The sequence below is a fragment of the Rhodococcus phenolicus genome (assembly GCF_001646785.1).
Lineage (GTDB): Bacteria > Actinomycetota > Actinomycetes > Mycobacteriales > Mycobacteriaceae > Rhodococcus > Rhodococcus phenolicus.
The window spans coordinates 1-56,338 of record NZ_LRRH01000086.1 but is presented as its reverse complement, the minus strand read 5'-3'; the positions used below and the strand labels follow the sequence as shown (position 1 = coordinate 56,338).

Here is a 56,338-nt window from a genome sequence, read left to right as displayed (position 1 = left end):
TCATGGATCTGATCGAGTCGACCCTGACCGGCCCGGGCCGCGTGTTCAGCGAACGGTTCGGTGTGGCACCCGCCGCAGCGGACTCCACCTCCGAAGCGCCACCGGAGGCCGATGGGACGTCCGGTGCGAGCGAGGAAGAAGGCACCGTCACGATCTTCGTCGGCCGCAAGAAGGGCACGGTCCCCCGGCAGAAGGGGGAAACCCTGCTCGAGAGCGCCCGGCGCGCCGGCCTGACACCGCCGTTCTTCTGCGAGATGGGCAACTGCGGAACCTGCATGGCCCTGGTGACCGAGGGCTGCGCGACCATGCGCACCAACGACGCGCTCTCCGACGACGAGGTCGAGGAGGGCTACGTGCTCACGTGCCAGGCCGTACCCGACACCCCGTCGATCAAGGTCAAGTACGAGTGACGGAAAACCTACCCGTGCGTGGTTTCGGTAGCTGGTGCTACCGAAACCACGCACGGGTAGGGGCGGTCAGGAATGGGCCGGGATCGCACCGTGCTCGCCGAGCCGCGGCGGCGCACCGTACTCCGGTTCGTATCCGGCGATCTTGACGGGACTGCCGACGAGCCTGAAATCGCCTGCCGTGACGACCACCTCGGGGGTTTCCGCGAGCGCCTCCGGCAGGGACCGGACCGCTGCGGCCGGAACACCGAGCGGACGCAGCCGCGCTTCCCATCCGGCCGCGGTGTCGGTCGCGAGTGCCGCGGTCACGGCCGCCAGGACCTCGTCGCGGCTGCGGGCCCGCTCGGCCATCGTGGTGAATCCGCCGATGCCCGCTTCCGCCGCGAACGACCGCCAGAATCCGTCGTGGGTGACGAACAGGGCGAGATGCCCCTCGGAGGTCGGAAAGAGCTGCGCCGGAACGTAGTACGAGTGCGCCCCGTTCGGCATGCGACGCGGCTCGGTGCCCTCGTTGAGGTAGGCGGAGGCACGGTAGTTGAGCTGGGACAGCATGACGTCGCGCAGCGACACGTCGACCTGCCCGCCCCGGCCCGAGACGATCTGGGCGAGCAGACCCAGGGCCGCGGTCAGACCGGTGGAGTTGTCCGCCGCCGAGTAACCCGGCAGGGTCGGCGGCCCGTCCGGATCGCCGGTGAGCGCCGCGACCCCCGTCACCGCCTGGATGACGTAGTCGAATGCCGGGTCGTCACCGGAGTCGAGACCGTAGCCGGTGAGGGCGACGCACACGATCTTGTCGTTCCACTTGCGCAGCGCGTCGTACGTCAATCCGTACTTGCGGATCGCCGACGGCTTCAGATTGACCACCAGAGCGTGGGATTCGGCGGCGAACTCACCGAGCCGGCGTTGTCCTTCCTCGGTACCCAGGTCGAGGCAGATACTCCGCTTGCCCCGGTTCAGGCTCGCGAAATAGGCGTCGCTGACCTGACGCGAGAGGTCGCCGGTGGGTGGTTCGAGCTTGGTGACCTCGGCTCCGAGGTCGGCCAGCATCATCGTCGCGTACGGTCCGGCGAGGATGTGACCGACCTCGAGAATCTTGATCCCCGAGAGCGGACCGGCACTCACCGCAGTTCCTTGACGAGTTCGGAGACGACATCGCGGGTGCGGTACTTCGAGGCGACGAGTTCGTCGCGGGTGTTGCCGATCGGCAGCAATCGCATCGACAGGTCGGTCACGCCGGCCGCCTCGTAACGCCGGAAGCCGGCGAGGATCGCGTCCTCGTCGCCGACGATGGCCATGTCGCCGATGTCCTTCGACTCGCCGTGTTCGAGCAGGCGCTGGTAGTTCGGGGAGATCTCGGCCTCGGCGAGGATCCGATTGGCGCGTTCGCGCGCGACATCGACCTCCGACGGTGCGCACAGGCACACCGGGACACCCGCCACGATCCGCGGATCGGGTCGTCCGGCGTCCGCGGCGGCCTTGTTGATCCGCGGTGCGATGTGCTCACCGATGGCACGTTCGTCGGCCATCCACAGGACCGTGCCGTCGGCGCGCTCACCGGCGATCTTCAGCATGACGGGACCGAGCGCGGCAACGAGCACGGGCATCGGTGCCACGGGTGCGATGTCGAGCGGATTGTGCACCGTGAACGTGTCGTTCTCGACGTCGATCGAACCGGGGAGCTCCCTGATCGCGGCGAGCACCTCGAGGTAGTCCCGGGTGAACTTGGCGGGCTTCTCGTAGGGCAGACCGAGCATGTCCTGGACGATCCAGTGGTGCGACGGGCCGACACCGAGCGCGAGCCGGCCGCCGAGGGCGGCGTGCGTCGACAGTGCCTGGCGCACAAGGTGCACCGGATGCTGCGCCTGCAGGGGCACCACGGCGGTGCCGATCTCGATCCGCGAGGTGCGGGTTCCCATCAGTGCGACGGCGGTCAATGCGTCGAAGTCCGTGGGGATCTGGGGTACCCACACGGTGTCGAGGCCGGCGTTCTCCGCCCACTCGACGTCCTTCAGCATCCGATCGACCTTGCGAGCGGTGTCGCCCTGTTCGGGCCCGACCATCACTCCGATCCGCACGATTCCTCCACGTTTGTCGAGATCCGGTTCCCCGCACGCCCGGTGTGGCGGCGCGGCGATGAAAATGTCGGCGCTGCGCTCACGCCGGGTTGTCGGTGCCGGTCAGCTTTCGCACCTCGGTGACCAGGACATCGAGCGGCGTGCTCGTGGGGAACACTGCCGCGGCACCGGCGGAGAGCAGTTTCGGCACATCGCCCTGCGGGATGGTCCCGCCGACGATCACCGCGATGTCGCCGGCGTCGGCGGCCGCGAGCGCCTCGACGGTGCGGGTGGTCAGCGCGACGTGCGCACCGGAGAGGATGCTCAGGCCGACGACCGCCACGTCCTCCTGGATCGCGATGGACACGATGTCCTCGATCTTCTGGCGGATGCCGGTGTAGATGACCTCGAATCCGGCGTCGCGCAGTGCGCGCGCGACGATCTTGGCGCCGCGGTCGTGACCGTCGAGTCCGGGCTTGGCGACGAGGATGCGGGCGGTCATCAGAACACCACCGGCTGCTGGAACTCGCCCCACACAGCCTTGAGCGCGGAGACCATTTCGCCGACCGTGCAGTACGCGTTGGCGCAGTCGATCAGTTTGTGCATGATGTTGTCGGTTCCTTCCGCTGCGCGGGACAGGGCGGCGAGACTGGTCCGGACCAGCTCGGGGTCGCGTTCGGCCTTCACCTTCGCGAGCCGCTTGAGCTGCAGCGCACGCCCTTCGGCGTCGAGCTCGTACGTGCCGATCTCCGGTGCCGGTTCGTCGGAGGTGAACTTGTTGACGCCGACGACCGTGCGCTCGCCCGCTTCGATGTCGAGATGGAGCTTGTATGCCTCGTCCGCGATGAGGCCCTGGAGGTAGCCGTCCTCGATCGCGCGGACCATGCCGCCGTGCTGTTCGAGATCGGTCATGATCTCGACGATCTTCTCCTCCGTCGCGTCCGTGAGGGCCTCGACGAAGTACGAACCGCCGAGCGGATCGGCGACCCGCGCGACGCCCGTCTCGTACGCGAGGATCTGCTGCGTGCGCAGCGCGAGCGTCGCGGATTCCTCGCTGGGCAACGCGAAGGGCTCGTCCCACGCGGCGGTGAACATCGACTGGACCCCGCCGAGCACCGACGCCATCGCCTCGTAGGCGACGCGCACCAGATTGTTCTGGGCCTGCGGGGCGTACAGCGACGCACCGCCGGCGACGCAGCCGAAGCGGAACATCGACGCCTTCTCGGTCTTCGCTCCGTAGCGTTCCCGCACGATCGTCGCCCAACGGCGTCGTCCCGCACGGTATTTCGCGATCTCCTCGAAGAAGTCGCCGTGGGTGTAGAAGAAGAACGAGATCTGCGGAGCGAACTGGTCGATCGTCATGCGTCCGCGTTCGACGACGGTGTCGCAGTAGGTGACGCCGTCCGCGAGGGTGAACGCCATCTCCTGGACGGCGTTCGCGCCGGCATCACGGAAGTGCGCGCCGGCCACCGAGATCGCATTGAAGCGCGGAACCTCCGCGGCGCAGAACTCGATGGTGTCGGCGATCAGCCGCAGGGACGGCTCGGGCGGCCAGATCCACGTGCCGCGCGAGGCGTATTCCTTGAGGATGTCGTTCTGGATGGTGCCGGTGAGCTTCTCACGGGGCACGCCGGCCTTCTCGGCCGCGGCGACGTAGAACGCGAGCAGGATCGCGGCCGTGCCGTTGATGGTGAAGCTGGTGCTGATCTTGTCGAGCGGGATTCCGTCGAACAGGACCTCGGCGTCGGCGAGAGTGTCGACGGCGACACCGACGCGGCCGACCTCCTCACCGTATTCCGGGTCGTCGGAGTCGTACCCGCACTGCGTCGGCAGATCCAGCGCGACGGACAACCCGGTACCGCCCTGATCGAGGAGGTACCGATAGCGCCGGTTGGATTCCTCGGCGGTACCGAATCCGGAGTACTGGCGGAACGTCCACAGCCGACCCCGATAGCCGGTCGCGAAGTTGCCGCGGGTGAAGGGGAACTCTCCCGGCGCAGGTGGTTCGACGACCCTATCGGCCGGTCCGTACACCGCATCCAGGGGGATTCCCGACGAGGTCTCAGCGAAGTCGTTCACGCCGGATACGATACTTGCAGAAAATGAGAATGCCAATATCATCAGCGAGAACGCTGCGTGTGAACCACCGATTGCAGGGAGAACGATGTCCAGCCAGCCCAATGCCCTGTCCGACCGCACCATGGTGATCTCCGGTGCCAGCCGCGGAATCGGCCTGGCCGTCGCGATTGCCGCGGCGAGACAGGGCGCCAACGTCGTTCTGCTCGCCAAGACCGCCGAACCGCACCCGAAACTGCAGGGCACCGTCCACACCGCGGTCGCGGACATCGAGGCGGCCGGAGGCAAGGCGGTGGCCGTGGTCGGCGACGTCCGCAAGGAGGACGACGTCCAGCGACTGATCGACACCGCGGTCGAGCGGTTCGGCGGCATCGACATCTGCGTGAACAACGCCAGCGCGATCGCGACCGGCTCCACCGAGGACCTCTCGGCCAAGCGGTACGACCTCATGCAGGAGATCAACTGCCGCGGCACGTTCCTCATGACGAAGGCCGCGGTGCCGCATCTGCGGAAGTCCGCGAACCCGCACGTCCTGACCGTCTCGCCGCCGGTGAACATGAACCCGTACTGGCTCGGCGTCCACCCCGCCTACACCCTGTCGAAGTACGGAATGTCCTTGCTGACACTGGGTTTCGCAGCGGAGTACGCGGAGGACGGTATCGCCGCGAACTGCCTGTGGCCGCAGACCTTCATCGCGACCTCCGCGGTCGCGAACATGCAGGACGGCGACACGCTGCTGTCGTCCTCGCGCAGCCCCGAGATCATGGCCGACGCGGCGGTCGAGATCCTCTCCCGGCCCGCGCGGGAGACCACCGGCCGGTGCTTCATCGATGCCGATGTGCTCACCGATGCCGGCGTCACCGATCTGTCGTGCTACGGCGGCGGCGACAACCCGCAGATCGACCTGTTCCTCGACTGACGGAGCGTGCGATGTACATCTGCCTGTGTCACGGCGTCACCGGCGACACCGTGAACGAGATCGTGAACCGGGGCGCGCGCAGCTCGAAGGAGATCGCCGCGGCCTGCGGGGCGGGGTCCGACTGCGGACGCTGCCGGCGGACCGTACGGGCGATCATCGCGCAGCACAGCTCCGGTTAGGGCACAGACGAACGCGCCCCTGCCTCCTCGGAGACAGGGGCGCGTTCTGCGCGTGCGCGACGGGGAATCAGAGGTTCCAGTCGCCGAGGCCGTCCCAGCCGTTCAGGACACCGCCGCCGGTGTTCTGCACGATGACCGGATCGCCCTTCTGCGCGTTCTCGAAGAACCACTTCCCGTCCTCGGTGCTCACGTTCAGGCAGCCGTGGCTGGTGTTGGTGTTGCCCTGCGCCCACTCGGACCACGGGGCGGCGTGAACGAAAATGCCGCTGTTGGAGATTCTCGTCGCGTACTCGACGTACGTGCGGTACCCCTCCGGAGAGTCGACGGGAACACCGTAGGTGGACGAATCCATGTACATGTCGCGGAATCGCTCACCGACGATGTACGTGCCGTTGGGGGTTTCGTGCCCGGGCTTGCCGAACGACGTCGGCATCGTCCGCACGACCTCGCCGTTGCGGGTCACCGTGATGGTCTTGGTGTTGTCGTCGGCCACCGTGATCTGTGCGTCGCCGATCGTGAACGACGAGCGGGTATCCCCCGCTGCGACCGTGACCTGCGTGTGGGCGGGCCAGAAGTCGAACGGGCGCCACCGCACCTGCCGGTCCGACGCCCAGTAGAAATGGCCGCCGACGGCCGGGGTCGTCGTGATCGAGATCGCGCGCTCGGCGGCGGCGCGGTCGCCGATCGCTTCGTCGAACCGGATGATGATCGGCTGGGCGACACCGACGGTCTCACCGTTCGCCGGGTTCACCGAGGGCGCCGAGAACGGCGCCACCGGAGCGGCAGGCTCCACGGGAAGCCGGCTTCCCGAACCGAGGACGAGGCTCTCGATACCCGGCACTTCCGGGCCTCCCGGCCACAGGGGCGCCGCACCGGCGGGCCCGGCGAGCGCGAATGTGGCGGCAGCAGCGCCGACCAGCGCGGTCGCGACCCGGCCGGACCACCGTCCGGCCCGGTTCCCGGCAGTCGTCCGATCCTGCTTCAAGGACATGTTCCAACCCATTCGTTCGACAGCGCTGCACCTTCGTCTGCCCCGACCGCAGCGCTTGGTGCCCACCCATTAGACACAGCACCGGCACGGACCAGCAATTCGACAGCGCGTGCCGAACCCCGATTTCCGCCTGTCTGCGCAGGTCGCAGGGAGTCAGGACTCCAGTCGCGACGCCTCGAGCATCTCGGCGACGGACACGAACTTCTGCCGCGACCGGCCTGCCGCGGCACCACGTGCGCGCTCCTGCTTGTCGATCTTCTGCCAGCCGCTGTAGTCGACGAACCCGGGGCGTCGCTCGGCGACGAGTGTCGCGAGCTTCTCCCGGTCCTCGGCGGGTGTGGCGAGGCGGCCGGCGACGAAATCGTCGATGAGGCATTCGACGGTCTGAGCCGAGCACTGCTTGTTGGTGCCGATCACGCCGCTCGGGCCCCGCTTGATCCAGCCGGCGGTGTAGACGCCCGTCAGCGCGGCGCCGGTCTGCGGATCGACGACACGGCCCTCTTCGTTGGGGATCACGCCCCGTCGCTCGTCGAACGGCAGGTCCGCGACCGGCGTACCGCGGTAGCCGATCGAGCGCAGAACCAGACCGGTCTCGAGCGTCTCACGCTCACCGGTGGGCCGGGCCTCGAGCCGTCCGTCGACGTCGACGAGCTCGTTGCGTTCGAGGGTGATCGATTCGACCTTGCCGTCGCCCCCGATCTCCACCGGCGAGGCCAGATAGCGCAGCACGATGCGTTTGTTGCCCTCGGTGGGCGTGCGCCGGGCGAATCCCTGCGCCTGCTCGACCTTCAGGGCGATGCGCGGTTCGGCCTCGGGGTCGTCGAGAAGCGCGCGGCTGGCGGGATCGAGTTCGACCTCCGTGGGGTCGACGATCACGTCGATACCACGGAGCTGCCCCAGCGCGAGCAGTTCCGGGTTCGTGTACGCGGCCTGAGCGGGACCGCGGCGGCCCACGACGACGACCTCGCGGATGTTCGAGTTGCGCAGGGCCTCCACAGCGTGGTCGGCCATGTCGGTGCGGGCGAAGATCTCCGGATCCATCACCAGCGCACGGGCGACGTCGAGTGCGACGTTGCCGTTGCCGATGATCACCGCGCGCTCACCGGACAGGTCGAACGTCCGGTCCGCGTAGTCGGGATGCCCGTTGTACCAGGAAACGAATTCCGTTGCAGCGTGCGAGCCGGGCAGGTCCTCGCCCGGGACCTCGAGGTGCCGGTCACCGGCCGCGCCGACCGCGTAGATGACCGCGTGGTGGTGGGCGAGCAGTTCGTCGTGCGTGACGTGGGTGCCCACCTCGACGTCGAAGTAGCACTGGGTGTTCTTGTGTCCGACGGCGCTGCGGAACAGGTCGCCGACCGCCTTGGTGCTCTTGTGATCCGGTGCCACACCGGCCCGGACGAGACCGAACGGCGTCGGGAGGCGATCGAAGATGTCGACCTCGACACGGGGACGGGAAGTGAGCTCCATCGCGGCGTAGCAGGCGGCGGGACCGGATCCGACGATCGCGACCCGCAAGGTGCCCAGCTCGGCGGGGATTTTTCTCCGCTCACGGAGTTCCGGCCAGTCCGGCCCGATCGGGAAACGCTCGTAGTAGTCCGCGGCGATCTTCAGGTAGGGCTCGTGTTCGGCGGCGAGCTCGTTGTCCGCGGAGATCGCGTCGACCGGGCATTCGTCCACACAGGCCCCGCAGTCGATGCAGGTTTCCGGATCGATGTAGAGCAGTTCGGTGGTTGCGAACTGCGGTTCGTCGGGCGTCGGGTGAATGCAATTGACCGGACAGACCTCGACGCACGACGCATCGTTGCAACACGCCTGAGTGATCACATAAGCCACGGGTATACCTGCCTGAGAGTGCCAGCGTAATACGACGTTTCGCGTCCAGACTATAACCTGTTGCAGTCATGGTCGAGAGTTGCCGATCTCCGGCGATTTGCAGGTTCCCCGACGTCGCTCCGGCGCGTGGACCGGAAGTGTGCCCTTCGGATCTACTCCGTGAACTCGTCGCCCGATTCGATCCGGAAACCGATCTTGAGGGTGACCTGCGTATGCGCGACCGCACCGTCGTCTATGTGGCCGCGCACGTTCACCACTTCGAACCATTCGAGATGCCGCGTCGTCTCGGCAGCCCTCGCCACCGCTCTCGCGATGGCGTCGTCGATGCCATCGGTCGACGACCCGACCACTTCGATGACTCGGTAGACATGACTCACTGTGGTGCCTCCCTTCATACCAGACAAAGCACCTGTATCCAATAGTGCGAGCACACCCCGTCCGTTGTCCGCGGAATGCGTGAAACCACAAATGTCGCAAGGCGAGAGCCCGCAAATATCGCAACGCGGCAGTGCGCAAAATCGCATCGCGGCGGTCGGGACGAACGGTCGGTGCGTCAGGCCTTCCGGGCCAACTCGCGCGCCACCGGCCCGAGCCGCGCCAGCCGCAGATCCCCCAGCGGCATCGCCCCGGCACCGAGCCGATTGGTCGTGAACGCCAACGACAATCCGGTCTCGAGGTCCGCGAAAGCACCCGATCCGCCGACCCCGTAGTGACCGAGCGCCCCGCGCGGGCGCTCCCGGCTCGCGAACAACGGCTGGTGGTAACCCAGACGCCAGGCCATCGGCACCCCGAGGACGTAGTCGCGTCCGCGCACCCGGACCTCGTCCATCGCCGCGATCGTCTCCGGCTTCAGGAAACACCGGCCGTCGATGGTGCCGCCCGCCGCGATCGCGCCGTACATCCGGGCGAGCGCCCGCGCCGTGAACACCCCGTTCCAGCCCGGCATCACCGAGTCGTGCACCGCCGGGTTGCGTACGAGATCGTCGAAGCCGTCGGGCATCGCAGCCTCCGCGAGTCCACGCATCGGCCCGACCTTCGACAGCACCGACGCGCTGATCCCCCAGTCGAGGCCGGCAAGGTTGATGCGGGGAAACAGCTTCGCGATGCGCTGCCGCTCGGACACCGGTACGCGATACCAGAAATCGGGGTTACCGAGCGGTTCGGCGATTTCGCGGCGAACCACCTCTTCGAACGGTAGTCCCGTTGCGCGGCGGACGATCTCCGCGACCAGCCAGCCGTAGGTGACCGCGTGGTAGCCGGTGCCGTGCAGGCGCCGGCGGTCCGGACGAGCCGCGGCGAGCGCGGCGACCGTCACGTCGTAGTCGAGGATTCCGTCCCGCCCGGGAACGAGTCCGCGCACCCGGTGCAGACCGGCGCGGTGCGTCAGCACGTCCGCGACGGTGATCGACTCCTTGCCGGACGCGGCGAACTCCGGCCAGTACTGCGCGACGGGAGCGAAGTAGTCGATGATCCCGCGTTCGGCGAGCCGGTGCACGACCGTCGAGGCCACACCCTTGCCCGTCGAGAAGGACAACGACATGGTGTCGCGGTTCCAGCGTCGGTCCGGACCGGACCAACCTGCCCAGATGTCGAGGACCTTCTCGCCGTGGAGATACGCGGAGAGAGCGCCGCCGCCGTCCTGGGGCTGTCGGTACATCGCGAAGAAACGGTCGGCGAGTGGCAGGAATCGTGGGTCGACGTGCATCTCGGTCGGCGGCCGCGGTTCGGCCTCGTACTCGATCTGCACATCCGTCAGCATCGTCATCGCACTCCCCCATCCGGCAATTCCGACAGAGTAGGTGCCGGATTGCATCTGTGGAAGAGCTGATTCCCGCGGACCGGGCGCGTTATGCCTCCACCCGCTCAGGGGGTCGCGTACCGGAACGTCCCGACCACGACGCAGCCCCGGCCCGTCGCGAAGTTCACCGCGGCCGACGCCGAGCCCTCACACAGCATCGGATCGGCACCGTCGCCCACGTAGGCCTGCGACTGCGGGCCGGCCAGCGCGAGTGCGGCTCCGGGATCGTCGAGGACACCCAGCGCGAGGGCGTCGGCGCCGAATCCGACGGCCGCGAGCTGTCCGCCGCGGCTCTCGCCCGCACCCACGCCGCCGGACATCCCGGCGCCGAGCACGAACGCGCCCTCGCTGGCGTCGGCGAAACCGACACCGTTGTCGCTGTAACCCCACGCTCCGCCGGTCGCGTCGTTGTTCGCGCCGCAACCCGTGGTGCCGTCGATCTGGACGATCGACGCCGGAGCTCCCGGCGGTGCCGCGCAGGTCAGCGCTTGTGCAGGTGCCGCGGCGAGAAAGCTGCCGGCGATCGCCGCGGCGACGGCCGCGACCGCGCCGCCCAGTGCGCGCATCGGAATCCGGGGATTCGTCACCGTGGCAACCCTCCTCGGAGCCGGTCGGCGGTCTGTTCTCCCGAACAGTCTACGGAGGCCCCCGCAGGTGTCACTCACAGCACAGGTAACGACCCGAATGCAATTTCGGAAACGCCCGGACCCCTTCTCAGCCCCGCGCACGTTCCTTGCGGTCGGTGTCGCGCGAGGGCTGCACCCGCTTCGGTTCGCCGGGCATCTTCGGATGTGTCGGCGGGTACGGCAGGTCGCCGAGGCCGTCGGCCGCGTCACGCTCGGCCATCTCGAGCAACACGTCGAGCGCGTGGGCGGTGCCGTCGAGCCCGGCCATCGGATCGCCGCGGCGGGCGAGCAGGTCGGGCACCGTCGCGATCGTGAAATCGTCCGGCTCGGCGTCGGCCAGCTCGTCCCACGTCAACGGAGTCGACACCGTCGCGATCGGGGTGCGGCGCACCGAGTACGCGGACGCGATCGTCTTGTCCCGAGCGTTCTGGTTGTAGTCGAGGAAGATCCGCTCCCCGCGTTCCTCCTTCCACCACGCGGTCGTCGCACGACCGCCGCTGCGGCGTTCGATCTCCCGCATCAGTGCGATCCCCGCCCGGCGTACCCCGACGAAGTCCCAGTCGGGAACGATCCGCAGGTACACGTGCAGGCCGCGGCCACCGGACGTCTTGGGGAACCCGGCCAGCCCGAGTTCGTCGAGCAACGGCCGCACCACCTCGAGCGCGACCGCACGCGCATCCCCGAAATCGGTGCCGGGCTGCGGATCCAGGTCGATGCGCAGTTCGTCGGGCCGGTCGACATCGGGGCAGCGCACCGCCCACGGATGGAATGTCACCGTGCCCAGATTGGCCGCCCACACGATGTCCGCCGCCGACCGGACGCGCAGCACGTCGGCCTTCCGTCCCGACGGGAACGTGACCTCACACGTGCCGACGTGGTCGGGATGCCGCGCGGGAACCCGCTTCTGATAGATCTCCTCGCCCTCGATGCCGTCGGGAAAGCGCTGCAGATGGGTGGGGCGATCCTTCAGCGCGGTGAGCAGCGGCGCGGCTCCGGTCGCGACGGTCCGGTAGTACTCGACGAGGTGCCGTTTCGTGCCTCCGTCGGCGCCGAGCCGCGGGAAGTACACCTTGTCGGGATTCGACAGCCGCACGGGTGTGCCGTCGACGTCGAGTTCCTCCGCCGGGGACCGCTTGCTCGTGCCCGCCACGGTCAGCGCCCCGAGCGGTCGAGAACGTCGGCCAGGTCGTAACGCACAGGTACCTCCAGTTGGTCGTAGGTGCAGCTCTCCGGATCACGGTCGGGACGCCAGCGCAGGAACTTCGCGGCGTGCCGGAAGCGCAGGCCCCCCTCGACAGCGCCTTCCATCTGGTCGTAGGCGACCTCGAGGACCCGCTCGGGGCGCAGCGGCACCCAGCTGCGGTCGTTCGCGGACCGCCACCGGGTCGGCTCGCCCTCGGCGACCACGTCGGCGCCGACGCGCAGAGGCTCGAGTTCGGCGAGCAGTTCCCGACGGCGCTGCGCGGTGAACGCCGATGCGCCGCCGACCATCGCGAGCTCGCCGTCGTGGAACAGGCCCAGCAGCAGCGACCCCACACCGTCGATGCTCTTGTGCCGCCGATATCCGGCGAGCACACAGTCCGCGGTCCGCGCGTGCTTGACCTTCACCATCTCCCGCTTGTCCGGCAGGTACGGCCCGTCGAGGCGTTTGGCGACGACGCCGTCGAGCCCGGCACCCTCGAACTCCTCGAACCAGCGGTGTGCGGTCGATGCGTCCCCGGTCGCGACGGTCACGTGGCAGCTCGGCCCGCCTCCGGCGATCTCCCGCAGCCCGGCCCGGCGCTCCCGGAACGGAACGTCCATCAGGCTTTCGTCGCCGATCGCGAGGAGATCGAATCCGACGAACTGCGCGGGCGTCTGCTCGGCCAGCAGCGCGACCCGGCTCGCGGCCGGATGGATCCGCTCGGACAGCGACTGCCAGTCCAGCCGCGTACGGCCGTCGCGTTCGAGCGGCACCACGATCTCCCCGTCGACCACGCATCGACGCGGCAACTCCGCGCGCACGGCGTCGGCCAGTTCCGGGAAGTAACGGACGAGGTCCTTGCCCCCGCGTGAGGAGAACACCACCTCGTCACCGTCCCGGAACACGAGGGCCCGGAACCCGTCCCACTTGGGTTCGTAGGACCATTCGGCGGGCGCACCGTCCGGTTGCGGCGGCACCGCGGACGCGGCCTTCGCGAGCATGGGTGCGAGCGGCGGAACCACAGGAAGATCCACCGCACCATGGTGGCATTCCCCGGTCGGCGCCGCCCTCCATTGAGTTGAATCCGTGCGATTCCGTACTCTCCCTCCATGAGTATCTTTCGTCGGGTTTGTGCCGTTGCGGCAGTGTCGTGCGCAGCCGTGTTCACCCTGAGCGCCTGTGGATCCGACATCGATCCCGTCGCAGTACCGGAATCCGGTGCGGCCGCCGCGCCGACCACGACACCGTCCTCGTCGAGGACCACGACCACCACGCAGTCGTCGTCCGACGCGGACCTGGACATCGACGTCGAGATCGGCGAATGCGTGACCCTCGGCGGCACCGTCGACGACGCGACGATCGACAACGCGACGTGCGGAAGCATGGACTCGAACTACAAGGTGATCGGCAAGGTCGTCTCCAGCGACGAATGCGTGTCCGACGCCGACCAGACGTACTACGAAACCCTGGGCGGCACCGAGACCGGTGCGCTGTGCCTCGACATCGACTGGGTCGTGGGAACCTGCATGGCACTCGACGGCGAGGACCCCGTGCGCATCGACTGCAACGATCCGAGCTCCGGCGGGGAGAAGGTCACCGAGATCCTGCAGAACACCGACGACGTCAACGACTGCACCATCTCGGCCGGAGGATTCGTCTACTCCGAACGCCGCTTCGTGGTCTGCACCGACTCGCTGTAGCTCTACAGCCAGCCGCGCCGGCGGAATATCCCGAACAGACTGCAGCACGTGATCACCATCATGAGCAGCGCAAAGGGGTATCCGCCGGCCCAGTGCAGTTCCGGCATGTGGTCGAAGTTCATGCCGTACACGGTGCCGATCAGCGTGGGCGCGAAAAGGATTGCCGCCCACGCCGACACCTTCTTGATCTCCTCGTTCTGCGCGTAGCTCGCCCGTGTCAGGTTCCGCATCTCCTCGTTCTGCACCTGCGAGACGAGGGTCGCGTTGACGGTCAGGATGTTGCCGAGCAGCTGGCGGAAACCATCGACCTGCTCCACCACGGCGGTCGCGTGGTCCGTCACGTCCCGCAGGTATTTCTGCAGTTCCTCGTCGATGCGGTACTTCCCGAAGCCGGCGGACAAGCCACCGAGCACCGCCAGCAGCGGCTTGGCGGCCCGCTGGAACTCGATCACCTCACGGGACAGCTCGTAGATGCGACGCGACACTCTCGGGTCGCCGCTGAACACTTCGGTCTCGATCTCGTCGATGTCGTTCTGCAAACCCGCGACCACCGGCGCGTAGCCGTCCACGACCGCGTCGAGGATCGCGTACAGCACCGCTTCCGGCCCGCGGCGCAACAACTCCGGGTCGTCTTCCATCCGGTTCCGGACGGCCGACAGGTCCGGGGACTCGCTGTGCCGGACGGTGAGCACGAACGTCGGTCCCACGAACACGTGCAGTTCACCGAAATCGACGCGTTCGGACTCGTCGACGTATCGCGCGGCCCGCAGCACCACGAACAGCGTGTCGCCGTATCGCTCGAGCTTCGGCCGTTGATGCGCGACGATCGCGTCCTCGACGGCGAGTTCGTGGAGCCCGAACTGCTCGGCCGCCTCGTACAGCTGGGCGTCGCTGGGCCGGTACATACCGATCCAGGCCAGCGAACCGTTCTCGGGCACGTGGTTCAGCGTTTCGGTGAGGGTCGCCGGGGACGCGGTGCGGCGGCCGTCCCGGTACACCGCGCTGTCGACGATGCTGCTCTCGGCGCGCGAATCCGGTCGATCCACCGGGGTCGCGACACGGGCGTGCGGCGACGCACCGATGTTCTCGTTCTCGCCGAAACCACCGGAGGCAGGGACGGCGCGGCGCGGCAGGAGGGCACGGACAGGACGGTTCCGGAACATGACGGCACGACTTTCGCAGGACGGAATCGGTGCGGGATCGTTCCCGCTCGGGACGTACGCGGACAGCAGTGCCGCGCACGATCGCTGCGTGCCGGGGCTGCTGTCAGTCGGTACTGGGAGGCTGACTGCTCATCTGAGCACCACCTCCTCTTCCTCGTCCGGCATGCGAGCCGGGGCTGTCGACCACCGAGCAGCGTACGCCTGCACGCACCGCAAGGCCATTCGCCGAGGCTGTCGGTACCACCGGCCACAATGCCTCCAGCAGTACCCGCTGACGGCACGACACCACGGAGGTCCTTCGGATGATGCGCTGGCCCGATCGCCCGATCTGTGCATTCGACCTCGAGACGACCGATCGCGACCCGCGCACCGCGCGCGTCGTGTCGGCGTGCGTCGCGACGTTCGACGGCGATCGCATCGAGTCCCGAACCTGGCTGCTCGACCCCGGCATTCCTATACCGGACGAGACAGTCGCGATCCACGGGATCACCACCGAGCGTGCCCGCGCCGACGGGCAGGAGTACGTGAGCGGATACGCGCAGATCCGGGAGGCGCTGTGCGAGGCCTGGGTGCGCGACCACATCGTCGTCGCGTTCAACGCGAGTTACGACCTGACGGTGATCGACGCGGAAGGTCGACGACTCGGTCTGGGTCCGCTCGTGACGGGCACGGTCGTCGATCCCTACGTGATCGATCGGGAGATGGACCGGTCGCGGTCGGGAAAACGCACGTTGCAGGCGGTGTGCGAGGAGTACGGGGTGGTGCTCGCCGCGGCGCACGAGGCCGAAGCCGACGCACTGGCCGCCGGGTTCCTCACCCGCGCACTCGTCGCGCGGTTCCCGCAACTCGCCGAGCTGGACATCATGGCCGATCAGGCGGCGTGGCACGCCGAGCGCCAGCGCAACTTCGCCGAATATCTGCGTGAGCTGGGTCGCGAGGTCACCGATGTCGACGGCGCCTGGCCGATCCGGGGCACCGCCTGACCGGTCCCGCCTTCAGGGCAGCAGGCGTTGACGGCGCGCCTCGACCACGGCCTCGTGGCGGCTGTGCACCTCGAGCTTGCCCATGAGATTCCGCATGTAGCTCTTGACCGTCTCGGTGCTCAGCGACAGCCGCTCGGCGATCTCGGCGTTGCGGCATCCCAACGCGACGTATCCGAGCACGTCGCGTTCGCGGTCCGACAGTTGCACCCGTGCGACGGCCGACGTCTCACCGACCGTCAGCGTGCGCAGTTTCTCCCCGACGGCGCGCAGCTGCGCTTCCAGCGCCGGGTCCGCTGCCTGGGCCGCGATCTCCCGCAGGGCCAGATAGCTCTCGGTGATGCCCTCCGACACCGACGCCGAGACCCCTCCGGATCCCGCGACCGCGGCACGGGCGTTCTCGAGGAGTTCGACGCGACGATCCACCTCGTCCCGGATCTCGATCTCGCGGGCCAGCGCCCGTGCCCCGCCCATCACCTGTTCGGCGACCGTGTCGCCGATCGGCATGTTGACCCGCAGCCCGCCGTACATCGTGGCGCGGGTACGACCGCGCACCACGACGGGCGCGGCGAGCAGCGATTCGATGCCTTCCCCCGCGACCTGCCGGTCGTAGTCGTGGGTGATGCGGTCGGACGCGAAGTAGTCGGCGATCGAGACGGGTCGCTGTTCCGCGATGGCGCGCCCCCCGACACCGCATTCCGAGCTGATGACGAGGTTGCGCAGGATGTTGCTGCGGGTCCCGACGAACCCGGACAGGATCATGTCGTGGCCGTGAACGGCGCCGCCGAACAGGACGGGCAGGCCGGTGGAGATCTGCAGCAGTCGCAGTTGTGCGCGCAGTGCGTCGTCGTCGCTGGGCCGGAGCTTGCCGACGGATTCGGAATCGGTCCACGCGCGGTTCATCGACGAATCCTTCCGGCAGCAAAGTGCTCGACTACCCACTTCAGAGGGTAGCGGGGTGCCGATGGTGACCCATAACCTCCAGGCAAATCGATGTTGCTGCGATCACAGCGGCGCATCGTTGTTCGCAGAGTCCACGTCCACGGAGGTCATCGTGTCCACGCCGACGGCGCACCCCGCCAACCACTCCCCGCTCAGTCCGCTGCGGTTCCTGGAGCGGTCCGCGTCCGTGTTCCCGGATCGGGTCGCCATCGTGCACGGTGACCGTCGCTACTCGTACGCCGACTTCGCCGCGGAGACGCAGCGGTTCGCGCAGGCGCTGCGCGCGCGGATCCGGCCCGGCGACCGCGTCGCGTTCCTGGCCCCGAACGTGCCGGAACTGCTGATCGCCCATTTCGCGGTGCCGCTCGCCGGCGGTGTTCTCATCGCACTGAACTCGCGGCTGGCCGGGCCGGAGCTCGAATACATCCTGAACCATTCGGAGAGCTCGCTCCTGTTCGTCGATTCCGAGTTGGTCGGGTCGGTTACCGGGGTGAAGGAGAACGTGCCGTCCGTCGGCGACATCATCGAGGTGCCGGACTCGACCGTGCCGGATCCGGACGTTCCCGCCGGTGTCGTCACCGGGCGGTACGACGAGTTCCTCGCTTCCGCCGACGCCGACGCCGAACCGCTGCCGTGGACGGTCGACGACGAACTGCAGGTCATCGCGATCAACTACACGTCGGGGACCACCGGAAAACCCAAGGGTGTGATGTACAGCCACCGCGGGGCCTACCTCAACTCGTTCGGCGAGACCTTCCACAACGGATTCGACGGCAGCACGAAGTACCTGTGGACGTTGCCGATGTTCCACTGCAACGGCTGGTGCACCCCGTGGGCGGTGACCGCGGCGGGCGGCACCCACATCTGCCTGCGCGCGGTGCGGGCCGACGCGGTGTGGGACGCCATCGACAACCTCGGTGTCACCAATCTGTGCGGCGCACCGGCGGTGTGCTCGACGATCGCGAACGCCGAGCAGGCCCATGCCCTGGACCGGCCGCTGCGGATCACCACGGCCGGTGCCCCGCCGTCACCGACGGTGATCGCGCAGCTCGACGCCATCGGGATCACCGTCGTGCACGTGTACGGGCTGACCGAGGTGTACGGGCCGTACACGATCTGCGAGTACCAGGAGGCGTGGGACGACGAGCCCGCCGAGGAACGGGCGGCCCTGTTGTCACGGCAGGGCGTCGGCATGTTGCAGGCGGAGAACGCGCGCGTGGTCGATTCGGAGATGAACGACGTGCCCGCGGACGGGCGGACGATGGGCGAGATCGTGCTGCGCGGCAACAATGTGATGCTCGGGTACTACAAGGACCCGGAGGCCACAGCCGAGGCGTTCGCGGGCGGCTGGTTCCACACCGGCGACCTCGGCGTCATGTACCCCGACGGCTACATCCAGCTCAAGGACCGGGCGAAGGACATCATCATCTCCGGCGGCGAGAACATCTCGACGGTCGAGGTGGAGCAGGCGATCGTCAGTCACCCCGCGGTGCTCGACGTCGCCGTCGTCGGGGTGCCCGACGAGAAGTGGGGCGAGCGGCCGCGGGCGTTCGTGATCCGCAGGAAGGGCGAGTCCGTCACCGCCGAGGAGATCATCGCGCACGTGCGCACGCAGCTCGCCGGCTACAAGGTGCCGCGCGACATCGTGTTCCCGCACGACCTGCCGCGCACCCCGACCGGCAAGATCCTCAAGTTCGAATTGCGGGCTTCGCACAACGCCCAGGCGTGAACTTGGATAATCGACAACCATGACCTCCGGATCCGGCCCCGCACGACGTTCCGAGTCGGCGGGACCCGACCCGGCCCAGTTCCGGGTACACGTGGTCACGCAGGCCATCCGGTTGTTCTCCGAGCACGGCTACGAGTCGACGACGGTCGAGCAGATCGCGTCGGCTGCCGGGGTGTCCCGGCGTACCTTCTTCCGGCAGTTCCGGTCGAAGGAGGACGTGATCTTCGCCGACCACGAGTCACTGCTCGAGCAGGTCGCCGCCTATCTGTCGCGTGAGTTCGACGATCCGTGGGCGGCGACCTGCGACGCCGCGCAGCTGGTGTTCCGGCATTTCCGGGATCGGCGGGAGCTCGCGGTGTGGCGGTACCGGGTGGTGCAACGGGTGCCTGCGCTGCGCGACCGCGAACTCGTGACCACCTATCGCTACGAGCGGTTGTTCACCGATTATCTGCGGTCCGCCGTTCCGGGTTCGAAACCCGTCCGCATCGTCAGTTACGCCGCGGCGATCACGGCGGCACACAACTATCTGCTGCGGGCGATGATCCGCGGGGACGAGTCCGCGACGGTCGAGGCACTCTCACACGAGCTGTTCGAGCTCCGCCGCACGTTCGGCGTGGTGCCCGGCTGCGAAGCGCCGCCCACGGTCACGACACCGCGTGCCGTGACGGTGCTGACCTACCCCCCGGGCACCTCTCCCGACGAGATCGCCGAGCAGCTCCGCCGGCAACTCGGCGGCTGACCTGCGGACCCGTGCGCGGTTCGGGTAGCCCCCGCTACCAAAAACAAGCACCGCAACCATTGACCTGGCACTGAGTGCCGTGGTTAGAATTGAACGATTCCGTGACTTCGCGCGCCTGCGACTCGATACAGTGGGCGCGGATCCACCCTCACGAATGGCACCGCGTGCCGATAGGAGTTTTCCACCCTCATGGCTCTCAACGCCGATTTCGATCTGTTCAAGCTCAGCGAGGAGCACGACGCCCTGCGTGAGGCCATCCGCGCGCTGTCCGAGAAGGAGATCGCCCCCTACGCCAAGGACGTCGACGAGAACTCGCGCTTCCCCCAGGAGGCCCTCGACGCCCTCAACAAGTCCGGCTTCAACGCCATCCACGTGCCCGAGCAGTTCGAGGGCCAGGGCGCCGATTCGATCGCCGCGTGCATCGTCATCGAAGAGGTCGCGCGTGTGTGCGGCTCGTCGTCGCTGATCCCCGCCGTGAACAAGCTCGGCACCATGGGACTGATCCTGCGGGGCTCCGACGAGCTCAAGTCGAAGGTGCTGCCGGACATCGTGAACGGTGCGATGGCGTCCTACGCGCTGTCCGAGCGGGAAGCGGGCTCCGACGCCGCGTCGATGCGCACCCGCGCGAAGGCCGACGGCGACGACTGGATCCTCAACGGTTCGAAGTGCTGGATCACCAACGGCGGCAAGTCCACGTGGTACACGGTCATGGCCGTCACCGACCCCGACAAGGGCGCCAACGGCATCTCCTCGTTCATGGTCCACAAGGACGACGAGGGCTTCGTCGTCGGGCCGAAGGAGAAGAAGCTCGGCATCAAGGGCTCCCCCACCGCCGAGCTGTACTTCGAGAACTGCCGCATCCCCGGCGACCGTATCGTCGGCGAGCCCGGCACCGGCTTCAAGACCGCGCTCGCGACCCTCGACCACACCCGTCCCACCATCGGCGCGCAGGCCGTCGGCCTGGCCCAGGGTGCGCTGGACGCGGCCCTCGCCTACGTCAAGGACCGCAAGCAGTTCGGGAAGCCGATCGCGGACAACCAGGGCGTGCAGTTCATGCTCGCGGACATGGCCATGAAGGTCGAGGCCGCCCGCCTGATGGTCTACACCTCCGCGGCTCGCGCCGAGCGCGGCGAGGGCAACCTCGGCTTCATCTCCGCGGCCGCCAAGTGCTTCGCGTCCGATGTCGCGATGGAGGTCACCACCGACGCCGTACAGCTGTTCGGTGGCGCCGGCTACACCACCGACTTCCCCGTCGAGCGCATGATGCGCGACGCGAAGATCACCCAGATCTACGAGGGCACCAACCAGATCCAGCGTGTCGTCATGTCGCGCGCTCTTCTTCGCTGATTCCGGTCCGATAGGTTTCAGGCCGGAACATCTCACGATCAGGAGTTTTCGTAGTGGCAATCGAGAAGGTAGGCGTCATCGGCGGCGGCACCATGGGTGCCGGCATCGCCGAGGTGTGCGCCAAGGCCGGTAGCGACGTGCTCGTCAAGGAGACGACCGAGGAGTTCGCCGCGGCGGCCCGCGAGCGTCTGTCCAAGTCCGTCGGACGCGGCGTCAAGTCCGGCAAGATCACGCAGGAGGACGCCGACGCGGTCCTGGCGCGGATCCGCGTGACCACCGACATGAACGAGTTCGCGGACCGCGACCTCGTGGTCGAGGCCGCCCCCGAGATCGAGTCGCTGAAGGCGGAGATCTTCGGTGAGCTCGACAAGATCGTCAAGCCGGAGGGCATCCTCGCGACGAACACGTCGTCGATCCCCGTCATCAAGATGGCGCAGGCGACACAGCGACCCGGCCAGGTCGTCGGCGTGCACTTCTTCAACCCCGTGCCGGTGATGCCGCTGGTGGAGATCATCTCCGCGCTCACCACCGACCAGGCCACCGCCGACACGGTGTTCGACTACGCGAAGAACACCCTCGGCAAGACCGCGGTGCGCGCGGGCGACCGCGCCGGCTTCATCGTCAACGCGCTGCTCATCCCGTACCTGTGCTCCGCGGTGCGGATGCTCGAGTCGGGCTACGCGACGAAGGAAGACATCGACGACGCGATGAAGGGCGGCTGCGGCTACCCGATGGGCCCGCTGACGCTCATCGACACCGTGGGCCTCGACATCACCCTCAACGCCGCGCAGTCGCTCTACGACGAGTTCGCCGAGCCGCACTTCGCGCCGCCGGCGCTGCTGCGCCGCATGGTCGACGCGGGCCGCCTCGGCCGCAAGACCGGCGAGGGCTTCTACAGCTACAAGTAGACACCTACACGAAACGCCCCCGCGACCTCCGATGCCGGAGTGCGGGGGCGTTTTTCGCTTCCCTGTCGGGCGCCGCCGACGGAAGAGGCAGCCGCGCGCGGCGGGCAGCGCGCGGATGCCTTCTGCCCGTGTGGATTTCACCGTTATTGATTCTCCCACCCACCTACCATGACGTCGTTTGCTAAGGTTCGTGCGGACACATCGGGGGATTCTGTTCGGGGGGAACAGTGGCGTTGGAAGTCGATCCGGATGCGCTGCGCGCGTTCGCCGCATCCGTGACGAGTGCGGCCGAGGCGATAGCCGAATGGGACGTCGGCGAGCCGTTCGCGGCCTCGCAATCAGCTCTTCCCGGAACCGATTTCGCCGACCTGTGCGTTCAAGCGAATCTCGCGACCGCATTCGGCCTGAGCAACCTGTACTCGCGTTTGCTGGAAATCGCCGACCTCGCCGACGGTTCGCGAACGACTACGAGATCAACGAAGCCGATTTCGTTGCCGCGCTTTCGGCGATGGATGTGCCCCGGTCACACCGACGGTCTCGCAGGTCACCGCGTGGAATCCCGACGAACTGCGAGCGACAGCAGAATCCCTCGACGGGCTCGTCGAAAAACTGGATGGTCGGCTCCGAGGTCTCGTCGACGATCAGGATGCACTCGCCGAGAGTTGGAAGAGTGACGCTGCAAGCTCCGCAGCAGCAAGGATCGTGCGTGAACGGTCGCTGGGCAGCGCGATCGCCGGGGCCCTCCTGCAGGTTCCAGATGCCTATCGCACCGGTTCGGTGATCGTCGAAGGTGCGCGCATGCATCTGACGGCGGTCGTGCGCGACGCCGAGCAACAGCAGTTCACGGTCCACGACGACGGAATCGTCGATGCCTCGTCCCAGATCGCCCTGCTGCAACTGCTTCTTCCGGACCCGGGAAGCGTCGGCATCGCCCGAGTACGGCTCGAGCGGGATGCGGCCGCACTCACCGTCGCGGTCCTCGAAGCGCTCGTCCAGGCCGACGCTGCCGCCATCGAGGCATCCGCCCGGATCGGCGCGGCGGTAGCAGCGCTCGAAGATGCAGGACGGGCTGCCATTCCCGGAACAGTTGTTCGATCCGAGAACGGCGAGTTCTCTTGGCAGCCGGACTGGCCGGCCACTACCGCGGCCACCACTATCGGGGTAGCGGCCGAAGGGACCAAATTAGGGTTGATCAACGCGGCGACTGCATCGGGTGACGATATCGCCAGAGGGATCGGCACCGCAATCGGAGGCGTGGCTACCTGGTGGACATCGAAGAAGATTCAAGAGGAGTGGGAATGACGGACGATGACATGACCGGAACCGAGTCCGCCTTCCTCCGCGCACCCAGGATCGAGAGTACGCCGCGCTGGTCGCAGAACTTCCACCCCACTGGGATCCTCGCGGGCATCTTCCTTCTCGCATTGTCGGTGTGGAACATCGAAGGTGCCGTCGCCGGCGCAGGCCGAACGCACTTCGCATCCGCAATCGGGGCTGTCTCGATCGGGCTCGTCTTCGGGCTCGCCGGTATCGTATCGTTCCGAACCGCTGGACTACGATATCTAACTCTGTCGCAACGGATCTCATCCACCCATCACCCCGAGCACGGTGAGGGAATCGTCGTCCGTGGCGGACTCACAACACACATGTTGTTCGGAATCATGCTTTTCGTCGGCGGATGCGCGTGCGTGGTGACGGCAATCGTCGAGTTCTCCGGGAGCAACGACACCCTGCTGCCGTACGGACGCGACAATCGGGCGGGCGCAGTGATCACTCTGATCTGCGGTTGCGTTCTCCTCACGGTGGCGGGAGTATTCGCAATTCTCCGTAAACCCACAACGCTCGCCATCTACACAAGTGGTATCCACAGGCAAGTTCGATCGCGGAAGCATCGGCGTCTCGAGGCAACCGAGCATTTCATCCCCTGGGAAAAGATTTCCGGGATCTCGGCGACAGACCTCGTCGTCGAAACCGGAACACGTGAGGTTCGCAACCCCCTCATCGAGATACAGACGAACACTGTACTGCCGATGGAGATGCGCATACCCCAGGATTCTGATCGGACACTCGCAATTGTGTGCCAACTACTCGTGGCGGAACCCAATACTCTTCTGTTTCTACTGGAAAGGCTGTATCGGAATCCCACCCAGCGCGAGGAACTCAGAAAAGCTGGGGCCGTACGCCTTCTACGCCCTCCTTCGTTGGTCGAGCGACTACGGGCAACACGGACGCAGAAACCAGCACGATGATTCCCCGATTCTCCGATACGAATACACTTCGTGCGTATCTCGATGCACACGAAGTCGCACTGGTCTCGGTACACCCCGGTGATCCCGGCCATCCCGACGTCGCGATACCGCTTCCCGACGGCTGGGCCGAGGTTGCACACGATGTGTTCCCTCAGGCGCACACGGTGATCGTCGCACCTGAGTACATCATCGACGACTGGTCCCCCAACGCGGTGCTGCTGCACGGTCGGATGTCACGGTGGAGGCCCACCGATGAGCTGCTCGACGTCGCAGGAAGCGAGGCACTGGCGCTCCCGGAATGGAACGAACTGCGTTCCTCGGCAACCGACTTCCACGGACACCGGTCGGTGTTCGTTCACGGCACGTACCGGGTCGAGGGCGTGGAGTTCACCGCCGCGACGCGCTACCTCGTGATCGACGACGAGTACGACCGGTACCTGACGCAATTGACCGTGACCACCCGCGCAGACCCACCTCTGGTCCTCGCAACGGACGCCGCCGCGATCCATACCGGATTCTCTGTGCGCACGACACCTGGCACCGACGCCTCCGGCTAGGCTGCGCCGGTTCTTCTCCGGAATCCGCAGACGGAAAAGACAGCCGCGCGCCGTCCACAACGCGCGGATATCCACCGCCGCTGCGGATTCGATCAGAGCTTCCCGTGGACCCGTTCGTGCAGCAACTCCATCCGCAGGTCCAGATCGCGGGCAGTCTCGGCCGCGAGACGCAGCTCCTCGCGCAGCTCGTGCGGAACTTCGCGGTCGTGCTTGTAGTAGATCTTGTGCTCGAGACTCGCCCAGAAATCCATTGCGACCGTGCGGATCTGCAGTTCGACGTAGACGGATTCGACCCGGTCGGACATGAACACCGGAATCTCGACGATCACGTGCACGCTGCGGTACCCGTTGGGTTTGGGACGCTCGATGTAGTCCTCGATCTCGACCACACCCACGTCGCCCTGCCGGGTGATCATCTCCATGATCCGGTAGACGTCGGAGGTGAAACTGCACGTGATCCGGATGCCCGCGATGTCCCGGAAGTTCTCGCGGACGGCCTCGAGGTTCCGCGGCACGCCCTTGCGCTGAGCCTTCGTCAGGATCGAATCCGGCGACTTGAGCCGCGACTTCACGTGCTCGATGGGGTTGTAGTCGTGGACATAGGAGAACTCGTCGCGCAGGATGTTGATCTTCGTCATCATCTCGTCGATGCCGAATTTGTACACCATGAGGAAGCGCTGAAGATCGCGGCGGAGTTCACCGGACGGCAGTTCGTGATCGAACGGCGGATGCTCCATCGGGTCGATCGCAGGTTCCTGCAGGGCGACCGGATCGCTGTGATCCGTGCCGTCCACCGTCGCTGTCACTTCTGGTCCTCCTCGAGCATGCTCTCGCTCGAGTCTGCCAGCTTTCGGCGCCGGACGCCGGATCGATCCGTCAGCACCTGACGCAATGTGCGCGGCGACACCCCGGCCAGGCGCCGGGCCTTGCCGCGCGAGATCAGGATCCCGGTGAGCGCGATCACCCAGATCGGATACTGCGCCAGCCATGCCACGCGGAACGCCTCGAACGTGTATCCGCCGAGCTGTTCGAGCACGATGCCCATCACCTGGACGACGAGGAGCGTCGCGAGGAAGCCGCCGATGTTCACGATGCCGTTGGCTGTGCCCAGCGCCGTGCTCGGATTGAAGGCGCGGGCGTAGTCGAAGCCGATCATCGAACCGGGGCCGCCGACCGAGATGACGACGATCAACAGTACGAGCAGCCACAGCGGAGCCGGACCCGGCAACGCCAGCACCACCGACCACATGGTGAGGCTGCCGAGCACACTGCCGAGCACGAGCCAGGACCGGTGGTTCGGGAACCGTCCGGACAACACGCCGAGGATCGGTCCGGCGAGGATGGCCGTCGCCACCGACACGGTGAGCAGCGAACCGGCGGCCGCCGCGGACAGTCCCTGCGCGGACTGCAGGTACGGGATGCCCCACATCAACGCGAACGTGGTGACCGAGAACTGCGTGCCCATGTGGGTGAAGAACCCGAGCCGGGTGCCCGGGCGCTTCCACACGACCGAGATCTGCCTGCCGACCTCGCGCAACCCGGCCGGTTCCGAGCGGACCTCGACGCCCGGCGGGGCGTCGCGCACGATCGCGACGACCAGCACACACGCGAGCAGGCCGAGCGCGGCCGCGCTCCCGTACGCCGCGGTCCAGCCGGCGCCGGACAGGATCAGGACGAACGGCACCGCCGAGAGCACCTGTCCCAGCTGGCCCAGGATGCCGGTCAGCTGGGACACCAGTGGTACGCGGCGCGGCTCGAACCACACCGGTACCAGGCGCAGCACCGAGATGAACGTCAGCGCGTCACCGGCGCCGACGAACACCCGGGCCGCGTAGGCGAGCGGCAGCGATTCCGTGGTCGCGAGGACGAGTTGCGCGATCGCCATGATCGCGGCGCCCGACGCGATCATGATGCGTGAACCGAATCGGTCGAGCAGCACGCCCGCCGGGATCTGCATGCTCGCGTAGACCACGATCTGCAGAACGACGAACCCGGAGAGCACGGACGGCGAGACGTCGAATCGCTCGGTTGCGGCCAAACCCGAGACTCCGAACGCCGTGCGATGCAGCACCGCGACGACGTAGGCGAAAACTCCGATTCCCCAGACCAGCCACACGCGCTTCATGATGTGTCGACGATACCGCCGGGTCGTTTACTTTCCGGAACTACTCGCGGCCGAGGGACACCCATGTCGGGTCGGCGGCGCGCGCCCCGACCACCAGATCCGCCAGCGCGTCCAACCGGCCGACCTGCTCCCGGTCGAGCGTCACGTCCAGCGCCCCGACATTCTCGGTGACCCGCTCCGCGAAGCGAGTGCCCGGGATCGACACCGACGGCAGTCCGAACGTCCGTGCCTTGTCGTCCAGCCACGCCAGTGCCACCTGGGCGATCGTCGCGTCGAGCTCGTCGGCGACCGCGCGAACCTCGCCGCGCACCTTCAGATTCCCCGGCAGCGCGTCCTCCGCGAAGCGCGGGAAGCGGCGACGCAGATCCTTCTCCTCGACCTGCGTGGCGTCGAACGCGTCGGTCAGCAGGCCGCGGCTCACCGGCGAGTACGGCACGAACCCGATGCCGAGCTCCGCCGCTGCCGGCACCACGTGCTTCTCGACGTCCCGTGAGACGATGCTCCACTCCGACTGGATCGCCGCGATCGGATGAACGGCATGGGCGCGACGCAGCTCGTCGCCGGTCGCCTCCGACAACCCGATGTGCCGGATCTTGCCGGCGCGGACCAGTTCGGCCAGCGCACCGACGGTCTCCTCGATGGGCACCTCCGGGTCGACGCGATGCAGGTAGTACAGGTCGACGCTGTCGACACCGAGCCGCTGCAGCGACTCGTCGATCGCCTGGCGGGCGTACTCGGGACGACCGTTGATACGGCGGTTCCCGGCGGGCGTGCTGCCACCGAGCGCGCCGACCAGACCGAACTTGGTGGCGAGCTGCACCTCGTCGCGGCGGTCCTTCAGCAGCTTGCCGACCACAGTCTCACTGAGTCCGTCGCCGTAGACGTTGGCGGTGTCGATGAACGTCACGCCCAGATCGACCGCGTGATGCAGGGTCGCCAGGGCCTCGCCGGGATCGGTCCCGCCGTAGACGGGGGCGACCGACATGGCGCCGTAGCCCTGCGCGCTGACGGTCAGGCCGGGGGCCAGTTCGACGGTGGGGACGGGCATGAACTCTCCTCGTGATTCCTCGATTCCCGAGCGCACGGGCGCCCGGGGCACATATCCGTCGTTCGATCCTTCCCGAAATCCCCCGCACCGGCAGGACTTGAAATCGCGGTGATCCCATCACGGTCGGCCCTAGGCTGGGTTCATGTCATTCGACTGGCTCGAATTGCAGCGCACGGCCACCCGCGGATTCACCGAGCGGCTGGCGAGGATCACCGACTGGGCAGCGCCCACTCCGGACACCGAATGGGACGTCGCCGCACTGGTGGAGCACGTCGTCGACGAACAGCGGTGGATACCGCCGTTGCTGTCCGGCATGACCGTCGCCGACGCCGAGGCCTCCCTCGCCCCGATCGGCGACGACCTGCGGGCCGAATGGTCCCGCTACGCCGAGTCCGCGAGCACCGCCTGGGCCGCGACCGCGCCGGATGCACCGGTGCACCTGTCCTACGGTGTCGTGCCCTGCCTCAGCTACCTGAAACAGCAGGTCGCCGACATCGCGATCCACACGTGGGATCTCGCCCGGGGCGTCGGCGGCGACGACCGTCTCGACCCGGACCTGGTCGCGGCGGTGTGGGCGGACCTGGAGACCCAACGCGACATGCTCGCATCGAGCGGCCTGTTCGCCGCCCCGGTCCCGGTGCCGGACGACGCACCGCTGCAGGACCGGCTGCTCGCCCTGACCGGCCGCGACCCCCGACGAGGAGACACCGAATGAGCACAGGCGACCCCGACGTCAAACCCCGTAGCCGCGACGTCACCGACGGACTGGAGAAGGCCGCGTCCCGCGGCATGCTGCGCGCCGTCGGCATGGGCGACGAGGACTGGGACAAACCGCAGATCGGTGTCGCCTCGTCGTGGAACGAGATCACCCCGTGCAACCTGTCGCTGGACCGGCTGGCGCAGGCCGTCAAGGACGGAGTGCACGCGGCCGGCGGCTATCCGCTCGAGTTCGGGACCATCTCCGTCTCGGACGGTATCTCGATGGGCCACGAGGGGATGCACCTCTCGCTGGTGTCGCGCGAGGTGATCGCCGACAGCGTGGAGACGGTGATGCAGGCCGAGCGGCTCGACGGATCGGTGCTGCTCGCGGGATGTGACAAGTCGCTGCCCGGAATGCTCATGGCCGCCGCGCGCCTGAACCTGGCCTCGGTGTTCCTCTACGCCGGGTCGATCCTGCCCGGTACCGCGAAACTGTCCGACGGCACCGAACGCGATGTGACGATCATCGACGCGTTCGAAGCGATCGGCGCATGCGCACGCGGTCTGATGTCCCGCGACGACCTCGATGCCATCGAACGGGCGATCTGTCCGGGCGAAGGTGCGTGCGGCGGGATGTACACCGCGAACACGATGGCCAGTGCCGCGGAAGCACTCGGGATGTCACTGCCCGGCAGCGCGTCGCCGCCTGCCACCGACCGGCGACGCGACGGCTTCGCGCGGCGGAGCGGGCAGGCCGTCGTCGAACTGCTGCGCCGCGGCATCACCACCGCAGACATCCTCACCGCGGAGGCGTTCGAGAACGCCATCGCGGTGGTGATGGCGTTCGGCGGTTCGACCAACGCGGTGCTGCACCTGCTGGCGATCGCGCACGAAGCCGACGTGGAACTGACCCTCGACGATTTCGTCCGGGTCGGCGCGCGGGTCCCGCACCTCGCCGACGTCAAACCGTTCGGGGCGCACGTCATGAAGGACGTCGACCACATCGGTGGTGTGCCCGTGGTGATGAAAGCCCTGCTCGACGCCGGTCTGCTGCACGGAGACTGCATGACCGTCACCGGACGGACCGTCGCGGAGAACCTCGCCGACATCGCCCCGCCGGATCCGGACGGCAAGGTGCTGCGCGCGCTCGGCGACCCGATCCATCCCACCGGCGGCATCACGATCCTGCGGGGCTCGCTCGCCCCGGAGGGTGCGGTGGTCAAGTCAGCGGGTTTCGACGAATCGGTCTTCGAGGGCACCGCCCGGGTCTTCGAACGGGAACGCGCCGCGATGGACGCCCTCGAGGACGGCACCATCACCGCCGGGGACGTGGTGGTCATCCGCTACGAAGGTCCCAAGGGCGGTCCGGGGATGCGGGAGATGCTCGCCATCACCGGCGCCATCAAGGGCGCCGGCCTCGGTAAGGACGTCCTGCTGCTCACCGACGGCCGGTTCTCCGGCGGCACCACCGGGTTGTGCGTCGGGCACGTCGCACCGGAAGCCGTCGACGGCGGCCCGATCGCGTTCGTCCGCGACGGCGACCGGATCCGGCTCGATGTCGCGAACGGCACGCTCGACGTTCTCGTCGACGACGCGGAACTCGGGCAGCGCCGCGATGGCTGGGAACCGCTGCCGCCCAGGTACACCCGCGGGGTCCTGGCGAAATACACGAAACTGGTCGGCTCCGCTTCGATCGGGGCCGTCTGCGGCTGACCCCCTCGTGCGCGGTTTCGGTAGCGGCCGCTACCGAAACCGCGCACGAGCACGGGAATCAGATGGGCCGGAACCCGCTGCCGGCACCGCCACCCGCGTTGACATCAGCAAGGATCGTATTGAAGTTGGTGCCGACCTCCGGCCCGATGCACGGCGCAGCCAGGTAGGCGTTGACCATCGCGACGAGAGTCGTACCGACGACGAGCGGCGCTCCGGAATCGCCTTCGATGACGCAGATCTGGGTCCACGTCTCCTGGGAACCGAACACGTCGCCCCACACGACACCGCACGTGTTGCCGGTGGTGCGGCCCTCCTTGCACGCCAGGTTCGGGAACTGGGCCGGCGCACCCACTTCGGTGATCGTGACGTTCCCGACCCGATTCACCGGGTCGACCCTACCGGGATCGAACTGGATCACGGCGTAGTCGAGCGCCTCGTTGCTGGTGACGACGCGGCCGACGACGCCTGCGCCCGGGTTGCGCTCGGCCTTGACCGTCGCGCCCGGTCCACCACAGTGGGCCGCGGTGAATCCGACCAGACGCCCGGCAGCGTCGTATCCGATCGTGGTCAGGGTGCAATCGAAGATGTCGGCGGTTCCGTCACCGAGGGTGATGCCAGACCCGCCGCCCAGCGGTACCCCGCCGGGCACCGCCGTCGCAACCCCGGTACCACCTCCGACCAGCGCAATCGCCGCCGCGCACACCATCGCCCACTTCTTGAACATCACGCCCTCCCGCCCGGCCACGAAAGGCCGCGTCAGCAGATCAGCCTATCTGGCCGCCGGTCGCTCCGAGGGTCTCCAGCGCTTTTTTGGCTTCCTCCAATTGAGCACTCAGCTGAGCGACCCGCTCCTCCGCGGCCTGCCGCGCCTCGTCGATCACCGATTGCACCGCCTCGAGAGCGGTCTCGTCCCCCAGCTCCCGCACGGCACGTTCGACCGCGTCCGGGCCGACCGGAGCAGGCTTGCCGACCCGCCGTGCGCCGTGCGCGACCGCCACCGTCCATTCGTTGTCCGGATCGATGGTGATCGTAATGCTGACACCGGGCTGCTTCTTCGGCCGGCGGGCCGCGGGCTTGGGCTTCGGCGCCGGCTCGGCGGGTTGCGCTGGGGATGTGGGCACGGAGGTCTCCTTCGTGGCGGGTTTCGGCGCCGGCGCGGGCGAGGTGGCAGGTTTCGGCGCCGGAGCGGGGGAAGCGGGTTTCGGCGCCGGAGCGGGTGCCGGTTTCGCGGCCGGCCGCGATGCGGCCCGGGTGGATTCCGCCGACCGTGTCTTCGACGCTGTGGCCGGCCGGGTCATGCGCAATTCGTCGAATTCGAAGGGCAGTTCGTCGTTGACGCCCTTGGGCCGGACCGTGACCGTGCGACCGTCGATTCCGATGACTTTCGCCGATGCCCCCGGCTCGATACCCAGACTCGGAATACCCTCGATGAGATAGACGGTCGCGCGCCGGTCCTCGGCAAGCGCGGTGGTCAACTCGGCAAGCTGCTCGTCGCTGAGGTGGTCGGCTCCGGCTCGTCTGCGGGGCGGCATGCCACGTCCTTCCTGGCTTCGGGTGGATCGGTCCCCGGGTGGGTGGATCGCGAACACTGTCGCACACAGGTACGACACGCAAATGTGCGACTCTTCGGGGAGTCGCGCGGGTGTGCGGGGGGTGGCGGTGTTCGTCGAGCGGGTCGCCGGGGCCGACCCGGCGGCGGTGAGGGAGGACAGGCGTGGAGGCTTCGGAGCAGCGAGCCGGCGACCCCGGGACGGAGACGACGGTGGTGATGTCCGGTGGGGAATCGTCGGCAAGGATCCAGCGCGCGTTCGAACGGTCCCTTCTCGGCGGCGACCGCTGCTACACCCGGCAGCGGGCCGCCGAACTCGCCGGTGTCTCGGCCGAACGAGCCCAACGCTTGTGGCAGGCACTGGGTTTCGCCGTGGATCCGGATCCCGGCGCGGTGATGTTCACCGACGGGGATGTGCAGGCGCTGCGGAACATCGCGGCGCTGGTGTCCAGCGGGGCGGTGACCCCCGACATGGAGGTTCCGGCCGCGCGGTCACTCGGCCGGTCGATGTCCCGGCTCGCCGAATGGCAGGTCTCCCTGCTCAACTCCCACCTGCTCGACCGGCTCGACGCCGCCTACGCGGGGACCGACCCGACCGATGCGGAGGTCGACGCATTCGTCGGTTCGCTGCTGCACGACGTCCTGCAGATGGTCGAGCAGACCCAGATGTTCGTGTGGCGACGCCACCTGGTCGCGACGACCCAACGCAACATCGTGCGCGCCGGCGGAGAACCGGCGAGCCGCGATCTCGTCGTGGGTTTCGCCGACATGGTCGGCTACACGCGCCTGACCCGTCGCATCGAGGCCGACGAACTCAGCGATCTGCTCGAGGAGTTCGAGTCCGCGGTCGCCACCGTCATCGCGCAGAGGCATGGCTGGGTGATCAAGACCGTCGGCGACGAGGTGATGTTCGCGGCGGAGGATCCCGCCGACGGTGCCCGCATCGCGCTGGCGCTGCAGGAATCGTTCGGTGCCCGGGAGGACACCCCGGATCTGCGGGTCGGGCTGGCGTGGGGCCCTGCACTGGCACGGTTCGGTGACCTGTTCGGCTCGGTCGTCAACATCGCGGCCCGGCTGACCGGTGTGGCCCGTCCCGGCACGGTCCTCGTCGATTCGGCGCTGGCCGACCTGCTCGACACGTCCGGCGAGTTCCAGGTGCGTTCGATCCGGAACCTGCGTGTCAAGGACTTTCATCGGTTGCGGCCGTCGGTACTGCGCGCGGCCCGTCCGTGACCGGGCGGTACCCGCGGGCGGCCAGGAAGTCGTCGACGACCCGCGCGCACGCCGCACGGTCGAGTGACGGCAGTGTTGCGAGTTTGGTGAACACGACAGGCCCCAGCAGCTGCGCGAGCGCGAGGTCGTAGTCGAGATCACCGAGGAGTTCCCGCGCGGTGGCGGTGTCGAATACCCGGTCGAACGCCTCGCGGTACCGCTCGACGAGACGCTCGCGCAACGAGAGCAGTTCCGGGCGGTCGTTGCTCAGTGCTTCGGCGCTCGAGTAGTCGCCGAGTCCCGGACCGAGCCCCATCCAGCACATCGCCGTCAGCGGGATGGGGATCTCGTCGAGGACGCGTGCCTGCGCGACGACCAGCGCCACGAGCTGGTCGCGCAGGTCGCCGTCCGGGACCGGCGGGATCGGCGGCAACATCCGCGCGAAGGCCGCCGCGACGAGTTCCTCACCGCCGGCGAAATGCCGGTACAGGGTTGCGCGCGCGACGCGTGCCAGTCCGGTCACCGCGTCGATGGTGACGGCTTCGGCTCCGCCCTTCGCGAGCAGAGCGGTCGCGGCATCGAGCAGCCGTGCCCGCGATCTCGCCTTACGGGGGTCTTCGTCGTCACGGTTCCGTCCGCCGGCCGCCGGCGCCTGCTCGGGGCCGTCGCCGGGTGCCGGGAGGGGCTGGGTGCTCACGCCCACAGTTGTATCCGTTCGCAATCGCTCTTGCCTGTGATACCGACAGTTCGGCTACGATACCGACAGTCTCGTTTCTCCGTGACCCCGCTCCGGGAAGGCCGGCTCGTGTCCGAAACGTCAGAAGAAGGTACGACCAGCTCCGCAGCGACAGCGACGCTGGAACCACCATCCCGCCTGACGCGTGCGCAGATGTGGTTGCTGGTCGTCGCGTGCGCGGCGGTGGCTCTCGTCGTCGCCGCGATGGCGTCGCTGAACATGGCCTTGCCCGACATCGCCGTCGACATCGGTGCGACGCAGGGTCAGCTGACCTGGATCGTCGACAGCTACACACTCGTGCTCGCGGCGTTCCTGCTCCCGGCGGGCGCGCTCGGCGACCGCTACGGCCGCCGCGGCGTGCTGGTCGCGGGCCTGGCGATCGTCGCCGTGGCGTCGGCGCTGCCGCTCGTACTCGACAGTCCGACGTGGATCGTCGTCGCGCGCGGCCTGGCCGGGCTGGGCGCGGCGCTGGTCATGCCGGCGACCCTGTCGGTGATCACCGCCGGGTTCCCCGAGGAACGTCGCGCACGGGCGGTCGGCATCTGGGCCGGGACCGCGGGTGCGGGCTGCATCGCGGGCATGCTCGTGTCCGGCGTGATCCTCGAATACAGCTCGTGGATCGTCATTTTCGTGAGTTTCGCAGTGGCCGCGGCGGTGCTGCTCGTGGCGTCGCTGACGATCGCGTCGTCGCGGGCACTGGAGCAGTCCCCACCCGACCTGCTCGGCAGCGCGCTGTCGATCCTCGCGGTGGGGCTGTTCGTCTTCGGACTCATGGAGGGCCCGCACCGCGGCTGGACGGATCCACTCGTCCTCGCGTGCATCGTTCTGGGTCTTGCTGCCGCAACGGGTTTCGTGCTCACCGAACTGCGTACCCCCGCTCCCCTGCTCGACGTCCGGTTGTTCACCGACCGCTCGTTCGGCTCCGGGGCGCTGACGTTGCTGTTCCAGTTCCTCGCGATGTTCGGGGTGTTCTTCATCGTCGTGCAGTACCTGCAGCTGGTGCTCGGTTACTCGCCGCTCGAGTCGTCGATCCAGCTGATCCCGCTCATCCTGCTGGTGATGACGGTGTCGGTGCTCATCCCCCCGGTGGTTCCACGGGTCGGGCTCCGGATCCTCTTCGCCGGCGGCCTCGCGGTCCTCGCGGCGTCGTTCGTGCTGATCGGGGAATTGGATCCGCAGTCGTCGACGGTCATGATCAACGCCGCGCTGCTGCTGCCGGGCATCGGGATGGGCATGATCTCGGCACCGGCGACACACGCGATCGTGTCGAGCACACCCGACGACAAGCAGGGCGTGGCCTCGGCGGTCAACGACGCTACCCGCGAGCTCGGCGCCGCGATCGGGGTCGCGGTCGCGGGCAGCATGCTCGCCGCGATGTACGGCCGGAAGATCGAGCCGGTCGCCGAGATGATTCCCGACCCCACCGCACGCACCGCGGTGTCGGATTCGCTGGCGTCGGCGCTGAAGGTCGCCGAGGCGGCCGGGCCGCGCGGAGACGAACTCGCGGACCTGGCCCGTTCGGCGTTCCTCGACGGGATGCAGCAGGCGTCGTGGGCGATCGCAGTGATCCTCGCGATCGGTGCCGCGGTCGCTGTGTTCCTCTCCCCGGGCCGCTCCCGGGCCTCGAAGGTCCGCGAACCGAGCTGATCCCGGTTCGCGGATCCGCCGTCAGCGTCCGGCGCCGGCCTTGCCGGCGCACGTGCACCGTTCGGCGACGGGTACCTCGCGCATCACGTCGTCGACGTGCTGGCCGCATCCTTCCCAGCCGGTCTTGCCGCATGCGGGACAGGTGACGGGGTAACACATGGTGACAGTCCTCCATTTGTCTCGGTTCCGTCGATTGTGCCTGCGGCTCGACGGGCGGGTCCAGTGACATCGGTCCCGGTGACGCACCCGGGGGAGGCGTGCGGCGGCACGTCCCCCTCCCCTGTTTCTGCGTGCTCGTCCGCCTCGATCTTCGGCGATCGTGCACTCGACCGTTGTGCCGTGACGACACTCACTGTAGCCTCGGATTAACAGTTACCGTCCGTCACACTAAAGGTGGAGACATGACCGCATCGCTCACGCGCCCCCAGGATGTTGCCGATACCGCCACCACCAGGGGATTCGTGCCGAAGGTGGCTCTGTCGGACCGCGAGGACACAGCCCGGCGGCTGCTGGCCTCGGTCGCCCGCAAGTCGTACGACCCGATGATCGAGGTCGACTGGGAGGCGCCGATCCCCGACGACAAGTACGGCATGACCCCCGAGTGGAGCACGCTGTACGGCACCGCGCTGTGGGACGAGATGACCGACGAGCAGCGAATCGAACTGACCAAGCACGAGGCCGCAAGCGTCTCCAGCGTCGGCCTGTGGTTCGAGATCCTGCTCATGCAGATGCTGCTGCGCGACGTCTACAACCGCAACAAGCACTCGCGCCACGTGCAGTTCGCCCTCACCGAGGTCGCCGACGAGTGCCGCCACTCGGTGATGTTCGCCCGCGCGGGCGAGCGCCTCGGTATGCCCGGCTACGGGCCCGCACCGTACATCCACCGTCTGGGCCGGCTCTGGGGCGGCTTCTTCCGCGGCGCCAACGCCTACGCCAGCGTCATGGCCGCCGAGGAGATTCTCGACATGATGCAGCGCGACTTCATGCGCGACGAACGAGTGCAACCGGTCACCCGTACGGTCAGCAAGATCCACGTCCTCGAGGAGGCCCGGCACATCCGCTTCGCCCGCGAGGAGGTCGCACGGCGACTGTCCGGCGCGAGCAAGCTCCGCCTCCAGCTCGAGCGGATCAATACGGCCGTCACGGTGTACTTCGTGGTCAAGAGCATGATCCGCGAGGAGGTCTACACCAACGCGGGCCTCGACCGCGACCGTGCCGTCGCCGAGGCGAAGGCGAACACGCACTACCACGATCGCGTCCGCAAGTCCGGTGCCAAGCTCATGACGTTCCTCGACAGCGTCGGACTGGTCGGCGGTCCCTCGAAGATCCTGTACAAGAAGGTCCACCTGCTCTGACCCGACGGATCGAAGAACTCCGAAAACCATTGCTGTGCAGGTTGTCTCGACGATCCGCACCCTCGCGCCGAGCGTACGCCTCACACGCTCGGCGCGAGGCGTGCGTGCACCGCGCCCGGACGCCGCACACCGCCCGGACCGAGCACCGCAACTGCGGCACCCGGGAAAACTGGTCCGCGCAATTACCTAGCGAGTTGGTCGGAAATATGGTTCCGTCGCGATGCTCCCACCGGAATCGCCATCGAAGGACCATCATGACCACAGCACCCGTCTCCCATCTGCAGTCCGTCGTCACGGCCAACCACGACGCCGTGACCGACGACCCGGCGAAGGCAGCGGTCGTGTTCCGCGCCGACGCCCGAGCACACTCGACGGTCGCGAGCACAGTGACGCTCGGCCGGTTCGAGGTGGAGGTCGACGAACCGCCCGCGCTCGGCGGTGAGAACACCGCCCCCAACCCGGTCGAGTACTACCTCGCCTCGCTGCTCTCCTGCCAGGTCGTGACGTACCGGGTGTGGGCGGACAAACTGGGAATCACCGTCGACGGCATCACCGCCCACGCCGAAGGCGATCTGGACGTACGCGGATTCTTCGGCTTCGACGACTCCGTCCGTGCGGGGTTCGGCGAGGTACGCGTCGTCGTCACTCTCACCGGCCCGGAATCGCGGGAACGGTATCTGGAACTGCAGGAAGCGGTCGACGCTCACTGCCCGGTACTCGACCTCACCCGCAATGCAACGCCGGTCCGGACGGTCCTCGAAACAGCCTGAAAGACGTGCCCCGATCCGGCGCGACGCGCCCCCGAACACTGGTCGGGATCGCGCTCACCGGTTATTGTCGGGTCCGTGACCAACACGCGAGTACGCCTGACGGGCGGTCCGTCGGTGCGCCGCTGTGCGCAGTACATGTGTATCTGCGGGTGTCCGGGTCGCTGAGCGACCCCACCCGATCGTCCCCAGAGTGTCCGCGCCGGCCGACGTGTCGGTCACCGCCGTATGCGGTGACACGATGCCGGTGGGCCACCGGAGAACCTTCCCGAGATCCCCGAAATATCGAGTAGTACGGAGCAGCACCCATGAGCGAGACCACCCCCGACGCCGTGGACCCCACGGCGGGCTGGAGTTTCGAAACCAAGCAGATCCACGTGGGCCAGCCGGCCGGTGGCGACACCAAGGCGCGCGCCCTGCCGATCTACCAGACCACCAGCTACACCTTCGACAGCACCGATCACGCGGCCGCGCTGTTCGGTCTCGCCGAGCCCGGCAACATCTACACCCGAATCATGAACCCCACTCAGGACGCGGTCGAGCAGCGCATCGCGGCTCTCGAAGGTGGCGTCGCGGCGCTGCTGCTGTCCTCCGGCCAGGCCGCCGAGACCTTCGCCATCCTGAACCTCGCCGAGGCCGGCGACCACATCGTCGCCAGCCCGTACCTGTACGGCGGCACCTACAACCTGCTGCACTACACCCTGCCCAAGCTGGGCATCGAGGTCTCCTTCGTCGAGGACCCCGACGACCTCGAGCAGTGGGCCGCGGCGATCCGCCCGAACACCAAGGCGTTCTACGGCGAGACCATCGCCAATCCGAAGAACCACATCCTCGACGTTCCCGGTATCTCCGGCGTCGCACACGACAATGGCCTGCCGCTGATCGTCGACAACACGGTCGCCACGCCGTACCTGCTGCGTCCGCTCGAGCACGGCGCCGACATCGTCGTGCATTCGGCCACCAAGTACCTGGGCGGCCACGGCACCGCGATCGCCGGTGTCATCGTCGACGGCGGCACCTTCGACTGGACGCAGGGGCGCCACAGCAACTTCACCACGCCCGACCCCAGCTACCACGGTGTCGTGTTCGCCGACCTGGGTGCCCCGGCGTACGCGCTCAAGGCCCGCGTCCAGCTGCTCCGCGATCTCGGTTCCGCCGTCGCACCGTTCAACGCGTTCCTCATCGCGCAGGGCCTCGAAACCCTGTCGCTGCGGGTCGAGCGGCACGTCGCCAACGCCCAGCGGGTCGCGGAGTTCCTCGAGTCCCGGCCCGAGGTCACGTCGGTGTCGTACGCCGGCCTGGAATCGTCGCCGTGGTTCGAGCGGGGCAAGCAGCTCGCGCCGCGCGGTGCGGGCGCGATCGTCGTGTTCGAACTCGCGGGCGGTGTCGACGCCGGCAAGAAGTTCGTCAACGCGCTGACCCTGCACAGCCACGTCGCCAACATCGGCGACGTGCGTTCGCTGGTCATCCACCCCGCGTCGACGACCCACTCGCAGCTCACCGCCGAGGAGCAGCTCGCCGCCGGTGTCACGCCGGGCCTCGTGCGTCTGGCCGTGGGCATCGAGCACATCGACGACATTCTCGCCGACATCACGACCGGTCTCGTCGCAGCGGGTAGCTGACACCTGCCCGGGACCCGACACGCGGAAGGCCTGCCCCGGATTCGGGGCAGGCCTTCCGCGGTTCTGTCGAGGACGAGTCGACCTCGGCGTTCAGTCGTCGTTGCGCGCCAGCGCCTCGGTGATCCTCTCGGCCTGGGCGCTGCTCTCGAGCAGTTGCCGCACCAGCCACAGACTCAGCACGCGCGACACCACGGCTGCGATGTACACCGCGGCGCCGATCAGGGTGACCGCGACGAATCCGAGGCTCAGCAACTGGTACGACGCGAGGTCGCGCAGGTCCGACAGCGTCAGCGAGGCGATGTAGACGACGAATGCCGCCACCGCACCGACGATCATCAGCGCCAGACCGACGATCCTGCCCGTTCCCCGGGGACCGGTCTTCCCGGTGTCCAGTCCCAGTGCGGCCACGTCCTTCTTGAATTGTTCGCGTCGTTCGTCGACCACAGTGGTCATCTCATCCTCCTAGATAGCTGGTTGACAGTTCTTCTTCGATCTCCACCGGGTCGCCCGTGCGCACCACCCGCCCGTGCAGCATCAGCGCAGCGCTGGTGGCGATGGGAAGCACTGCCCGCGCGAACTGCTCGGCGACGAGGATCGACACCCCCTCCGTCGCCAATTCGCCTACGATGTCGTAGATCTGGGAAACGATCCGGGGTGCCAGGCCCATGGACAGTTCGTCGAGCAGCAGCACCGTCGGGTTCGTTCCCAGCGCCCGGGACAGGGCGAGCATCTGCTGTTCGCCGCCGGACATCGATCCCGCGAGCTGGGTCCGCCGCTGCCCGAGAATCGGGAACCGCGTATACGCCACCTCTTCGAGTTCGGCGAGCGAGGCACCCGTTCCCGTGGCGATCCACAGGTTCTCCCGAACCGTCAGGTTGGGGAAGATGCCGCGACCTTCCGGGATCGAGCAGACCCCCAGGCGCGCAAGGTCCGCCGCGGACACGCCGTTCACGGCGCGTCCGGCGAGCCGGAACTCGCCCGCTGTCGCCGGCTGGATACCGGAACACACCTTCAAGGTCGTGGTCTTGCCGCCGCCGTTGGGGCCCAGCAACGCGACCACCGCACCGGGATCGAGCACGAGATCGACACCGTGCAGTACCTCGATGGGCCCGTATCCCGCACGGACACCGGACAGTTCGAGCAACGGTCCTGGATTCATACGGCCTCCTCCTCGGTGCCGATGTAGGCGTTGATCACTGCCGGGTCGTTCTTGATCTCGTCCGGCGGCCCGCTCGCGAGTACCGCGCCGTAGTCGAGAACGTGGATCGTGGAGCAGATCTTCATGACCAGCGGGATGTCGTGCTCGACGAGGCAGATCGCCAGCCCGCCGGCGGCGAGCTCGCCCAGCAGGGTGGCGAACTGCTCGGTTTCCTGCTCGGTCTGACCGGATGCCGGTTCGTCGAGCAGCAGGATCCGCGGTGCGGTCATCAGTGCCCGCGCGACCTCGACCACGCGAGCACGTCCGGTGGGGATGTCCGAGACATCGCGGTCCGCAATGTCTTCCAGCCCCGTCAGTGCCAGGAGCCGCTCGGTCTCGGCTTCGATGTCGATCCGGCTCCCGCCGTTCGCGTTGTGGATGTCACCGGCCACGCGCAGGTTGTCCCGCACCGACAGCGACACGAACAGTTCGAGGCGCTGGAAGGTCCGGGCCAAGCCCATCTGGGCCCTCTTGTAGGGCGGCGCAGAGGTGACATCGACTCCGTCGACGAACACCGACCCGGAGGTGGGCCGCTGCAGTCCGGTGATCGTGTTGAACAGCGTCGTCTTTCCCGCGCCGTTCGGTCCGATCAGGCCGGTCACCGTTCCGCCGGCGATGCCGATGCTCACCTCCTTGACGGCTACGTGCCCTCCGAATCGGACTGTGATACCGCGGGTTTCGAGAAGCGGTGTCTCATCCATGAGTGGTCAGCTCCTGTTCCCGTCGACCGGCCGACTGAAGCTGCTCGGCAATTCCCAGTTCCCGGTCGATCTCGTCACGGACTTCCGGTCCGTACGGTTCGTCGAGGCCCACCCGATCCGGGTTCAGCGGCCTGCGTCGTTCCGCCTCGTCCTCACCGAGCACCGCTTCCGGCATGAACATCTGCCCGGCGACCGGAAGGAGGAACACCGTCGCGATCGTGATCGACGCGAACCACCAGTTGTCCAGCGCCCCGGTCAGGGCGAGCACGTACGACACGAGCACCACTGCCGCCCCGCCTGCCAGCACGGGTTTCGCGTTCGCGAGGCTGCGGTAGCCCTCCACCATCTGGTGAACACTGCCGCTGGGATTGGCCGCGACACCGATACCGATCAGCGCCGGGCTCACCGCGGCGACGTGGCCCAGGAACGTCCACAGCCCCGACAGTTCCGGCTGCGCCGACGCCAGGTTCGAGAACGACGCCATGATGACGGCGAATCCGACACCCGAGAGCAGGCCGCCGAACAGGGCACCCGAGACGTACCCGATACCGGCCACCACCGTGAGCATGAGCAGCGACAGACTCACCATGATCGAGAAGCTCTCGTTGGACACCGATCCCATCGCGCTGGCCATGAACAGGCCACCGAGCCCGGCGATGGCGGACGAGAGGGTGAAGACGCCGAGCTTGAGTCTCACGAGGCTCTGCCCGAGCATGGCCGCGGCCGCCGGGCTGTCCTTCATCGCCGCGAGGCGCCGACCGTATCCGCTGTTGCGCAGCGCGACGATTGCGACGCCGAGCACCGCGAAGATCACGGTCACGGTCATGAGGAAGACCGTGTCGTCGGCGAGGTCGAGCGGACCCACCCGCAGCGGCGGGATCGCGATGTTCCCGTCGGTGAACAACGAGAATTCGACGCCGAACAACTCGTGGCGGGTGGTGTCGCGAAGCACCATGTTCGACAGGAACACCCCGAACGCCATGGTCGCCAGCGCCAGATACAGCCCCCGCAGGCGAAGTGCCGGAAGCGCGATGAGAGCACCGACCAGTGCCGCGACCGCGACACCGAGCGCCACACCCCACAGGTTCAGGTGAGCGGCCAGTCCCGTCCCGGAGATCCCGAAGTGGAACGCGACGATGGTGGCGATCGCGCCGAACGAGACCGGCGCCAGGTTCAGCTCGCCCGCGTAGCCGGTCAGCAGCGTGAGCGACAGGGCGATGATCGCGAACGTCATGCCGATCGTCAGCGTGGTGATCGCCGAGGTCACCATCAGCAACCGGATCGCGTAGACGATGACGACGAGCGCCACCGCCCAGATCACGGCCTTGCGCACCGACGGCACGTGGTACCGCTCGCGGGTGCGGGTCACGGCTCCGCGCAGACGGTCCTGCGGAAGCACGATGAGCACCACGAAGAGCGCGATCATCGGCAGGGACACCCGAAGGTTGGATGTCCACGTCCACGCGGTCGGGAAGTATGCGAGCACATACGTGGCGGACAATCCGAGGAACAGCGCACCGGCGAAGGTTCGCGGAATGCTGCGCAACCGGCCGAACATCGCCGCGGCGAACGCGTCGATGACCAGCAGCGTCAGCATGTTCGCTTCGAGCGTGCCACCGTTGATGGGTGTCACCAGGATGCCGGCCAGAACCGCCAGTGTGGATCCCATCGCCCACGACAGCGCCGCGAGCCGGTCCGGATCGTGGCCGTTGAGCCGCAGCAGGTCCGGGTCGTCCACCACAGCACGCATGGCGACTCCGGCACGCGTGCGGGTGAACATGATCCGGAGCCCGACCGCGACGAGAATCGCGACCGCGATGCAGATCAGCTCGTGGTACCGGACGGAGACGCCGAACAGTTCGATTCCACTGCGATCGCCGAAGAACATCGACATCGTGCGCGCGGTCTCGGGATGCCAGAACCAGTGCGACACCGACACCATGCCCAGCAGGATCGATACCGTCACGACGATCTTGGTGACCTCGGCGGTGTCCCGCATGCCGCGCATGATCAGGACGTAGAGCAACAGGCCCATCAGCGGGCCGAGGACGCCGAGGGTGACGATCAGCGCGACCGGGGTGGGCAGCCCCCAGCCGTAACGCAGCTGCCAGAAGGCGAACGCCCCCAGCATCGCCTGCGCGCCGTGCGCGAAATTGAAGATGCCCGACGTGTTGTAGGTGAGAACGAGGCCCGAGGCGGCAACGGCATAGACCGATCCGAGCACCAACCCCACGATGGTGAAGGTCAGGAAGGTGTTCATGAGTACCCCTAGTCGAGGACGCCGACGATGCGCCACGCACCGTCGGCGTCGGTCGATCGGATCAGGAGGCCGGCCTGATGATGTTCGGATTCAGGTATTTCGTCGAGATACGGTCGGGACCGAGCTCGGTGCCCCAGGTGTTGCGGTCCGTCGCGACGAGGTAGCGGTCGTCGCACTTGAAGGTGCCTGTCTCGGCGGGGAACGCCTGGGTGTAGTCCGCCCCGGACAGAGTCACGACCAGACCGCAGGTGGCCGGCATGTTGGCGCCCGGATCGGTGACCGCGTGCAGCCCGCCGCCGTCCCACTCGTGGATCTTCGACAGTTCGTCGATCATGCACTGGCGGGTCAGGTCGGAGCCGCATTCCTTCGCGGCGGTCGCCCACAGCAGGAAGGACGAGGTGGCCTGCATGCCCAGCAGCGCGGTCTTGCCGCCCTTCTCGGTGACGAGTTCCACGTACTTCTGCACCGCGGGCACGGAATCCGCGTTCTCCAGCATCTGGAAGGTCATGCCGGCGTGCAGGTTGTCGAGCAGACCGGACTCGTTGTTCCAGGTGCGCACGGAGTCGCCGTACCAGGTGGCCTCACCCATGAAGATCGGGTCGATGCCGGCCTGGTCGAGCGCCTTGATGAAGTTGAACTCCGCGGGCACCGGGGAACGCGATGTCCACAGTCCGCCGACGCCGCACTCCCGGAGCTTCTCCGCGAACGGGACGTAGCTGGATTCACCCTCGTAGTTGAGGGTGACGCCGCAGTTCTTCAGCGTGAAGCCGGCGGCCGCGGCGACGGAGCGGACCTTCGTGTTCGACGTGATGATGGTCGGCATCGTGCTGTCGACGATGTCGAACTTGTCGAGCAACTCGGGGTGCATCTCGGCGAGCTGGAACCACTGGGATCCGTTGGCGAAGTCCACCGGGAACGGGACGCCCTGGAAGGTCATGGGCCCGTTCGCGGCATCCGGGGAGACCGTGAAGCCGGGGACCGCGGCGAGGTTGCAGGCCACGCGGGTCTGCTCCGAGGTCTGGTCCATGGCGAACCCGTGGCCGACCAACATGAACTCGGAGGCGCACGCGTTCTGCATCACCGTGTTCGCCTGGGTCATCGCGGCGTCGTAATCGGTGCCGACGATCTGCCGCCCGTTGATTCCGCCCTGCGCGTTGCACCAGTCGATCATGGCGCCGACGGCGTCGCTCATCTCCTTGTTCAGACCGGGGCTCTTGACGTAACCGCGATCGTCGCCGTACCCGATTCGGATCTCCGTGTCGCTGACACCCTGGTCCGTTGCGCCGGTGGCATCTCCTTCCCCACAAGGAGATTCGAGCGTTCCGAACATCGAATCGGACGTCGGGGCCGCCTCCCCGGCGGCGCCGGGCGACCCGGCGGACACGACGGCATCGCCCTCCCGGTCGGAGGCACAGGCGGACGTCACCACCATGACGGCGGCCAATCCTGCCACCAGCTTCGAAGTAGTGCTGAGTTTCACGTTGACGGACTCCTTAGTCTCAACCGATCCTCGATAGGGGCGAGGGCCGAGACATCACATCGGCATGTCGGGTGCCGCGAAGGTAGCCAGCACGACGCCGCCGACCTCGGTCATTCCCGATGAGTGGGACTCGAAAGTGATGCCGACCACATGCCACTCCCGATCAGTGGTATCGCACGTTTCCTCACGTTCCCGGCATGGGATGTTGTGGCGGAAGTGTGGCCAGGAGAACTCGGCGGAAACGGAAAGGCGTCTCCATGACAGCACCAGCAGACCTCCAACAGATGCTGCAGCAGGTCGTTTCGAAGCTCACCGGCCCCGGTGGCCGCTTCGAGCTCGTCGAGGAGGACGTGCGTGGCAACCGCATTCCGGTGGTGCGCAACCGCGACCGGCGGGTCGGCGATCTGGTCACGGCATCGAAGGCATGGGGTGACCGCGACTACCTGGTGACCGCGGACCGCCGGCTGTCCTTCGCCGAGCACGCCGACGCGGTTGCCGCCGTGGCCACCGCCCTGCGCGACGACCACGGTGTCGGCAAGGGCGACCGGGTCGCGATGCTCGCCGCGAACTCGCCCGAATGGATCATCACGTTCTGGGCCGCGCAGACCCTGGGCGCGGTCGCGGTCGGTCTCAACTCGTGGTGGACACCGAAGGAGATCGAGTACGGCGTGAATCTGGTGCAGCCGACGGTGATCGTCGCCGACGCCAAGCGCGCAGCGCTCCTCGCGAATTCGGGAGCGTCCGGATTCGCGCTGCTCACCGTCGAGGAAGACCTGCCGCGCATCGTGGCCGACCGCGCCGGCGCTGACGTGCCCACGACCGATGTGGCAGAGGACGACCCGGCCGTCATCCTGTTCACCAGCGGAACCAGCGGTCGCCCCAAGGGCGCCGTGCATTCGCAGCGGAACCTGCTCGCCGTCGTCGACTACCACCGCTTCTCGGACGCGATGGTCGCGCAGATGTACGGTCGCGCCTACGACGACGCCGTGCCGAGCGACAGCCGCTACCTGCTCACCTCACCGTTGTTCCACATCGCGAGCCTCCACAACCTCGCGGTTCCGCGGCTCGCGACGGGCAGCGCCGTGATCATGACCGAGGGCGGCTTCGACGTCGACAAGGTCTTCGGCCTGATCGAACGCGAGCGGGTCACCAACTGGGGTGCGGTGCCGACGATGGCCGCACGCATGCTCGAGCACCAGGACACCGACCGCTACGACCTGTCGTCGCTGACCGCGTTCGCACTGGCATCGGCACCGTCGTCCACGGAGTTCAAGCAGAAGCTGCGGGCGAAGTTCCCGTTCGCGCAGCAGGCGCTGGTGGACAGCTACGGTCTCACCGAGTGCAGCACCGCCATCGCGGTCGCGACCGCCCCCGAACTGGAAGCGTTCCCGGGCACGCTGGGACGGCCGATCCTCACCGTCGCACTCGAGATTCGTGACCCCTTCGGGGATGCGGTGGCCGACGGGGTCGAGGGCGAGATCTGTGTCCGCAGCCCGTTCGTGATGCTCGGCTACTGGGAGAACGAGGAGGCGACCGCCGCGGCCTTCACGTCCGACGGGTGGCTGCGCACCGGCGACTACGGTGTCGTCCAGGACGGCCGGCTGCGGCTGACCGGCAGGCGGTCGGATCTGATCCTGCGCGGCGGGGAGAACGTGTACCCCACCGAGGTCGAACAGTGCCTCGACGAGCATCCCGCGGTGCAGGAATGCGCGGTGATCGGCGTCGAGCACGCCGACCTGGGGCAGGAGGTCGCCGCGGTCGTGGTGCTGCGGGCCGGCCACGATGCGACCGAGGACGAACTGCGCGAGTTCTGCCGCGACCGCATCTCCTACTACAAGGTCCCGTCCCAGTGGCGGATCACCCGCGACCTGTTGCCCCGCAACGCAACCGGGAAGGTTCAGCGCCGCGACGTGACGGTCTGACCGCACTCGATCGGTGCCCGGGCCGCGCGGCCCGGGCACCGATCGTCTCAGCTGCCTCGCTGCGGACGCGGGACCGTCTTGTCGACGAACAAGGCGTCGACCGATACGCACACGGTTCCGTCGGCGAGCCGGATCTCCCCGACCGTTCCGGTCTTCAGGCCGTCCCGTGTGACGGCGCGTGCGGCGACGGTGAGCGGTTCGAACAGCGGTACGGGCCGGTGGTAGCGCACGTCGAGCTGGGCGGTGGCACCGCGGGCCCCGGCCCACGCGTTGGCGACACCGAGGACGTGATCGAGCAGCAGCGCCGAGACACCGCCGTGCACGTACCCCGGTGGGCCCTGGTACGGCAACGTCAGCACGACCCGGCCTTCGACGGATCCGTCGGCGCGACCGCGCACGACGATCGGAGGGGCGAGGGCGTTCTCGTGCCCGGTGACCGGATCGTGCCGTGCCACGCCGTCGCCGTCCCACATGTCGAACATTCGCTCGTCGAGGTCGTCGGCGTGCTCCTCGAGGTGCGCGGCGGCCCGCTCGAGCTCGTCGGCGATCCGGTCGAGATCGGGGTCCTCGCGGTCGGTGCGCAGCAGCGCGTCGATGACCCGCCGCGCGGCTGCGGTCGCCCGGTCGACGGGAAGGTCCCGGGGCAACGACGTGAGCACCGTTCCTTCCGGGGCACTGGACACGGTGGGGAATGCAGAGCGCCGGGGTTCGGCCTCGAGGGTCACACAATCTCCGTTCCTGTTCTGCTCGTGCGTGTTTCCGGTAGCTCGCACTACCGGAACCGCGCACGACGGGCGGGGTCGCCGGGCGGCGGATACAGCCCGCTGGTGATCTCTCCGGCTGCCGCGGCGACGAGCCGCCCGAGCCGGCCCGGGTCGACGGTGCGGTCGGTGCCGCACAGCGAGATACCGGCGACCGGGCCCTCCGGCCCGCGCACCGCGGCACCGACGCACGCGACGCCCGGCACCGATTCGCCTCTCTCCGTTGCAAATCCGTCGCGACCCCGAATGCGGCCGAGTTCCCGGTGCAGCACGTCGAGATCGGCGATCGTGCGGTCCGTGCAGGTTCGGAGCCCGGCCTCGAAGAGACCGTCCACGGATTCGCCGGGCAATCCTGCGAGCATCGCCTTGCCTCCGGCGTTGGCGTGTGCCGGACGACGACCGCCGACCCGCGTCGGGAGCGCGGCGGCGAGCCTGCCGCCGATCTTGTCGAGGTAGATGCTGTCGCATCCGTCGAGGACCGTCAGGTGCGCGACGGTGCCGGTCTGCAATGCCAGCCGGTGCAGCACCGGCGCTGCCGCCGCGCGGATCCGATCGTGTCCGGGCGCGGCGTCGACGCCGCGGCTACGACGGCCGAGCCGGTATCCGAGGGGTGCCCGGTCCACCCATTCGAGCCGGATGAGCTGGTCGAGGATCCGGTGGACCGTCGATCGCGGCAGCCCGGTGCGCAGTTCCAGGTCTTCGAGGGTCAGTTGCGCCGTCCGGCTGTCGAACGCGTCGAGGATGCACGTCATGCGCGCGATCATCGACTGGGGTTCGTTCCGCTTCGGTGCTGTCGACGACCCCACGGGCCGGTCCACGACGGTCACACCCACCTCCCCTGCTCTGTGTTCCCCAGCACACTGAAATTGATTCTTGTACGGTAGCGGCCGCGGGAGTGAAAGTGAATAGGGCAATCCGGCCCTGCCGGCGGCGCCGCGGCAGGCTTCACGCGAGCTCCGCCGTGAGCAGCGGATACAGCGAATCCCCCGGAGCCCAGCCACGGTGCATCAGCGCATCGTGGCGCGCTGACCCGCGCACCGCGACCCTCGCCGGCCGGCTGGGAATCGCGACGCCGCCGGAAGGTGGTCGAGGTGTGCCGCGCGCACGACGTCACGATCATCTGCACCGCCCCATCGCCCGCGTGCCGCACAGCGGCTTCCACCTCTGGCTGCCTCTGCGCGCGTCACCGCCGAGGAGGTCACCCTCCGCGCCGCCACCGCGGTCGACCCCGACGCCGCGCACGCCGGCGTCCGGTTGCCTCGGCGGACCGACGATTTCGCAGCTCACCGGCGCCCTCCACGCCCTGAAACACATTCTCGAGCGGCCGGACCGCAGCGGAACAGGAGCGTAGCCCGATCCCGATCCCGGCCCGAGCCGGAAGCGGTCGGCCCGGCACGCAACGAGAGGTCCGCGATGCCGCCGTCCGCGAGGGGTGACGAGCCCGCTCGGCGGCCCGGATTCCGGTGAACGCTAGGTGATGCCGAACAGCGCGGCGGCGTTGTCGTGGCAGACCGAGCGCAGCCAGGCGGAGTCCGGAGCCACCCGTTCGAGCGACTCGAGCTGATGCACGTAGCCGTACGGAATGTTGGGAAAGTCGCTGCCCAGCAGGATCTTCGAGCGCAACTCCGCCAGCCGCGGCAGTTCGGGGACGGGGAACGGGGCGTCCTCCTCGGCAAAGTCGGTGAAGGCCATCGTCGTATCCAGGTACACCCCGGGATACCGCTCCGCGAGGTCGAGGAACTCGATGTACTCGGGCATCCCCATGTGCGCGACGATCAGCGGGAGTTCGGGGAAGCGTTCCAGCAGGGAGACCATCGGTTTCGGACCGGTGTAGGTTCCCGGCGCCGGGCCGGATCCGCAGTGGATGACCGTCGGCACGCCGGAGTCGGCGAGCAGGGCCCACACCGGGTCGAGCAGGGGGTCGTTGGGGTCGTAGTCGCCGACCTGGATGTGCGATTTGAACACGCGGGCGCCGGCGGCGAGCGCTGCGGCCACATAGTCCGCGGCACCCGGCTCCGGGTAGAACGTGGCCGTGTGCAGGCAGTCGGGTGTGCGAGCGGCGAACTCCGCGGACCACGCGTTGAGCCAGGCCGCCATTTCCGGGCGATGCGGGTACAGCATCGAGGTGAACCGGGCGACGCCGAACGACCGCAGTGTCGCCACCCTCTCGTCCTCGTCGTGCCGGTAGGTGATGGGCCAGGGCCTGCCCACCAGCGGGCCGGCCGCGTCGAAGTACTTCCACACCTTGTCCAGCACGTTCGCGGGCATGAAGTGGGTGTGTACATCGATGAGGGAGTCGAGTCCGTGCCGCTGCCGGAATTGCGCGATCCGTTCCGCTTCGTCCATGCCCCGACCGTACCGACCGTCGCGGACAGGCGATCGCCCGCAGGCCCCGGACCGGGACCGTTGCCTCCAGGCAAAATTCAAGATTGAACTTCTCCTGTAGTGATCGAAACGAAGAGATAGGTAAGGCTACGGTAAAGTCCCGGATGCTGCGGCGCAGTGCCGCTCCCCTGATGCAGAACGAGGATCACCGCAATGAACGCCACCCGCATGTATCGGCGCGCCGCTGTCGGCGCGTTGGCCGTAGTCGCTCTGGCCGGCTGCTCGACCTCCACGACGGACACGTCTGCCGAGGACACCGCCGCAGCGACGACGGTCACGGTCGAGGACAATTTCGGCGAGCAGACCGTGACCCTGCCTCCGAAGTCGGTCGTGGCCACCGACAACAGCACGTTCGAAACCCTGGACAGCTGGGGCGTCGAACTGTCGGCGGGCGCGGTGAGCCTCATGCCGAGCACCATCGGATACAAGACCGACGACAGCATCGTCAACCTCGGCAGCCACCGCGAGCCGAATCTCGAGGCCATCGTCGCCGCCGAGCCCGACCTGATCATCAACGGCGGTCGCTTCGCCCAGTTCCGCGAGGACTTCCAGCGGCTGGCACCGGACGCCGCGATCGTCGAGGTCGCGCCGCGCGACGACCAGCCCTTCGACTCCGAACTCAAGCGCGGCACGACCGTGCTCGGTGAGATCTTCGACAAGCAGTCCGAGGCGCAGGCCCTCAACGACGCTCTCGACGCCTCGATCGCCCGCGTCCAGGCCGCGTACTCCAAGGACATGAAGGTCATGGGCCTGATCACCTCCGGTGGCGAGATCGGTTACGTCGCGCCGAGCACCGGCCGCACCATCGGCCCCATGTTCGACATCTTCGATCTCACCCCGGCACTCGAGGTGCCGGAAGGCTCCGACAACCACCAGGGCGACGACATCTCGGTCGAGGCCATCGCCGCCTCCAACCCGGATCTGATCATCGTGATGGACCGCGACGCCGGCACCGCCAACGGCGGCGCGTCGACCGAAGGCTTCGTCCCCGCGGCGAACATCATCGAGAACACCGAAGCCCTGAAGTCGGTCACCGCGGTCAAGCAGGGCAATGTGATCTTCCTGCCCACCGACACCTACACCAACGAGAGCATCCAGACGTACACCGAGTTCTTCAACTCCCTCGCGGACCTGCTCGAGCAGCAGAAGTCCTGATTCTCGTTTCGTCCTGTCGCCCCGCGGGTTCCGCCCGCGGGGCTCGGGCACGAATGCCACGGAAGACGACCGCACCGATGAGCGCTACCACAGCTCCCGCCCGCAACAAAGGGCGCCTGTTCGACTGGAAACTCCTCCTGGGCATCGTCGGAGTCGGCGTACTGCTGACCCTGTCGTTGTTCACCGGGGTCTACGACATCTTCGGCGGCGACCAGGGCTGGGAGATGTTCGAGATCACCCGCATCCCCCGCACCATCGCGCTGGTTCTCGCCGGTGCCGCCATGGCGATGTCCGGACTCGTCATGCAGTTGCTCACCCAGAACCGGTTCGTGGAACCGACCACCGCCGGCACCACCGAGTGGGCCGGCCTCGGCCTCATCCTGATGCTGATCCTCGTGCCCGACGCTGGTCTCATGCCCCGGATGATCGGCGCCATCGTCGCCGCGTTCGCCGGAACGATGGTCTTCTTCCTGTTCCTGCGCCGCGTCTCGTTGTCGTCCTCGCTGATCGTGCCGATCGTCGGGATCATGCTCGGCGCCGTCGTCGGCTCGATCACCACCTACCTGGCCCTGTCCACGGACATGCTCCAGAGCCTCGGTGTCTGGTTCGCCGGAAGCTTCACCTCGATCCTGCGCGGGCAGTACGAGGTGCTGTGGATCGTGGCCCTGGTCGCCGCCGCGATCTTCGTCGTCGCCGACCGCTTCACCGTCGCCGGCCTCGGTGAGGACGTGGCGACCAACGTCGGATTGAACTACAACCGCCTGATCCTTCTCGGCACCGGGCTCATCGCGATCGCCACCGGCGTCGTGACCGTCGTGGTGGGGAACCTGCCCTTCATCGGGCTCATCGTGCCCAACATCGTCTCGATGTTCCGCGGCGACGACCTGCGCAGCAACCTGCCCTGGGTGTGCCTGCTCGGCATCGCCATCGTGACGGTGTGCGACCTCATCGGCCGGACGATCATCGCGCCGTTCGAGGTTCCGGTGTCGCTCATCCTCGGCGTGGTCGGCGCCGTCGTGTTCATCGCCCTTCTGCTGCGGAGCCGCCGTCATGCTTGAGACCTCGACCCCGCTCACGGACGCCACCACGGTCCCCGCTCCGGCCCGGCGCTCCGAATCCGACGCCTTTCCCGACACGAGGTCGCGGCGCCGCTACTGGATCCTCCTCGGCGTACTCGTGGTCCTGTCGTGCCTGTTCGCCGTGGGAACACTCGTCTGGGACAACCCGATGCCGTTCGGCAGCGCCGGCTTCTGGCGGATCACCGAGATGCGGGCGACCAGCCTGATCGTGATCGCGATCGTCGTCGTGTGCCAGGCCACCGCCACCGTCGCGTTCCAGACCGCGACGAACAACCGCATCATCACGCCCTCGATCATGGGATTCGAGTCCCTGTACGTGGCGATCTCCACCGCCGCCGTGTACTTCCTCGGCGCCGCCGGTGTGGTTGCGCTCCAGGGCACCCCGCAGTTCCTCCTGCAGATCGCGCTGATGGTGTTCTTCTCGCTGATGCTCTACGGATGGCTGCTGTCGGGCAAGTACGGCAACCTGCAGGTCATGCTGCTCGTCGGCATCATCCTCGGGGGCGGACTCGGTTCCGTCTCGGTCTTCATGCAACGACTGCTCACCCCGAGCGAGTTCGACGTCCTCACCGCCCGGCTCTTCGGGTCGGTGTCCAACGCCGACGCGGCGTACCTGCCGATCGCGATTCCTTTGTGCGTCGCGGCTGCGGTCGCGTTGTGGTGGCGGGCCCGCAGACTCAACCTGGTTGCGCTGGGCAGGGACGTCACCACCAATCTCGGGCTCGACCACCGCCGCGAGATCATGATCGTGCTGTTCCTCGTGTCCGTCCTGATGGCGGTGTCGACCGCACTCATCGGTCCGATGACGTTCCTGGGCTTCCTCGTCGCCACACTGGCGTACCAGTTCGCGAACACCTACGACCACCGGTACGTGTTCCCCGTGGCGGTGCTCACAGGATTCGTGGTTCTCACCGGTGCCTACTTCGTCCTGAAGAACCTCTTCTACGCCGAGGGCGCCGTGTCCATCATCATCGAGGCCGTCGGCGGATCGGTGTTCCTCTACGTCATCCTCCGAAAGGGCAGACTGTGATCGAACTCAAGAGTGTCCGCAAGGATTACAACAGCGAGGTGTCGATCGGCCCGGTCGACCTGCAGATTCCGTCCGGGGGCATCACCGCCCTGGTCGGCCCGAACGGAGCCGGCAAGTCGACGCTGCTGACGATCATCGGACGGCTGCTCGGCGCGGATTCCGGATCCATCGAGATCGCGGGGTACGACATCGCCCGGACCGCGTCGAAGGACCTGGCCAAGATCGTCTCCATCCTGCGTCAGGAGAACCACTTCGTCACCCGGCTGACGGTGCGCCAACTCGTCGGCTTCGGCCGCTTCCCCCACTCGAAGGGACGGATCACCCAGCGGGACCAGGACATCATCACCCGCTCCATCGAGTTCTTCGACCTCGCCCCGCTGGAGAACCGGTACCTGGACCAGTTGTCCGGCGGCCAGCGCCAGCGCGCCTACGTCGCCATGGTGCTGTGCCAGGACACCGATTACGTCCTGCTCGACGAACCGCTCAACAACCTGGACATGCGCCATTCGGTCCTCATGATGCAGCACCTGCGCAGGGCGGCCGACGAGCTCGGGCGAACGGTGGTCATCGTCCTCCACGACATCAATTTCGCTGCTCACTACGCGGACCGGATCTGCGCGGTGAAGGACGGCCGCGTCGTCGAGTTCGGAACATCCGAGGAGATCATGGTCGACGACACGCTCAGCCGGGTCTTCGACACCCCCGTCACCTGCGTCGACGGACCCAACGGCCCGCTTGCGGTCTACTACCGCTGACGCGGCCACCGGCCCGTGCGGCCCCGCGGGGTGCTTCGCTCACCCCCCGGAGTCGCGGGATCAGAACAGTGTCAGTTCCGTGTCGTCCGTCCCGCGCGAAGCGACTACCTCGACGGCACGCGGCACCGACCTGGGCACCTCGATCGGCCCCGGACGGGCAGCGGCCTCCCGCGCGGCGGCACCGGCGAGGGTGTCGGCGACCTCGTTGAAATGGTTGCCGACGTGACCGCGCACCCAGCGGAAGCGAACCGGGCCGGAACGCTCCGCGATCTCCCGGTCGATGGCCCGGACGAGCTCGACATTCTTCACAGGCGATCCGGTGGAGGTCTTCCAGCCTTTGCGCTTCCAGCCGGGCAGCCACTCCGAGGCGCACTTGATGGCGTACTGCGAATCGGATTCGATGATCATCGGCTCGGAACCGGGATGGGCACGCAGCGCTTCGAGCAACGCGCGCAGTTCGGCGATCTGGTTCGTACCCGAACGCTCGCCACCCGATGCGCTGGGGCCCTCGTGGTTGACCCACGCCCACCCGATGGCGCCACCGGGATTCCGCAGGCAGGACCCGTCGGTGCTCACGATGATCATGTTGCAGACCATAGCCTTTCCGTCCGACACGGTGGAAACCGATGCGGCCGCCGCGCGAGGTACGGTGAACCGGTGACCGCATCCGTCGGTGAAGCCACCCCTTACGACACCCGAGTCGAACTGCCGTGGCCCGTCGATGTCGCACAAACCCTACGCCCGTTGCAGCGCGGACCGTATGACCCCTGTCACCGACGGCACGGCGACACCGTCTGGCGCACCTCCCGCATGGAGACCGGACCGGTCACCTACCGTCTCCGGCAGGACGGCCCGGCAGGCGCCCGCTGCCACGCGTGGGGTCCCGGCGCCGAGGAACTCCTGGCCGGGCTCCCGGCGCTGCTCGGGGCCGACGACGACGCGACCGGGTTCGCCCCGGCACATCCGCTGCTGGCCGGAGCGCACCGACGACTGCCCGGTCTGCGGGTCACCCGCACCGGCCGGGTGTTCGAGGCGCTGATACCGGCGATCCTCGAACAGCGCGTGCACGGCGTCGCGGCATTCGCGTCGTGGCGGCGGCTCGTGACGCGGTTCGGCGACCCGGCGCCCGGGCCGGCGCCGCGCGGCATGGCGGTCCCCCCGTCCGCCGACACGTGGCGGCGGGTCCCGTCGTGGGAGTTCCACAAGGCGAACGTCGACCCCGGTCGCGGCCGCACCATCGTGCGCTGCGCACAACTCGGCGACAGCCTCGAACGCCTCGCCGGGGAACCGCCGGAGCAGGCGCAACGCAAACTCCGGTCGCTGCCCGGCGTCGGTGTATGGACAGCTGCGGAGGTCGCGCAGCGGGCGTTCGGCGACGCCGATGCACTCTCGGTCGGCGACTACCATCTCGCGTCCGTCGTCGGGTGGTCGCTGCTCGGTGCGCCGCTCGACGACGCAGGCATGGTCGAGCTCCTGGAACCGCTACGGCCACACCGCTATCGGGTGGTCCGGCTGATCGTCGAGACCGGCGGTTACGGCCGGGTTCCGAGACGCGGTCCCCGTACCGCGATCACCGATCACCGCCATCACTGATTCCCCGTTGGCGGCACCAACGGTGGGTAGACTGCGCGCATGTCCGACCCCGACAGTCATCCCGTGCCTACCCGGCTCGACCACCTTCCGAGTTTCCTGCTGACCCAGTCCGCCCGGCATGTCCACCGCATGGTGTTCGATCGTCTCGACGCCGCCGACGCCCGCGGCCACCACTACCGGATGCTCGCGGCCCTCGACGAGTTCGGCCCGTCCAGCCAGGTCGAACTCGGCCGCCGATGCGGGCTGGACCGCAGCGACGTCGCCGCGGCCGTCGATGCGCTGGCCGACCGTCGCTTCGTCGAACGCACCCCCGATCCGGCGGACCGCCGGCGCAACATCATCAGTCTCACCAGGAGGGGGCGCAACCGCCTCACCCTCCTGGACGACGTCCTCACCACGGTCCAGAACGACGCGTTCGCCGCACTCGACGCCGACGAACGTGAACAGCTCACCGCCATGCTCACGAAGGTCGTCGACCATCACACCCGGGCCGTTCACGAGCAGCGCGCGATCGTGCACGAGTCGTAGGCTGGACGGGGCGTCCGGCGGAGATCCTGCCGGACGCAATCCCCGAAAGGACCACCGTGCAGGCGAAACCGTGCCGCGAATCCCGAGTTGTCAAGACCAGCAGGGTATTTCCGAACGACGTCAACGACCACAATACGTTGTTCGGCGGAAAACTCATGAGCGACATCGACATGACCGCGTCGATCTCCGCGACCCGGCACAGTCGTGCGTCGGTGGTCACGGCGTCGACGGACTCTGTGGCGTTCCTCGCACCCGTCCGTCCGTCCGACTCCGTATGCCTGGAATCGTTCGTCACGTGGACCGGCCGCAGTTCGATGGAGGTCTTCGTGAAGGTCACCGCGGAGGATCTGCGCAGTGGCGACCGCCGCATCGCCGCGACCGCGTTCCTGACCTTCGTCGCGATCGACGACGAGGGGATGCCCACCGCGGTCGCGCCGGTGCTGCCGGAGTCCGACGAGGAGCGGCGCCTCAACGCGAGCGGGGACGAACGCGCCGAGCACCGGCGCACCCATCGCCGCCAGAGCCAGGACATGGCCGCCTACCTCACCACCAGTCGCCCCTGGTGATCCGCACCCTCCGGGTGATGGAAACCAATATTCGGTCCAACCGGATGAAGGTTCCGACTTGTAATGGAGCGA

At 67.8% G+C, this 56,338-nt stretch carries 56 protein-coding genes (1 of these 56 cut by a window edge); 27 read left to right on the top strand and 29 right to left on the bottom strand.

Going from position 1 to position 56,338, the window contains the following annotated elements; all coding sequences use genetic code 11:
* Window positions 1-410: the 3' end of a ferredoxin--NADP reductase gene (locus A8G15_RS22180; protein WP_068164643.1), read on the top strand. Its footprint begins 619 nt before the window's first position; only the last 410 of its 1,029 coding nucleotides appear in the window; its start codon lies off the left edge, out of view; the stop codon is at window positions 408-410.
* Between the two features lie 66 nt (window positions 411-476).
* Here the strand turns inward: A8G15_RS22180 and A8G15_RS22175 are convergent, their stop codons facing one another.
* The 4 genes from A8G15_RS22175 to A8G15_RS22160 all read right to left on the bottom strand — a co-directional run bounded on the left by A8G15_RS22175 (window position 477) and on the right by A8G15_RS22160 (window position 4,582).
* Complete coding sequence (locus A8G15_RS22175; RefSeq protein WP_068164639.1) at window positions 477-1,529, bottom strand: CaiB/BaiF CoA transferase family protein; 1,053 nt, start codon at window positions 1,527-1,529, stop codon at window positions 477-479.
* The gene (locus tag A8G15_RS22170) at window positions 1,526-2,482 is read right to left on the bottom strand and encodes an LLM class F420-dependent oxidoreductase (RefSeq protein WP_068164635.1); all 957 of its coding nucleotides are present in this window, start codon (window positions 2,480-2,482) and stop codon (window positions 1,526-1,528) included. Before A8G15_RS22170 ends, A8G15_RS22175 begins: the two co-directional genes overlap by 4 nt.
* A gap of 79 nt (window positions 2,483-2,561) precedes the next feature.
* Window positions 2,562-2,963, bottom strand: coding sequence for a cobalamin B12-binding domain-containing protein (locus A8G15_RS22165; protein ID WP_068164632.1), 402 nt, complete (start codon window positions 2,961-2,963; stop codon window positions 2,562-2,564).
* On the bottom strand, window positions 2,963-4,582 hold the full coding sequence (locus A8G15_RS22160) for a methylmalonyl-CoA mutase family protein (protein ID WP_068164630.1): 1,620 nt from the start codon (window positions 4,580-4,582) through the stop codon (window positions 2,963-2,965). The genes A8G15_RS22165 and A8G15_RS22160 overlap by 1 nt, the downstream gene beginning before the upstream one ends.
* Before the next feature lie 43 nt (window positions 4,583-4,625).
* On the opposite strand from A8G15_RS22160, the gene A8G15_RS22155 reads away from it, so the two are divergent.
* Window positions 4,626-5,456 (top strand): SDR family oxidoreductase, encoded by an 831-nt coding sequence (locus tag A8G15_RS22155; protein ID WP_068164625.1) that lies wholly within the window; start codon window positions 4,626-4,628, stop codon window positions 5,454-5,456.
* An 11-nt stretch (window positions 5,457-5,467) separates the two neighbouring features.
* Entirely contained in the window at window positions 5,468-5,635 is a 168-nt protein-coding gene (locus A8G15_RS22150; protein ID WP_068164623.1) for a (2Fe-2S)-binding protein, read from the top strand.
* 67 nt (window positions 5,636-5,702) lie between these two features.
* Here the strand turns inward: A8G15_RS22150 and A8G15_RS22145 are convergent, their stop codons facing one another.
* The 7 genes from A8G15_RS22145 to A8G15_RS22115 form a co-directional block, all read right to left on the bottom strand.
* On the bottom strand, window positions 5,703-6,626 hold the full coding sequence (locus tag A8G15_RS22145) for a L,D-transpeptidase (protein WP_068164992.1): 924 nt from the start codon (window positions 6,624-6,626) through the stop codon (window positions 5,703-5,705).
* Between the two features lie 153 nt (window positions 6,627-6,779).
* On the bottom strand, window positions 6,780-8,459 hold the full coding sequence (locus A8G15_RS22140; protein WP_068164620.1) for a 4Fe-4S binding protein: 1,680 nt from the start codon (window positions 8,457-8,459) through the stop codon (window positions 6,780-6,782).
* Between the two features lie 152 nt (window positions 8,460-8,611).
* Window positions 8,612-8,836, bottom strand: coding sequence for a dodecin (locus A8G15_RS22135; RefSeq protein WP_082900097.1), 225 nt, complete (start codon window positions 8,834-8,836; stop codon window positions 8,612-8,614).
* A gap of 176 nt (window positions 8,837-9,012) precedes the next feature.
* A complete protein-coding gene (locus tag A8G15_RS22130; protein ID WP_156665515.1) occupies window positions 9,013-10,218 on the bottom strand; it encodes a serine hydrolase domain-containing protein in 1,206 nt (401 codons plus the stop codon).
* A 104-nt stretch (window positions 10,219-10,322) separates the two neighbouring features.
* On the bottom strand, window positions 10,323-10,844 hold the full coding sequence (locus A8G15_RS22125; protein ID WP_245687953.1) for a DUF6764 family protein: 522 nt from the start codon (window positions 10,842-10,844) through the stop codon (window positions 10,323-10,325).
* A gap of 127 nt (window positions 10,845-10,971) precedes the next feature.
* Entirely contained in the window at window positions 10,972-12,033 is a 1,062-nt protein-coding gene (locus tag A8G15_RS22120) for a DNA polymerase domain-containing protein (RefSeq protein ID WP_068164614.1), read from the bottom strand.
* 2 nt (window positions 12,034-12,035) lie between these two features.
* Window positions 12,036-13,100, bottom strand: a complete 1,065-nt coding sequence (locus A8G15_RS22115; RefSeq protein WP_068164611.1) for an ATP-dependent DNA ligase — start codon at window positions 13,098-13,100, stop codon at window positions 12,036-12,038.
* A gap of 75 nt (window positions 13,101-13,175) precedes the next feature.
* Here A8G15_RS22115 and lppU point away from each other — a divergent pair, with 75 nt between their 5' ends.
* Window positions 13,176-13,766, top strand: a complete 591-nt coding sequence (gene lppU / locus A8G15_RS22110) for an LppU family putative lipoprotein (RefSeq protein ID WP_068164608.1) — start codon at window positions 13,176-13,178, stop codon at window positions 13,764-13,766.
* A 2-nt stretch (window positions 13,767-13,768) separates the two neighbouring features.
* Here the strand turns inward: lppU and A8G15_RS22105 are convergent, their stop codons facing one another.
* Window positions 13,769-14,929 carry a magnesium and cobalt transport protein CorA gene (locus A8G15_RS22105; protein WP_068164605.1) on the bottom strand — a complete coding sequence of 387 codons (1,161 nt, stop codon included), beginning with the start codon at window positions 14,927-14,929 and terminating at the stop codon, window positions 13,769-13,771.
* 302 nt (window positions 14,930-15,231) lie between these two features.
* On the opposite strand from A8G15_RS22105, the gene A8G15_RS22100 reads away from it, so the two are divergent.
* Window positions 15,232-15,912, top strand: coding sequence for an exonuclease domain-containing protein (locus A8G15_RS22100; protein WP_068164604.1), 681 nt, complete (start codon window positions 15,232-15,234; stop codon window positions 15,910-15,912).
* 12 nt (window positions 15,913-15,924) lie between these two features.
* Here the strand turns inward: A8G15_RS22100 and A8G15_RS22095 are convergent, their stop codons facing one another.
* Window positions 15,925-16,812: a LuxR C-terminal-related transcriptional regulator gene (locus tag A8G15_RS22095; protein WP_068164601.1), complete on the bottom strand. Its 888-nt coding sequence runs from the start codon at window positions 16,810-16,812 to the stop codon at window positions 15,925-15,927.
* 151 nt (window positions 16,813-16,963) lie between these two features.
* Here A8G15_RS22095 and A8G15_RS22090 point away from each other — a divergent pair, with 151 nt between their 5' ends.
* The 7 genes from A8G15_RS22090 (at window position 16,964) to A8G15_RS22060 (ending at window position 24,380) form a co-directional block, all read left to right on the top strand.
* A complete protein-coding gene (locus tag A8G15_RS22090) occupies window positions 16,964-18,580 on the top strand; it encodes an acyl--CoA ligase family protein (protein WP_068164987.1) in 1,617 nt (538 codons plus the stop codon).
* Window positions 18,581-18,599: 19 nt separating this feature from the next.
* The gene (locus tag A8G15_RS22085) at window positions 18,600-19,319 is read left to right on the top strand and encodes a TetR family transcriptional regulator (RefSeq protein ID WP_068164599.1); all 720 of its coding nucleotides are present in this window, start codon (window positions 18,600-18,602) and stop codon (window positions 19,317-19,319) included.
* A gap of 189 nt (window positions 19,320-19,508) precedes the next feature.
* Window positions 19,509-20,666 (top strand): acyl-CoA dehydrogenase, encoded by a 1,158-nt coding sequence (locus A8G15_RS22080; RefSeq protein ID WP_068164596.1) that lies wholly within the window; start codon window positions 19,509-19,511, stop codon window positions 20,664-20,666.
* 59 nt (window positions 20,667-20,725) lie between these two features.
* Entirely contained in the window at window positions 20,726-21,574 is an 849-nt protein-coding gene (locus A8G15_RS22075) for a 3-hydroxybutyryl-CoA dehydrogenase (protein ID WP_068164984.1), read from the top strand.
* Between the two features lie 702 nt (window positions 21,575-22,276).
* The gene (locus tag A8G15_RS22070; protein ID WP_068164594.1) at window positions 22,277-22,876 is read left to right on the top strand and encodes a hypothetical protein; all 600 of its coding nucleotides are present in this window, start codon (window positions 22,277-22,279) and stop codon (window positions 22,874-22,876) included.
* A complete protein-coding gene (locus A8G15_RS30095) occupies window positions 22,873-23,823 on the top strand; it encodes a hypothetical protein (protein WP_082900083.1) in 951 nt (316 codons plus the stop codon). Before A8G15_RS22070 ends, A8G15_RS30095 begins: the two co-directional genes overlap by 4 nt.
* Complete coding sequence (locus A8G15_RS22060) at window positions 23,820-24,380, top strand: LpqN/LpqT family lipoprotein (protein ID WP_068164592.1); 561 nt, start codon at window positions 23,820-23,822, stop codon at window positions 24,378-24,380. The genes A8G15_RS30095 and A8G15_RS22060 overlap by 4 nt, the downstream gene beginning before the upstream one ends.
* Before the next feature lie 92 nt (window positions 24,381-24,472).
* On the opposite strand, the gene A8G15_RS22055 is transcribed toward A8G15_RS22060, so the two are convergent.
* From A8G15_RS22055 to A8G15_RS22045, 3 genes are all read right to left on the bottom strand, one after another.
* Window positions 24,473-25,117, bottom strand: coding sequence for a GTP pyrophosphokinase (locus tag A8G15_RS22055; protein WP_068164980.1), 645 nt, complete (start codon window positions 25,115-25,117; stop codon window positions 24,473-24,475).
* Between the two features lie 65 nt (window positions 25,118-25,182).
* Window positions 25,183-26,505 carry an MFS transporter gene (locus A8G15_RS22050; RefSeq protein WP_068164590.1) on the bottom strand — a complete coding sequence of 441 codons (1,323 nt, stop codon included), beginning with the start codon at window positions 26,503-26,505 and terminating at the stop codon, window positions 25,183-25,185.
* A 40-nt stretch (window positions 26,506-26,545) separates the two neighbouring features.
* Window positions 26,546-27,553: an aldo/keto reductase gene (locus A8G15_RS22045; RefSeq protein ID WP_068164974.1), complete on the bottom strand. Its 1,008-nt coding sequence runs from the start codon at window positions 27,551-27,553 to the stop codon at window positions 26,546-26,548.
* 142 nt (window positions 27,554-27,695) lie between these two features.
* Here A8G15_RS22045 and A8G15_RS22040 point away from each other — a divergent pair, with 142 nt between their 5' ends.
* Together A8G15_RS22040 and ilvD are read left to right on the top strand one after the other, a co-directional pair.
* Window positions 27,696-28,268 carry a TIGR03086 family metal-binding protein gene (locus tag A8G15_RS22040; protein ID WP_068164587.1) on the top strand — a complete coding sequence of 191 codons (573 nt, stop codon included), beginning with the start codon at window positions 27,696-27,698 and terminating at the stop codon, window positions 28,266-28,268.
* The gene (gene ilvD / locus A8G15_RS22035; RefSeq protein ID WP_068164584.1) at window positions 28,265-29,965 is read left to right on the top strand and encodes a dihydroxy-acid dehydratase; all 1,701 of its coding nucleotides are present in this window, start codon (window positions 28,265-28,267) and stop codon (window positions 29,963-29,965) included. The genes A8G15_RS22040 and ilvD overlap by 4 nt, the downstream gene beginning before the upstream one ends.
* Before the next feature lie 58 nt (window positions 29,966-30,023).
* Here ilvD and A8G15_RS22030 read toward each other — a convergent pair whose 3' ends face one another.
* Both A8G15_RS22030 and A8G15_RS22025 read right to left on the bottom strand, forming a co-directional pair.
* The gene (locus A8G15_RS22030; RefSeq protein ID WP_068164970.1) at window positions 30,024-30,689 is read right to left on the bottom strand and encodes a chymotrypsin family serine protease; all 666 of its coding nucleotides are present in this window, start codon (window positions 30,687-30,689) and stop codon (window positions 30,024-30,026) included.
* 40 nt (window positions 30,690-30,729) lie between these two features.
* Window positions 30,730-31,497 (bottom strand): DUF6319 family protein, encoded by a 768-nt coding sequence (locus A8G15_RS22025; protein WP_068164581.1) that lies wholly within the window; start codon window positions 31,495-31,497, stop codon window positions 30,730-30,732.
* A gap of 236 nt (window positions 31,498-31,733) precedes the next feature.
* On the opposite strand from A8G15_RS22025, the gene A8G15_RS22020 reads away from it, so the two are divergent.
* The gene (locus tag A8G15_RS22020) at window positions 31,734-32,747 is read left to right on the top strand and encodes an adenylate/guanylate cyclase domain-containing protein (RefSeq protein ID WP_068164958.1); all 1,014 of its coding nucleotides are present in this window, start codon (window positions 31,734-31,736) and stop codon (window positions 32,745-32,747) included.
* Here the strand turns inward: A8G15_RS22020 and A8G15_RS22015 are convergent.
* Window positions 32,695-33,312 (bottom strand): TetR/AcrR family transcriptional regulator, encoded by a 618-nt coding sequence (locus A8G15_RS22015; RefSeq protein ID WP_068164961.1) that lies wholly within the window; start codon window positions 33,310-33,312, stop codon window positions 32,695-32,697. The genes A8G15_RS22020 and A8G15_RS22015 overlap by 53 nt on opposite strands.
* Before the next feature lie 303 nt (window positions 33,313-33,615).
* Between A8G15_RS22015 and A8G15_RS22010 the strand changes: the two genes are divergently transcribed.
* Window positions 33,616-35,109 carry an MFS transporter gene (locus A8G15_RS22010; protein ID WP_068164956.1) on the top strand — a complete coding sequence of 498 codons (1,494 nt, stop codon included), beginning with the start codon at window positions 33,616-33,618 and terminating at the stop codon, window positions 35,107-35,109.
* Between the two features lie 21 nt (window positions 35,110-35,130).
* Here A8G15_RS22010 and A8G15_RS31200 read toward each other — a convergent pair whose 3' ends face one another.
* Window positions 35,131-35,268 (bottom strand): hypothetical protein, encoded by a 138-nt coding sequence (locus tag A8G15_RS31200; protein WP_169833927.1) that lies wholly within the window; start codon window positions 35,266-35,268, stop codon window positions 35,131-35,133.
* 242 nt (window positions 35,269-35,510) lie between these two features.
* On the opposite strand from A8G15_RS31200, the gene A8G15_RS22005 reads away from it, so the two are divergent.
* From A8G15_RS22005 to A8G15_RS21995, 3 genes are all read left to right on the top strand, one after another.
* A complete protein-coding gene (locus A8G15_RS22005) occupies window positions 35,511-36,464 on the top strand; it encodes an AurF N-oxygenase family protein (protein WP_068164576.1) in 954 nt (317 codons plus the stop codon).
* 254 nt (window positions 36,465-36,718) lie between these two features.
* Complete coding sequence (locus A8G15_RS22000; RefSeq protein ID WP_068164573.1) at window positions 36,719-37,234, top strand: OsmC family protein; 516 nt, start codon at window positions 36,719-36,721, stop codon at window positions 37,232-37,234.
* A 305-nt stretch (window positions 37,235-37,539) separates the two neighbouring features.
* Window positions 37,540-38,853, top strand: a complete 1,314-nt coding sequence (locus tag A8G15_RS21995; RefSeq protein WP_068164569.1) for a bifunctional o-acetylhomoserine/o-acetylserine sulfhydrylase — start codon at window positions 37,540-37,542, stop codon at window positions 38,851-38,853.
* Window positions 38,854-38,943: 90 nt separating this feature from the next.
* Here A8G15_RS21995 and A8G15_RS21990 read toward each other — a convergent pair whose 3' ends face one another.
* From A8G15_RS21990 to A8G15_RS21970, 5 genes are all read right to left on the bottom strand, one after another.
* Entirely contained in the window at window positions 38,944-39,306 is a 363-nt protein-coding gene (locus A8G15_RS21990) for a hypothetical protein (RefSeq protein ID WP_068164566.1), read from the bottom strand.
* Window position 39,307: 1 nt separating this feature from the next.
* Window positions 39,308-40,012 (bottom strand): ABC transporter ATP-binding protein, encoded by a 705-nt coding sequence (locus tag A8G15_RS21985; RefSeq protein WP_068164563.1) that lies wholly within the window; start codon window positions 40,010-40,012, stop codon window positions 39,308-39,310.
* The gene (locus A8G15_RS21980) at window positions 40,009-40,752 is read right to left on the bottom strand and encodes an ABC transporter ATP-binding protein (protein ID WP_068164560.1); all 744 of its coding nucleotides are present in this window, start codon (window positions 40,750-40,752) and stop codon (window positions 40,009-40,011) included. The genes A8G15_RS21985 and A8G15_RS21980 overlap by 4 nt, the downstream gene beginning before the upstream one ends.
* The gene (locus tag A8G15_RS21975; protein ID WP_068164557.1) at window positions 40,745-43,012 is read right to left on the bottom strand and encodes an ABC transporter permease; all 2,268 of its coding nucleotides are present in this window, start codon (window positions 43,010-43,012) and stop codon (window positions 40,745-40,747) included. Before A8G15_RS21975 ends, A8G15_RS21980 begins: the two co-directional genes overlap by 8 nt.
* A 61-nt stretch (window positions 43,013-43,073) precedes the next feature.
* On the bottom strand, window positions 43,074-44,444 hold the full coding sequence (locus A8G15_RS21970) for an ABC transporter substrate-binding protein (protein WP_425415119.1): 1,371 nt from the start codon (window positions 44,442-44,444) through the stop codon (window positions 43,074-43,076).
* A gap of 305 nt (window positions 44,445-44,749) precedes the next feature.
* Between A8G15_RS21970 and casG the strand changes: the two genes are divergently transcribed.
* A complete protein-coding gene (gene casG / locus A8G15_RS21965) occupies window positions 44,750-46,414 on the top strand; it encodes a steroid-24-oyl-CoA synthetase (RefSeq protein ID WP_068164551.1) in 1,665 nt (554 codons plus the stop codon).
* A gap of 47 nt (window positions 46,415-46,461) precedes the next feature.
* Here casG and A8G15_RS21960 read toward each other — a convergent pair whose 3' ends face one another.
* The 3 genes from A8G15_RS21960 to A8G15_RS21950 all read right to left on the bottom strand — a co-directional run bounded on the left by A8G15_RS21960 (window position 46,462) and on the right by A8G15_RS21950 (window position 49,521).
* Complete coding sequence (locus tag A8G15_RS21960) at window positions 46,462-47,139, bottom strand: PaaI family thioesterase (RefSeq protein WP_068164549.1); 678 nt, start codon at window positions 47,137-47,139, stop codon at window positions 46,462-46,464.
* A 47-nt stretch (window positions 47,140-47,186) separates the two neighbouring features.
* A complete protein-coding gene (locus A8G15_RS21955) occupies window positions 47,187-48,002 on the bottom strand; it encodes an IclR family transcriptional regulator (RefSeq protein WP_425415116.1) in 816 nt (271 codons plus the stop codon).
* Window positions 48,003-48,645: 643 nt separating this feature from the next.
* The gene (locus A8G15_RS21950) at window positions 48,646-49,521 is read right to left on the bottom strand and encodes an amidohydrolase family protein (protein WP_068164544.1); all 876 of its coding nucleotides are present in this window, start codon (window positions 49,519-49,521) and stop codon (window positions 48,646-48,648) included.
* 192 nt (window positions 49,522-49,713) lie between these two features.
* On the opposite strand from A8G15_RS21950, the gene A8G15_RS21945 reads away from it, so the two are divergent.
* The 4 genes from A8G15_RS21945 (at window position 49,714) to A8G15_RS21930 (ending at window position 53,579) form a co-directional block, all read left to right on the top strand.
* A complete protein-coding gene (locus tag A8G15_RS21945; protein ID WP_068164541.1) occupies window positions 49,714-50,715 on the top strand; it encodes a siderophore ABC transporter substrate-binding protein in 1,002 nt (333 codons plus the stop codon).
* 77 nt (window positions 50,716-50,792) lie between these two features.
* Window positions 50,793-51,773: an ABC transporter permease gene (locus tag A8G15_RS21940; protein WP_068164539.1), complete on the top strand. Its 981-nt coding sequence runs from the start codon at window positions 50,793-50,795 to the stop codon at window positions 51,771-51,773.
* Window positions 51,766-52,824: an iron chelate uptake ABC transporter family permease subunit gene (locus A8G15_RS21935; protein WP_068164534.1), complete on the top strand. Its 1,059-nt coding sequence runs from the start codon at window positions 51,766-51,768 to the stop codon at window positions 52,822-52,824. Before A8G15_RS21940 ends, A8G15_RS21935 begins: the two co-directional genes overlap by 8 nt.
* Entirely contained in the window at window positions 52,821-53,579 is a 759-nt protein-coding gene (locus tag A8G15_RS21930) for an iron ABC transporter ATP-binding protein (RefSeq protein WP_068164532.1), read from the top strand. The genes A8G15_RS21935 and A8G15_RS21930 overlap by 4 nt, the downstream gene beginning before the upstream one ends.
* Window positions 53,580-53,639: 60 nt before the next feature.
* On the opposite strand, the gene A8G15_RS21925 is transcribed toward A8G15_RS21930, so the two are convergent.
* A complete protein-coding gene (locus tag A8G15_RS21925; protein WP_068164954.1) occupies window positions 53,640-54,164 on the bottom strand; it encodes a ribonuclease H family protein in 525 nt (174 codons plus the stop codon).
* Between the two features lie 72 nt (window positions 54,165-54,236).
* On the opposite strand from A8G15_RS21925, the gene A8G15_RS21920 reads away from it, so the two are divergent.
* Genes A8G15_RS21920 through A8G15_RS21910 form a run of 3 tightly spaced genes read left to right on the top strand, consistent with a single transcriptional unit; the run spans window position 54,237 to window position 56,266 of the window.
* Window positions 54,237-55,172: a DNA-3-methyladenine glycosylase family protein gene (locus A8G15_RS21920; protein ID WP_068164527.1), complete on the top strand. Its 936-nt coding sequence runs from the start codon at window positions 54,237-54,239 to the stop codon at window positions 55,170-55,172.
* A 39-nt stretch (window positions 55,173-55,211) separates the two neighbouring features.
* Window positions 55,212-55,700, top strand: a complete 489-nt coding sequence (locus tag A8G15_RS21915) for a MarR family winged helix-turn-helix transcriptional regulator (protein ID WP_068164524.1) — start codon at window positions 55,212-55,214, stop codon at window positions 55,698-55,700.
* 56 nt (window positions 55,701-55,756) lie between these two features.
* Window positions 55,757-56,266 (top strand): acyl-CoA thioesterase, encoded by a 510-nt coding sequence (locus A8G15_RS21910; protein WP_068164523.1) that lies wholly within the window; start codon window positions 55,757-55,759, stop codon window positions 56,264-56,266.
* Window positions 56,267-56,338: the final 72 nt, after the last annotated feature.

What these genes read in the sequence shown, in the direction of transcription:
- A8G15_RS22165 (WP_068164632.1), bottom strand. Translation starts at nt 2,963, where the DNA reads ATGACCGCCCGCATCCTCGTCGCCAAGCCCGGACTCGACGGTCACGAC.
- A8G15_RS22160 (WP_068164630.1), bottom strand. Translation starts at nt 4,582, where the DNA reads ATGATATTGGCATTCTCATTTTCTGCAAGTATCGTATCCGGCGTGAAC.
- A8G15_RS22155 (WP_068164625.1), top strand. Translation starts at nt 4,626, where the DNA reads ATGTCCAGCCAGCCCAATGCCCTGTCCGACCGCACCATGGTGATCTCC.
- A8G15_RS22150 (WP_068164623.1), top strand. Translation starts at nt 5,468, where the DNA reads ATGTACATCTGCCTGTGTCACGGCGTCACCGGCGACACCGTGAACGAG.
- A8G15_RS22145 (WP_068164992.1), bottom strand. Translation starts at nt 6,626, where the DNA reads ATGTCCTTGAAGCAGGATCGGACGACTGCCGGGAACCGGGCCGGACGG.
- A8G15_RS22130 (WP_156665515.1), bottom strand. Translation starts at nt 10,218, where the DNA reads ATGCTGACGGATGTGCAGATCGAGTACGAGGCCGAACCGCGGCCGCCG.
- lppU (WP_068164608.1), top strand. Translation starts at nt 13,176, where the DNA reads ATGAGTATCTTTCGTCGGGTTTGTGCCGTTGCGGCAGTGTCGTGCGCA.
- A8G15_RS22105 (WP_068164605.1), bottom strand. Translation starts at nt 14,929, where the DNA reads ATGTTCCGGAACCGTCCTGTCCGTGCCCTCCTGCCGCGCCGCGCCGTC.
- A8G15_RS22100 (WP_068164604.1), top strand. Translation starts at nt 15,232, where the DNA reads ATGATGCGCTGGCCCGATCGCCCGATCTGTGCATTCGACCTCGAGACG.
- A8G15_RS22095 (WP_068164601.1), bottom strand. Translation starts at nt 16,812, where the DNA reads ATGAACCGCGCGTGGACCGATTCCGAATCCGTCGGCAAGCTCCGGCCC.
- A8G15_RS22085 (WP_068164599.1), top strand. Translation starts at nt 18,600, where the DNA reads ATGACCTCCGGATCCGGCCCCGCACGACGTTCCGAGTCGGCGGGACCC.
- A8G15_RS22080 (WP_068164596.1), top strand. Translation starts at nt 19,509, where the DNA reads ATGGCTCTCAACGCCGATTTCGATCTGTTCAAGCTCAGCGAGGAGCAC.
- A8G15_RS30095 (WP_082900083.1), top strand. Translation starts at nt 22,873, where the DNA reads ATGACGGACGATGACATGACCGGAACCGAGTCCGCCTTCCTCCGCGCA.
- A8G15_RS22060 (WP_068164592.1), top strand. Translation starts at nt 23,820, where the DNA reads ATGATTCCCCGATTCTCCGATACGAATACACTTCGTGCGTATCTCGAT.
- A8G15_RS22055 (WP_068164980.1), bottom strand. Translation starts at nt 25,117, where the DNA reads ATGGAGCATCCGCCGTTCGATCACGAACTGCCGTCCGGTGAACTCCGC.
- A8G15_RS22050 (WP_068164590.1), bottom strand. Translation starts at nt 26,505, where the DNA reads ATGAAGCGCGTGTGGCTGGTCTGGGGAATCGGAGTTTTCGCCTACGTC.
- A8G15_RS22045 (WP_068164974.1), bottom strand. Translation starts at nt 27,553, where the DNA reads ATGCCCGTCCCCACCGTCGAACTGGCCCCCGGCCTGACCGTCAGCGCG.
- A8G15_RS22040 (WP_068164587.1), top strand. Translation starts at nt 27,696, where the DNA reads ATGTCATTCGACTGGCTCGAATTGCAGCGCACGGCCACCCGCGGATTC.
- ilvD (WP_068164584.1), top strand. Translation starts at nt 28,265, where the DNA reads ATGAGCACAGGCGACCCCGACGTCAAACCCCGTAGCCGCGACGTCACC.
- A8G15_RS22030 (WP_068164970.1), bottom strand. Translation starts at nt 30,689, where the DNA reads ATGTTCAAGAAGTGGGCGATGGTGTGCGCGGCGGCGATTGCGCTGGTC.
- A8G15_RS22025 (WP_068164581.1), bottom strand. Translation starts at nt 31,497, where the DNA reads ATGCCGCCCCGCAGACGAGCCGGAGCCGACCACCTCAGCGACGAGCAG.
- A8G15_RS22020 (WP_068164958.1), top strand. Translation starts at nt 31,734, where the DNA reads ATGTCCGGTGGGGAATCGTCGGCAAGGATCCAGCGCGCGTTCGAACGG.
- A8G15_RS22010 (WP_068164956.1), top strand. Translation starts at nt 33,616, where the DNA reads ATGTGGTTGCTGGTCGTCGCGTGCGCGGCGGTGGCTCTCGTCGTCGCC.
- A8G15_RS31200 (WP_169833927.1), bottom strand. Translation starts at nt 35,268, where the DNA reads ATGTGTTACCCCGTCACCTGTCCCGCATGCGGCAAGACCGGCTGGGAA.
- A8G15_RS22005 (WP_068164576.1), top strand. Translation starts at nt 35,511, where the DNA reads ATGACCGCATCGCTCACGCGCCCCCAGGATGTTGCCGATACCGCCACC.
- A8G15_RS22000 (WP_068164573.1), top strand. Translation starts at nt 36,719, where the DNA reads ATGACCACAGCACCCGTCTCCCATCTGCAGTCCGTCGTCACGGCCAAC.
- A8G15_RS21995 (WP_068164569.1), top strand. Translation starts at nt 37,540, where the DNA reads ATGAGCGAGACCACCCCCGACGCCGTGGACCCCACGGCGGGCTGGAGT.
- A8G15_RS21990 (WP_068164566.1), bottom strand. Translation starts at nt 39,306, where the DNA reads ATGACCACTGTGGTCGACGAACGACGCGAACAATTCAAGAAGGACGTG.
- A8G15_RS21985 (WP_068164563.1), bottom strand. Translation starts at nt 40,012, where the DNA reads ATGAATCCAGGACCGTTGCTCGAACTGTCCGGTGTCCGTGCGGGATAC.
- A8G15_RS21980 (WP_068164560.1), bottom strand. Translation starts at nt 40,752, where the DNA reads ATGGATGAGACACCGCTTCTCGAAACCCGCGGTATCACAGTCCGATTC.
- A8G15_RS21975 (WP_068164557.1), bottom strand. Translation starts at nt 43,012, where the DNA reads ATGAACACCTTCCTGACCTTCACCATCGTGGGGTTGGTGCTCGGATCG.
- A8G15_RS21970 (WP_425415119.1), bottom strand. Translation starts at nt 44,444, where the DNA reads ATGGTGGTGACGTCCGCCTGTGCCTCCGACCGGGAGGGCGATGCCGTC.
- casG (WP_068164551.1), top strand. Translation starts at nt 44,750, where the DNA reads ATGACAGCACCAGCAGACCTCCAACAGATGCTGCAGCAGGTCGTTTCG.
- A8G15_RS21950 (WP_068164544.1), bottom strand. Translation starts at nt 49,521, where the DNA reads ATGGACGAAGCGGAACGGATCGCGCAATTCCGGCAGCGGCACGGACTC.
- A8G15_RS21945 (WP_068164541.1), top strand. Translation starts at nt 49,714, where the DNA reads ATGAACGCCACCCGCATGTATCGGCGCGCCGCTGTCGGCGCGTTGGCC.
- A8G15_RS21940 (WP_068164539.1), top strand. Translation starts at nt 50,793, where the DNA reads ATGAGCGCTACCACAGCTCCCGCCCGCAACAAAGGGCGCCTGTTCGAC.
- A8G15_RS21935 (WP_068164534.1), top strand. Translation starts at nt 51,766, where the DNA reads ATGCTTGAGACCTCGACCCCGCTCACGGACGCCACCACGGTCCCCGCT.
- A8G15_RS21925 (WP_068164954.1), bottom strand. Translation starts at nt 54,164, where the DNA reads ATGATCATCGTGAGCACCGACGGGTCCTGCCTGCGGAATCCCGGTGGC.
- A8G15_RS21915 (WP_068164524.1), top strand. Translation starts at nt 55,212, where the DNA reads ATGTCCGACCCCGACAGTCATCCCGTGCCTACCCGGCTCGACCACCTT.